The organism is Mesorhizobium temperatum (assembly GCF_002284575.1).
Lineage (GTDB): Bacteria > Pseudomonadota > Alphaproteobacteria > Rhizobiales > Rhizobiaceae > Mesorhizobium > Mesorhizobium temperatum.
Window position 1 is genome coordinate 340,471 of sequence record NZ_NPKJ01000060.1, and the last position, 55,093, is coordinate 395,563.

Sequence of the window (55,093 nt, forward strand, 5' to 3'; positions counted from 1 at the left end):
TCATCGTCGAGAAGAACGAGCGTGCCGGCGATTCATGGCGCAGGCGCTACAAGTCGCTCTGCCTGCACGACCCGGTCTGGTACGATCATCTGCCCTATATCGACTTCCCCAGGAACTGGCCGGTCTTCTCGCCCAAGGACAAGATCGGCGACTGGCTGGAAATGTACACCAAGGTCATGGAGCTGAACTACTGGTCCTCCACGGAGGCCAAGAGCGCCGCCTATGACGACGAGAAAAAGGAATGGGCGGTCGTCGTCCATCGCGATGGCAAGGACATAACGCTGAAGCCGAAGCAGCTGGTGCTGGCCACCGGCATGTCTGGCCGGCCCAACACCCCGAAGTTCAAGGGCATGGAGAATTTCAAAGGTGATCAGCACCATTCTGCGAAACATCCCGGTCCGGACAGCTACGTTGGCAAGAAGGTCGTCGTCATCGGTTCGAACAATTCCGCGCATGATATCTGCGCCGCACTCTGGGAAGCCGGCGTCGACGTCACCATGGTGCAGCGCTCGACCACGCACATCGTCAAATCCGACACGCTGATGGATATCGGGCTCGGCGCGCTCTATTCGGAGCAAGCCGTGCAAAACGGCATGACGACGGCCAAGGCCGATCTCATCTTCGCCTCCCTGCCCTACAAGATCCTGCACGAATTCCAGATTCCGCTCTACGAGACGATGAAGAAGCGCGATGCTGCCTTCTACGAGGGCCTGGAAAGGGCCGGCTTCATGCTCGACTGGGGCGACGACGGCTCCGGCCTGTTCATGAAATATCTCAGGCGCGGTTCCGGCTACTATATCGATATCGGCGCCTCACAGCTCATCATCGACGGCGCCATCAAGCTGAAGAGCGGCGTCGACGTGACCGAGATCAAGGAACATTCGGTCCTGCTCAGCGACGGCACCGAACTGCCGGCCGACGTCCTCGTCTATGCCACCGGCTACGGTTCGATGAACGGCTGGGCGGCGGAGCTGATCTCGAAAGAGGTCGCCGACAAAGTCGGGAAGTGCTGGGGTCTCGGCTCGAACACCACCAAGGATCCCGGTCCTTGGGAGGGCGAACAGCGCAACATGTGGAAGCCGACGCAACAGGAAGCACTCTGGTTTCATGGCGGCAATCTGCACCAGTCACGCCACTATTCGCAGTTCCTGTCGCTGCAGTTGAAAGCACGGCACGAGGGCATCGCAACGCCGGTCTACGGGCTGCAGCAGGTCCACCACACGGGATAGAAATTCAGGGCTGTCACCGGGACTGGCCGATGCGCTTCCAGTAGATAAGCGTACCGGTTAGTCCGCCATGCGGCTTCAATGCATAGCCCGGTATCTCACCGGCAAGCGTGAAGCCCAACCTGTCATAGAGACCGGAAGCGCCCTCCTCTGTCGCTGTATCCAGGACCAGCAGTGTGCGGCCCTTCTCGACGGCGAGGCTTTCGGCCGCCCGCATCAGGCGGGTGGCCACGCCTTTGCCGCGATGATCGACGCGGGTCATCAGCTTGGCGATCTCGGCCCGGTGCGGCTGGTTGGGGGGACAGTCGAGCAGCAAGGTAACGGTGCCGACCAGAGCCTCGCCGTCCCAGGCGCCGAGCACAGCTCTTTCGCCTCTTGCAGCCGCAATAAGCGACTTCCTCCAGAAGGCGCCTGCCAAGTCCGGCGCCAGCGGATGCATGAAACTGACTGATCCACCGGCCGCAACCGTCTCGATCACCATATCGACCAGCATTGCGTGCGTTTCCGCAGTTTGTGTCAGAGCCTTGATTTCGATGGAACTCATGCGTGAGCTGGTCCTTGAACAAGATGAAACGACTGTGAAGCCGTGATCGTCGCTGCCGTCAGTCGGAAAGGCTGGCACGCCTTCGCTTCCTGGCCCGACGAATTTCCGCGATGCGCTCGGCATCTTCTTCCTGCAGATGCCGCCCGCGCTCCAGCAGTTCGAGCGTGTATTCCTCATAGGTCAGGCCCAGCCGCTCGGCCTTGTCCAGCCGCATCAACATGACGTCACGGCTTGGCGCTTTCCAGGCTTTGGCGTGGGCCGCCTGCCAGGCAAGGAAGATGTAGGCGTCGCCCTTGCCCCATGGCGGACCCTCATAGTCGTCAAGGGGCGGCCCGCCATTGTCGGTGCGTTTGGGGCGACACGTCATTGCCTCAGCCTCTTGCCAGCGCGACCAGATAGTCGGCGGCGGCCGGTCCCGGAGCGTGGAAGGTGCAATCCGACGGCGCGCCAAGCGCCAGGCAGTCACCCGGTTCGAGATTGTGCACGATGTTGCCCTCGGTGAATTCCAGCCGTCCGGAAATCAGCCATATCTGCTGTCTGATGAAGGCATAGGACGCTGCCGGAAAGCTCACCTTGGCCCCCGCCGGCAATTGGACCCGGATCAGTTCGAGCGGCATGTCCGAGACTGGCGAAAGATGCCGCCGGACATAGCCCGTGGCGGGATCGCGCCAGAGCGGCTGATCGCTTTCGCGAAGCAGCCCACCGCCTTGCAGCTCGGCCCGCGCGATGAGGGTGGAAAGCGTCATGCCGAAGGCCGCGGCGATCCGCACGAGAAGTGCCGCGGTCGGGCTCGTCTTGCCGCGCTCTATCGTGCTGAGCATGGCTTTCGACACGTCGGACCGGTCCGCGAGCTCCGCCAGCGACCAGTCCCTCAAGGCTCTTTCGGAGTGTATTCTCCTGCCGATGGTCGAGGAGATATCGTTCGCTATATCAGTCATTCATCCGGTATATCGAAATTCTGGAGTCGAGCAAGGGGGCCGATCGGTCCAATTTTTGCGAATGGTTTAATGTCCCCTACACCATCCGACCTCATCCCCCCTTAACCCCGTCGGTGTAAGGTCGATTGCCTGGGGAAATGGGAAACAGCCTGTCCATGTTCGTCGACCGCGAAGCCTCCGTCGGAGAGCCGACTTTGCAGGAGCGCCGCAAGGCGGAGCAGAACGACAACCGCATTCTGGGCAATGTCGTCCAGTGCGACGGCGCGCGCGCCACCATCAGCGCCCATGCCGCCGATGCCGAAGGCACGGTCACCGCCCATTGGAGCGTCGGCAAGATGATCTCCATCAATCTCGGCGCCACGCGAACCGTCGGCCTGGTCTACGAGATCGGCAAGTCGGATCGCGCCTGGAGCAATGCGGGCCAGAACCCGATCGAGGTCAGCATCGAGCTCATCGGCGAGGTCCGCGACGGCGCCGAGTCCGGCGCCAAACCGATTTTCGACCGCGGTATCACCACCTATCCGCATATCGGCGCCATCGCCCACCGCATCCGCAGCCGCGACCTGCAGGCGGTCTATGATCTCGCCGGACGTCATTCGATCACCATCGGCACGCTGTCACAGGATGAGGCGATCGACGCCAACATCGCCATCGACGACACGCTGGCGCGCCATTTCGCCATTGTCGGCACCACAGGCGTCGGCAAATCCACCGCTGTCTCGCTGCTTTTGCGCAAATCGATCGCCGCTCGACCCGACCTGCGCGTTCTTATCCTCGATCCGCACAACGAGTTCGCCGCGTCCTTGCCCGAGCACTGCGTCAGGGTCGATTCGACGACGCTGGACCTGCCCTTCTGGATGTTCAAGCTCGAGGAATTTGCCGAAGTGCTGTTTCGCGGGCGCGAGACCGTGCCGGAAGAGGTCGATGCCTTGCGCGATCTCATTCCCGCAGCCAAGAACCTGTATCGCAACCCGAATTCGGGCACGTATCTCAGGCGCGGCACTGACGCACTGACCGCGGACACGCCGGTGCCCTATCGCGTTGTCGATCTTATCAAGCAGATCGACGAGCGCATGGGACTGCTGGAAAGCAAGAACGACCGCCCCACCCTCAAGTCGCTCAAGACGCGCATCGAATCGGCAGCCTCGGATCCGCGCTACCGCTTCATGTTCAATTCGCGGCTGATCGAAGATACGATCCACGAGACGATCGGCAATATTTTCCGCGTGCCGCATCACGGGCGCCCGGTGACCTGCTTCGAGATGGCCGGCATGCCGTCGGAAGTGGTCAATTCCGTCTGTTCGGTGCTGGCGCGCCTGGCCTTCGACCTTGCACTGTGGAGCGAAGGCCGGCTGCGGCTGCTTTTGCTGTGCGAGGAAGCACACCGCTATATGCCGGCCGACCCGCGCCTTGGTTTTGCGCCGACCCGACACGCGCTGTCGCGCATCGCCAAGGAAGGCCGCAAATATGGCTGTTATCTCGGCATCGTCACCCAGCGCCCGGGCGAGCTCGATCCCACCATCCTGTCGCAGTGCTCGACCTTTTTCGCCATGCGGCTTGCCAATGAGCAGGACCAGGCGATCATCCGCTCGGCGATCGCCGATTCCTCGGCCTCGACGCTGGCATTTCTGTCTTCGATGGGCCAGCGCGAAGCCATCGCCTTCGGTGAGGGCGTGGCGACGACCATGCGGCTGAAGTTCGAAAAAATGTCCGATGAGCTGATTCCCGGCACGGCCAAGCGCGAGGAAGCCTTACCGTCCGAAACCGGCAAGGATGTCGACCTGGTGGCGATCGTCGAAAGGCTGCGCAACGTGCCAAAACCGCAGCAGGCGATGGCCTTCGCCGAAGTCGTGGATTCCGGCCGTCAGGCCGGCGATCCCGACTATCGCAAGCCGCCCGTCCCGCGCGTCCAACCCGACGACGATTTCGACATGCGCTATGGCCTGAAACCCGCAACCTTCGGCTTGCGCCCGCAAAACGATTGAGCCCAGCGGCCGATGAATCCTGAAGACTTTGTCACTCTCTAGACTTGGGTAAATCCCGGAAGGGATTCATCAGGCCGGATCGAATGACGTGGCTTTCGAGAACCCGGAGCGGAGTGGACATTTGAGTCCATGAGCACCGGAAGTCGAGAAAGCTGCGTCAGTCGGCCGGCCTCATGAATTCTCTCCGGGATTTCAGGCGCAGACGCGGTTTCGGCCTTGCCTCTTGGCCTCATACAGCTGGCGGTCGGCGCGGCGATAAAACTCTTCGGCGGTTTCCTTGCGGTCCCAGACGGCAAGGCCAACGCTGGTGGTGATCTTCAGGCGGACATTGCCGGACAGTATCGACATGTTGGCAATCGCCTTGCGGATGCGCTCGGCGAATTTGGACAGAAGTTCGGCATCCATGTTGGGCGTGACCACTGCGAACTCCTCGCCACCCAGGCGCGCCACCACGTCGTGATAGCGTGTCATGTCCTTGAGACAGCTGGCGACCGCCCGCAACACCTGGTCACCAACATCATGGCCGTGGGTGTCGTTGACCTGCTTGAAATGGTCGAGATCAAGGATCATCAGCCCGACCGGCTTCTCGATGCGGCGGAATTCCTCAAGATATTCCTTCAGTGCATCGTCGAAATAGCGCCGGTTCTGCATACCGGTCAGGCCGTCGGTCAGCGCCGCATGCTCCAGTGTTTCCGAACGGGCGCTGAGCGAAACCGTCATGGCGCGCAACTTGCCTTCTTCCGTCGCCTGCTTGCGAATCAGCGGGTAGATGAAGAAAATGCCGAAGAACAGGGCAGTCGCCAAAAGCACGCCGGTCCCAAACAACAGCTTGTTGAGATAGATGATCTCGTCGACCCTGGCGGGTGTATGAACCTCTTCGGCGAAGGCTTGCAGAAGCCCATAGGCGTGAAGCGTCACCAGGCCGGCGGCCAGGATCACGAAGATAAAGACGAAAAAGGCTGATTCCGCCTTGTGAAAACGCATCTGCTCCCCGTTGGAAAATTCCCAAAGACGTTATGACATGGACGGGCTTACGGAGGGTTAATTAGGACAACTTCAACGGGAAGTCTCCCCTCAAAATCAACTTTTCAGGTTGCACTGGAAAGGGTATCCGAGATCGTGGATTCCACACGATCACCGGAGCGCAATCTCAGCCATTCCGGACCCAACTGATGCCTGAACCAGGTCGCCTGGCGCTTGGCATATTGTCGCGTCGCGATCTTCGCGCGCTCGATCGCTTCGGGAAAACTCAACTCGCCGGCCATTGCGGCCTGCAGTTCGCGAACGCCGATCGCTTTCATCGCCGGCAAGTCCGGATCGAGGCCAAGATCGGTCAGCCGTCTGACCTCGTCGAGAGCACCTTTCTCCAGCATGCGGTCGAACCGCGCCTCGATCCGCTCCACCAGCTCCGCTCGCTCCGGTTCGATCACAAAGAAGCGCGTGCTGGCTCTGTCGATCAACGGACGGCCGCGCTCCGCCTGCCATTCCAGGATGGAACGGCCCGACGCGTCGAGCACCTCCAGCGCTCGCACGATGCGCTGGCCGTCGGTCGGCTTCAGCATCATGCCGGCTGCCGAATCCTCGCGCAGCAGGATGCGGTGCAGCTTGGCCGCGCCCTGCTCCTGGAGTTCGTAGCGCCAGCGATCACGGATCGACTGCGGAATGTCGGGCATTTCCGAAATGCCTTCCGCAAGCGCCCGGAAATAAAGCCCCGTACCACCGACGAAAATCGCCGGCCGTTCGAAGAACGTGCCGACCGGCCGTTCCAAGAACGCACCGTCGTCGATGAGCTTCATCACATCGCGCAGCCAGGCGCCGGTGGAATAGGGGGTGGAGGGATGGACATGTCCGTAGAGGAAATGCGGGACGCGAGCGAGCTCGGCAGCAGTCGGTCGCGCCGTCAGCACGTCGAGCACCGAATAGCCTTGCATGGAATCGGTGTTGACGACGACGCCGCCATTGCGCTCGGCGAGGTCAAGTGCCAGGGCGGACTTGCCGCTGGCGGTCGGCCCGGCTATCAGGATCGCGTTGTTAACGCGGCCCTCGCCCGCCTGCCCGCCGGAATTTTCGATGCCGCTGATCGCCACGCTTGTGTCCCATCCCGCCGGCCGCGCATTGTCGCCGGCGCTTGTGAATATGGCGTCACTGTCGGTCGGCGCAAGCACTGTTCGCTGGCTGGCCGACGGCATCGCCTGCGAATTCGCTTTGCCCGAGACGGCCGAAGCCGCTGAAACGACCGCCAGCCTGCGCGCCGTGCTCGCACCCGAACCGGTCGACGTTATCGTCCAGCAGGCCGAGGGAAGGCGGAAGAAAATCCTCATCGCCGATATGGATTCGACTGTTATCGACCAGGAGTGCATCGACGAGCTTGCCGACGAGATCGGCGTCAAGGACTACGTCGCCGCCATCACGGCGCGATCGATGAATGGCGAGATCGCTTTCGAGCCGGCCTTGCGCGAGCGGGTGGCGCTGCTGAAAGGCCTCGACGCTATCGTGGTCGACCGCGTCATCGCCAACCGCCTGACGCTGGCTTCCGGCGGCCGCGCGCTTGTCCAGACCATGCGGGCCAGCGGCGCATGGACTGCACTCGTGTCGGGTGGCTTCAATGTCTTTACTTCACGCATCGCCGCCATGCTCGGGTTTCAGGAGAACCGCGCCAACCGCCTGATCGAGCAGGATGGCCGCTTCACCGGGCTGGTGGCCGAGCCGATCCTGGGGCGCGCCGCCAAGGCCGATGCGCTGCTTGAGATTTCGGCGCGCCTCGGGCTGACGACCGCCGACGCCCTTGCTGTCGGCGATGGCGCCAACGACCTCGACATGATCCGCCTTGCCGGCACCGGTGTGGCACTTCATGCCAAGCAGGTCGTGGCGGCGGAGGCAAAATTCCGCATCGATCATGGCGACCTGACCGCGCTTCTCTATCTGCAGGGCTACCGGCGGGAGGAATTTGTAGAGTGACGCCGATCCGCACCGAGCGCCTGATCCTGCGCAACTGGGAGGATCGCGACCGTGAGCTCTTCTACCGCATCAACTCCGACGAGCGCGTCATGGAATACTTTCCGTTTCGCCGCGACCGCGCGCAGGCCGACGTCAAGATGGATGAATTGCGCGCCGTCATCGACCGTGACGGTTTCGGCTTCTCAGCCGCCGAGATCGCCGTCACCGGCCAATGCATCGGCTTCGTCGGCATAACCCGAACCGATCATTTGCTCTTCTTGCCGGCCGGCACCGTCGAGATCGGCTGGCGCCTGGCGCCCGAATTCTGGGGCCATGGCTATGTCACCGAGGCAGCCGAAGCCTGGCTCGCCTATGGATTCGAAACGCTTGGCCTCGAGGAAATCGTATCCTTCGCTGTTAGGGATAACAGCCGGTCCACCGCCGTCATGGAACGCCTGGGCATGGTCGCCGATCCGGCCAGAGATTTCGACCACCCCGGCATTCCGGACAGCCACGCCATGCTCAAGCGGCATGTGTTCTACAGGCTGACAGCCAAGGATTGGCGAGCAAGAAAAAAGGCGGCTCGCTAGCCGCCCTTTTCCCTCCAAATCAAAGTTGCAGCCTTTACCGGACTCAGTCCATCCGGATCGTCACAAATCGCAATTCGCCGGACTTTGACGCCAGCATCAGCAGCGCATTCTTGCGTCCCTGCTCCTTCAACGCAGCGATCCGGTCCATGACATCCTTGGGCGTGGCGACCGATTCCTGCGCGATCTCGGTGATCACCTCGCCGGCCTGGATGCCGCGTTCGGCAGCGGCCGAATCCTTGGCGACGTCGGTGATGACGACGCCGGAAACTTCGGCGGCGATGCCAAATTTCGTCCGCGTCTCGTCGTTGAGCTCGCCAACGGTCATGCCGAGCACGGAAACCGTCGAAACGGCAGGCGCCTTGTCGCCATTGTCCTGGTCGGTATTGCCATTCTCGCCGCTGGCAAGCTTTTCGCCATCTTCGAGCCGGCCGAGCGTCACCTTCACTGTCTGCTCGACGCCCTTGCGCACGATGACCACGTCGACAGCCTTGCCGACCGTGCTCTCCGCGACGACGCGTGGCAGGTCGCGCATTTCATTGACGTCCCTGCCGTCGAACTTGATGATGACGTCGCCCGCCAGGATGGTGCCGTTGTCGACAGGCCCGCCCTTGATGACGCCGGCGACCAGCGCGCCCTTGGCGGTGGCCATGCCGAGGCTTTCGGCAATGTCGTCCGTCACCGGCTGGATGCGCACGCCGAGCCAGCCGCGCCGCGTCTCGCCGAACTGGCGGAGTTGGTCGACGACGCCCAACGCAAGCTGCGAGGGGATGGAAAAGCCGATGCCGATCGAGCCGCCGGACGGCGAGATGATCGCCGTGTTGATGCCGATCACCTCGCCGTCGCTGTTGAACAGCGGCCCGCCGGAATTGCCGCGGTTGATCGCGGCATCGGTCTGGATGAAGTCGTCATAGGGACCGGAATTGATGTCGCGGTTGCGGGCCGAGACGATGCCGACCGTCACGGTGCCGCCGAGGCCGAACGGATTGCCGATCGCCATCACCCAGTCACCGACGCGCATCTTGCTGGAATCTCCGAATTTCACCGCCGTCAGTTTGTGCCCTTTTGGATCGACCTTCAGCACCGCCACGTCGGTCTTGGTGTCTGTGCCGACCAGCGTCGCCTTCAGTGTCACGCCGTCGGAGAAATTCACCTCGATGTCGTCGGCATCGGCGATCACGTGATTATTCGTCACCACGATCCCCTGCTCGGCGTCGACCACGAAGCCGGAGCCCAGCGACTGCACCTTTTGCGAGGGGTTGCCCTGTTCGCCGGGACGGTTCTTGAAGAAATCGTCGAAGAAATCCTGGAAGGGCGAGCCCTCCGGAAGCTGCGGCATCGGCACCGCGCCCGGGCCTTCCGTGCCCTTCACCCTCTGCGAGGTCGATATGTTGACCACGGCGCCGAGCAGGCCCTGCGCGAGATCGGCGACCGAAGCCGGGCCGTCGGCGGCGGCCGCAGGCGTCACCAACGACGGGACGGTAGCGGCGCCGATAAGAAGTGCTGCAGCACCCGCGGTGAACGTCCGCCTCGCCGCGCGCAAAAACCTGTTGGATGTCATCGAGAAGTCTCCCGGTGTCTCTGAGAAGAAAAGCGCTCGCCGAAAACGCTGCGTCGAACCATGTTGGCAAGAAATACGGCACGTTTGCGGCTATGGCTATCGGCAGAGGATAAAACCTCCGTTATCCCGAAATCATAAACCGTCATCCACCCCGCACCAGCCAGACGAGGCCGACGCCAACGGCGATGGCAATCAGCCCGGCGACCCGCAGCGCATTCTCCGGCATCGACAGAACTTCGCCGGCAAGTTTCTTGGCGAGGCCGGGAAAGCCGCCATAGACCAGGCCCTCGACGACGAGAACCAAGCCTATTGCCGCCAGAAAATCCTGCACCGGCCGTTACTGGCCGGTGCCTGGCTGCGCTGCCGGTGCAGCAGGTGCTGCGGGCGGCGCTGCCGGCGCATCCGCGCCGGCGGGATTGCGGAAGAAACGGAAGAATTCCGAATTCGGCGACAGCACCATCGTCGTCCCGGTATTGTCCAGCGCCGTGCCGTAGGCATTCATCGACCGGTAAAAGTCGAAGAAGGCTGGATCGCGCTGGTAGGCGTTCGCGAAGGTGGCGCTGCGTTGAGCTTCGCCTTCACCGCGCAGGATTTCAGACTCTCTCCGTGCCTCCGCAACGATCTCCACCACTTCGCGGTCGGCGCGCGCTCTGATGCGCTGCGCCGCCTCGTTGCCGCGCGCCCTCAGCCGCTCGGCTTCGGCCAGACGCTCAGCCTTCATGCGGTCATATGTCTGTTGCGAGACTTCCGCCGTCAAATCGGTTCGGCGAATGCGGACATCCTCGATCTGCAGGCCGAGCGACGTGGCGTCGGGCCTCAGCTGGTCGCGCACTTCGCGCATCATCACGGCTCGCTCTTCCGAGAGCGCCGCCTCGAAATCGCGCAAACCGTAAACCCGGCGCAAGGCCGCGTCGAGACGCGTCCTCAACCGTGCCTCGGCCAGTTCGATCTGGCCGGACACCGCGGAGCGGAACACGCGCGGATCGGAGATCCGATAAGCGATGAAGGCGTCGACCTCATAGAACTTGCCGCCTGAAACCTGGACGCGGATGTTGTCGAGGTCGAAGCGCAGCACCCTGTTTTCGATCAACTGCACGCTGTCGGCATCGAAGAATGCGAACGGCGCCTTGAAATAGATGCCCGGCTGGCTCTTGACGTCTACGATTTCGCCGAACCTGAGGACCAGCGCCTGCTGGCGCGCATTGACAACGAAGACCGACGAATAGAGCAGGAACAGGATAACCGCGGCAATGACGGCGATGATGGGAAGACGGTTGGCCATCACTGGGTTCCTCCGAGGACCGGCGCCGGCGCCTTCTGCTGCAGTGCGGGCAGCGGCAGATAGGGAACGACCCCTGGTCCGCTGCCTTGCTCGATAATGACCTTGCTGGAATCCTTCAGAACCCTCTCCATCGTTTCCAGATAAAGCCGCTGGCGCGTCACATCCGGCGCCTTGGCGTATTCGTCATAGACCGAGATGAAGCGCTGCGCCTCGCCTTCGGCCTCCTGCACGACCCGGTTCTTGTAGCCGGCCGCCTCCTCGCGGATCTGTGCGGCCTCGCCGCGCGCCTGGCCGAGCTTCTGGTTGGAATACTGGTTGGCCTGCTCGACAAACTTGTCCTCGTCCTGTTCGGCGCGCTGCACCTCGTCGAACGCGTCGGCCACTTCGCGCGGCGGTGCGGCATCCTCGATCGAGATCGCGTTGACGTTCAGGCCGGCCCGATAGCCGTCCAGCGTCGTCTGGATGATTTCGCGCACGGACGCCGCAATGCCCTCGCGATCATCGCGGAAGATGTCCTGAGCCGGCCGCCGACCGACCGCTTCGCGCATGGCGCTTTCGGCGACCTGCCGCAGCATGCCGTCGGGATCGGACACGTCGAACAGATAGGCCCTCGGATCGGAGACCTGATAGGCCACAGAGAACTGGACGTTGACGATGTTCTGGTCGCCCGAAAGCATCAGCCCTGAACCGTTGCCGGAGGCGGTGCCGCCGCCGATGTTGACGAGTTGTTCGGCGATGTTGGCCGTCTCGACCGTCTCGATGGGCCACCAATGGAAATGCAGGCCTGGCTGCGAGAACTCCGCCTTTGGCACGCCGAATCTGAGTTCGACCGCAACCTCGTCTGGCTGCACGGTATAGACCGCCTTGAACGCCCACAGCACCACAAGCGCCGCCGCGATCAGCCCGAACACGGCTGGGCTGGCGCCACCGCCACCCGGCAACGCGCGCCGCAACCTGTCCTGGCCGCGCCGGATGATGTCTTCGAGATCGGGAGGCGAGCCCTGCGGACCGCTAGGCCCCTTTGGTCCCTGCCCCCAGGGTCCTGGATTGTTGCCGCCGCCCCATGGGCCGCCGCCACCGCCGCTTTTGTCATTCCAGGGCATGAATGTCCTTTCGCTCCCTCACGCGCCGGCCTGACGACGCAAAATCGAGTGTTGTTCTTCTATAGGGATGCGACGGCACGCTTTCAACGCGATCGGTCGTCGTCACCGTCCGTTTTGGACCGTCGCGACCCTTTAATGTCTCTCAATGCACGTCGCGGCGTCGCTCGTAAACCGAATAGCGTGTCGCATGACTATCCTTTTCACCGGCCGGAACGTCCTGCGAACGAACAATGTGCCACAAATCCGGGTCGATCGGCGGGAAATGCGCGTCGCCGTCGACCGCGGCAAGGATATGGGTGACATGCAAGCGGTCGGCCAGCGGCAGCGCCTGGGTATAGATCTCGCCGCCGCCGATGACGCAGATTTCGTCGGCGCCGGCCATGCAGCGCCCGCGCACCTTCGCCAGGCTGATCGCCTCGTCGAGCGAATGCACGATTTCGACGCCCTCGGCGCGCCAGGCCTTGTCGCGGGTCACCACGATGTTGAGCCTGCCCGGCAGAGGCCGGCCGATGCCTTCATAGGTCTTGCGACCCATGATGATAGGTTTGCCCATCGTGTCGGCCTTGAACCGCTTGAGATCGCTGGAAAGCCGCCACGGCAAACCGCCATCGCGCCCGATCACGCCATTTTCGGCGATGGCGACATAGATCGCGACGTCCATCAGCCGCCGCTCCCGCCATCACCCGAAGGCGCCAGCAGCAATATGTCGATGTCGTGCTCAGGGTAGAAATTTTCCGCTGTCATCTCGAAACGCGTCGGCCCGACTTTCCTGACGTTTTCGCCACAGAACGAGACCAGGTTCTTTGGATCGCCCTTGTCGACCGTCAGCTTGAACTTGCCGATGGTGCCCGTCGCCCAGTTGCCGCCAGTGGTCAGGATGTAGGCGATGCGGTTTTCGAAGTATCTCGGTGTGCCGTCGGGGTTGCGCTTCGCTGCCTTGCGGATCGCGTTCTCGAACGTGCCGTCCATGCAGTAACGGGTCTTGTAGGCGGCGTATTGGCCGTGGAACTGGCCATCATAGAAGAAGCTGACCGAGGACGTACCGCCGACGCTCGGCTTGTAGCGGTGGGCGACGTGGACTGCGCTGTTGGCTGGAAAGGTCGAGCGCCACCAGTAGGTCGAGCGCAATTGCCAGAACGGCACATAGACGGTCTTCATGCCTGAACCGTCGTCGGTGGTGTCCTCGATGATGAGGCCGCGATCGATCCAGTCGTCGGCAACCGCTTGCGGCAGCTTTGCCAATGCCGCCCTGGCCGCGTCGCCGAACGGGTAGAACGGCACGTTTTGCGCCTTCAAATCGGCGCTGATGTCGATGCCGAGCGCAAACGCCTTCTGCTCGAGCTGCGGTTCTGCCGCCACGCCTTCGATCGTCACCTCGAGGCCGAGGAAATTGTCGCTCTGGCCGTCGGGGATCGCCGGCATCTCGTTCGGATCGCCTTCGATATCGGGCATCGGAAAGGCGACGATCGCGTCGACATCCTTGTCGGTGTTGTTTCGGAAGACGTAGTCGACCGTCACCTTTTCCGGCGAGATGTAGAGGTCCTCACTCTCCATGGCGACCGCATCGCTGCGCGACAGGATCAGGCCGCCCGTTCCCAATTCGGCGATCGAATCATTGGCGAATACGGGCGTGGCCGAGAGCGCCAGCGCTGCGGTCAGAACATAACGGAACATGGAAGCTCCCTTGGCGAGATGCCGGTATGACTCTAGCTGTTTCAATGTGGAGTTTCAAAGCCCTTCCGCGCACTCGTCGGCGCTTGCCAGGCTTGTCTGGACACCGACGTTCCGATCGGGCAGGAGTTCGCCTATGCGCAAGCTTCTCGTCATCGGCATCGGCGCCGGCAATCCCGACCATATGACCGTGCAGGCCATCGACGGCTTGAACCGCGCCGACGTGCTATTCATTCCCGACAAGGGCGCGAAGAAGAACGATCTTGCAGAACTGCGCCGCCGGATCTGCGACCGATTCGTCACCAACCCAGACTCGCGCCGTGTCGAATTCGACGTGCCGGTGCGGGCCGAGCCGGCGCCCTCCTACCGCTCGACCGTCGATGACTGGCATGAGGCGATCGCTGCGATCTATGAAGACCTGATCCGCGACGAGCTTTCGCAAGATGGCTGCGGCGCCTTCCTGATCTGGGGCGATCCCTCGCTCTACGACAGCGCGCTGCGCATCCTGGAGCGTGTGCGCATGAGAGGCAATGTCGAGTTCGAGCTCGAGGTGATCCCCGGCATCACTGCTGTCCAGGCGCTCGCCGCCGGCCATAAGATGGCGCTGAACCGCATCGGCGACGCAATTCAGATCACCACCGGCCGCCGGCTTACCGAGGAAGGTTTGCCCGACAATGCCGGCAGCACCGTCGTCATGCTGGACGGTAAATGCGCTTTCAATAGGCTGGACGACAAGGACCTCGTCATCCACTGGGGCGCCTATCTCGGCACGCCCGACGAGATTCTCATTTCCGGTCGCCTCGGCGATGTCGGCGACGAGATCGTGAAAACCCGCGACGAAGCCCGGCGGAAAAAGGGCTGGATCATGGACACTTATCTGCTGCGCAAGCCCGGCGGGCCGGAGGAGTAGGCTCGGCCGGTACAGATTCCACCGACCTCACCCAGCATCGATCTCCGCCTGTAGTGCCTCCATATGAGTGGCCGCCGCGGAAGCCGCAGCCCGTTCGATGGCTCGAAAGCGGCTGACCACCGCAAGCCCCACCGGAGTCAACTGGGCGCCGCCGCCCTTTTTCCCTCCGGTCTGCGCCGCGACCAGCGGCTTGCCGAACACCCGGTTCATGTCCTCGACGAGATCCCAGGCGTGTTTGTAGGACATTTCCATGCCGCGCGCCGCAGCCGAGATCGAGCCGAAAGCGGCGATCTGCTCTAGAAGCTCGATCTTGCCCGGCCCGATGCGCCCTTCTGGATCGAGGTTTATCCGCAAGCTCAGCGACGGCATTTGCTCCTCCGCAGTCACGCCACATCCATCCTAGAAGCTCTCCGGCGATACCGCTATTCTAATATGATACAGCGACAATTATCCGCCGGTCATCCATCCGCCTCGACAGGCAAGCCGATGCTCGTGTTCGCCCGGTCGAAGCTTACCGTCTTGATCACCGCGTAGACTTTTCGACCGAGCCGAAGTTTCAGCGTCTGTCGCGATTGCTCGGTGATCCGGGCAAGCACGGTTGCGCCATTGCAGTCTATGCCGATCTCGACCGTCGGCCCCTCGCCCGGCGCTATCGCCACGATCGTGCCCGGCAAGATGTTGAGCGCGCTGAGGCCCGTCGGCTGTTCGGTAGCAATCATCACATCGCGGGCACGGATGCGGATGCGCACCGGCGCGCCGACCGGCGTTGCCAGAAGCGGCACGCGGATCTCGCCGGCCGCCGAGCCAAGCACGGTCATGCCAAAGACTTCATCGTGGCGCAGCACCGCGGTATCCAGCACCGCGCCACCCTCGCCGCGCTCTTCCGCCGGCAACAGGTCGAGCCGCTGCATGATCGCCCCGGTCGGGCCGCAAGCAGCGACTTTGCCTTGCGCCACCACAACGACGTCGCTTGCCAATCGCGCCACTTCCGTGATCGAGTGGCTGACATAGACGATCGGGATTTTCGTCTCGTCGCGCAGCCGCTCGATGTAAGGCAGGATTTCTGCCTTGCGAGCCTCGTCGAGCGAAGCCAGCGGCTCGTCCATCAGTAACAATCTGGGACTGGCGAGCAGCGCCCGGCCGATCGCCACGCGCTGTTTCTCGCCGCCGGAAAGCTTTGCCGGCCGCCGGTCGAGCAAAGGGCCGATGCCGAGCAGGTCGACCACGGCATTGATGTCCGCATAGCGTTCCGCCGTCGGCGTGAACCAGCGGCCGTAGCGCAGATTGCTCGCCACGCTCATATGCGGAAACAGCCGCGCATCCTGGAACACCATGCCGATGCGGCGCTTGTGCTTCGGCACGAACAGGCCCGCATCCGTATCGACCAGCACGCGGCCGTCGGCCTCGACCCGCCCTTTGTCAGGCCGGATAAGTCCGGCAATCATGTTGATCAGCGTCGTCTTGCCGGAGCCCGAGGGCCCGAACAGCGCGGTCAGCCGCCCGGCGCTCTCGAAGCGGGCGTCGACCTCGAAATCGCCAAGCCGATGGCTGATGTCGACCACGACCGTCATTCGATGTCCATCCGCTTGCCGACGCGCCGCGCCAGCACCTCCGACGCGACAAGTGCTCCCATCGAGATGACGAACGAGATCAGCGTCAGCCTGAGCGCGCCGGCATCGCCGCCCGGCACCTGCGTGAACGTGTAGATCGCTGACGGCAGCGTCTGCGTCTCGTTGGGGATGTTGGAAACGAATGTGATCGTTGCGCCGAACTCGCCCATCGCCTTGGCGAAAGACAAGATCGCACCGGCGATCAGGCCTGGCAGGATCAGCGGCAGCGTGATCGTCCCGAAAACCCACAGCGGATTGGCGCCAAGCGTTCCGGCTGCCGCCTCGATTCTGCGGTCGACCGCCTCGATCGACAGCCGGATCGCCCGCACCATCAGGGGAAAGCCCATGACAGCGCAGGCCAACGCGGCACCCGTCCAGCGAAAGGAAAAGACAATGCCGAAATGCTCGGCCAGAAACGCCCCGGCCGGGCCGCGCCTGCCGAAGGAGAGCAGCAGCAGATAGCCGATAACCACGGGCGGCAGGATCAACGGCAGATGCACCAGCCCGTTGAGCAGCGTCTTGCCCCAGAATTGGCCACGGGCAAGCACAAGCGCGATCAATATGCCGGGCGGCAGGCTGGCGATCATCGCCACCGTCGCCACCTTGACGGACAGCCGGACCGCATTCCATTCGTCGGGAGTGAGGTCCAGCAACCAATTCATCTTTTGGTGTGCCTCAGTTGCTCGGCGTAAGGACCGTAAAACCTTGCGCCTTGAAGACCTCGCCTGCCTTGGCGGATTGCAGGCATTCCAAAAATGCCGGCGCATCCTTGTCCTTGGAATCCGCCATCTCGGCAACCGGGTAGACGATCGGCGGGTGCGAATCCTCCGGGAAGGTGCCAATCACTTTGACGCCGGGCTCGGCGGACGCGTCGGTGGCGTAGACGATGCCGAGTGCTGCCTCGCCTGTCGAGACCAGCTTGAGCGCTGCGCGCACGTTCTCGGCCTGTGCCACCTTGCCTTCGATCGAGGACCAGACGCCGAGCGATTCAAGTGCGGCCTTGCCATATTTGCCGGCCGGCACCGCTTTGAAATCGCCCATGGCAAGCCTGCCGTCGCCGATCAGCCCGGCAAGATCAAAACCCTTTTCGATCCTGGTTCCGACCGACGAATCCTTCGGCGCCACCAGCACGATCTGGTTGCCGAGCAACTTCACTTCGGTATCCGGCTTGGTCAGCTTCTTGTCGGACAGATATTTCATCCAGTCGAGGTCGGCTGAGATGAAGACATCGGCCGGCGCGCCGGCCTCGATCTGCTTGGCCAACGCGGAGCTTGCCGCATACGAAATCGTAGCCGCCTCACCGACATCGGCCTCGCAGGCGGTGTTCACGGCATCCAGTGCGTTCTTCATGCTTGCGGCGGCGAAGACGATCAGTTTGTCATCCGCGTGGGCAGCCGGCATAGCGGCGATCAACATCGTCGTGAGACCGCCAATGGCGGCCGCCTTCAATCCGAAACCCTTGCGCACCAGCATGAACTCTCCTGGGGCTTGAAAAAATCCGATCGGCGCGAGCCAGCCAATCGATATATCCATCTGAATATAACAAGGGAACGGCTTTTGCCAGACTAGCCCGAACAATGGCCCATCCAATGGCCTTGTGTGGTGCTGCCACCGCCTCCGATAAATAGCGGTGGATACAGCGCAACGTTGCAGGCCGATGCCGTGGATCAAAGCATCGGATACGGTGGTCGCGGCGGACGGCACAGCGCAACAGCCGAACGATTTCGAAACAAGGTAGGTAGAAGCCCGACGTTTGCGGCTCACACCGCGATCGGCGCCTTGATCGTCGCATCGGCGAGATAGTTTTCCAGCCGGAAATCCTCGAAGCGGAAGGCAAAGAGGTCCCTCACCTCCGGATTGATCGATAGCGTCGGCAGCGCCTTGGGCGTGCGCCGCAACTGTTCGCGCGCTTGCTCGAAATGGTTCGCGTAAAGATGCGCATCGCCCAGCGTGTGGACGAAATCGCCGGGCTTCAGCCCCGTCACCTGCGCCACCATCAGGGTGAGCAGCGCGTAAGAAGCGATGTTGAACGGCACGCCGAGAAAGATATCGCCGGAACGCTGGTAGAGCTGGCAGGAGAGCCTGCCTTCCGAGACATAGAACTGGAACAGGCAATGACAGGGCGGCAGCGCCATGGCTTCCACTTCGGCCGGGTTCCACGCCGAAACGATCAGCCGTCGGGAATTAGGATTCTTGCGTATCTCCTTCACGAGATTGGCAATCTGGTCGATGGCGCCACCGCGGCCGTCCGGCCAGGAGCGCCATTGCTTGCCATAGACCGGGCCGAGGTTGCCATTCTCGTCGGCCCATTCGTCCCAGATCGAGACGCCGTGGTCGTTGAGATATCTAGTGTTGGTGTCGCCGGCCAGGAACCACAGAAGTTCATGCACAATCGACTTCAGGTGAAGCTTCTTGGTGGTGGTGACCGGAAAGCCGCGCGCCAGGTCGAAGCGCATCTGATAACCGAACACCGAGCGCGTTCCGGTGCCGGTGCGGTCGCCGCGATCGGCGCCGTTTTCCAGCACGTGCTTCAAGAGGTCGAGATACTGGCGCATCGGCTTCGGCTCGATTCGGGTTACCGGCCATCATAACCGACTGGCTGGCGGCCGAACATGTCAAAGTACAGGATGTTCCAACAGGCGACTACATTGTGGGCTGGCGCGGAAATCGCGCCAGCTTTCCGCCTGATGCAGGACGATTGTCAGAGGCTGGCGAGCTTACCCAGATCCTTGGCGACCAGGTAATAGAAGGTCACGCGGCTCTTGGTGTTGTCGGCCTCCATCGCCTTGCAGGTCTTTTCGATGGCCGCGTCCGCCTTGCTGCCGTCGGCGATGCCGAGCTTTTTGGCAACCCAGTTGGTTTTGACGCGATCGAGTTCCTTGGAGTCCGTGCAGGACACCAGCGAGGAATCCCGATTCCTGAGCGCAATGCCCAAATGTTTCACGATCTTGGCGACCGCGTCGGCATCTGCCGCGGCGTCGTATTTCTTCACGTCTGCGAGATAATCGGCCATCAAAATTCCCCTCGTCGGCGCCACGGGATCCGGTCGATGAGGGTCGTGGCGTGCTGCCGCAAAATGTGCGCTAAGTCGGTAACTCCTCACCGCCGCAAAGCTTCGGTTGAGACCGTTGACAAGTCAAGCCTTCGCGATGCTGTTTGACACAGCGACAAAGCATCAATTGAGGCCTTTCATTTTCCACGATCGGTCCCTATATCTGTTTCGTCGGCTCGACCGACTATGGTGATAAACAGGCGATGAAATAAGCCGTTCGGACCCGGGGGCGGTACCCGGCGCCTCCACCAAAAACCGCTTTATCGAAGAGCGGCTTTTGCTGGGGGCGAAATAGGATCGACGAAGGTGTAAAGATCGTACTTTTGCCCGGCATTGTACCACCGTTATCGGGCTAAACTTATAGTTGCCAACGACAACTATGCGGAAGCACGTCTCGCCGCGTAAGCGGTGCGATAGCTTCAATTCAAGCCCTAGTGGTTCGCACTTCTAGGCGGGGTTCGGAGGTACCTGGCAACAGAAACCTCCACTTCTCCCCTCTTCGACTCCCACTTCCCCCTCCGATCCCCATCTCCCCTCGATATTGTGACGGCAGCAGGCTTGCTGGTCGCGCTTCTTGTGCTGCGCCCCGTCGCGACGCTGTCTTGCCGACAAATGCGGGCGGCCGCATTCGTCCAAAGGACTGAAAAATGCAAAACGATTCCGATCGATTTTTCGTGCTGACCGGCGGTCCGGGTTCCGGCAAGACCACATTGATCGAAGCCTTGCGGTCGGCCGGCCTTGCCACCTCGCCCGAAGCCGGACGCGGCATCATCCGCGATCAGTTGGCGATAGGAGGGCCGGCCCTGCCCTGGCACGATCCGGCGCAGTTCGCCGAACTGATGCTGTCCTGGGAGCTGCGCTCCTATCGAGCTGCCCTCGAACAGAACGGCCCCGTCTTCTTCGATCGCGGCGTGCCGGACACTCTTGGTTATCTGCGCCTCACTGGCCTGCCGGTGCCCGACCACGTCAGGAATGCCGCCGAACGCTTCCGCTACGCCAGTCATGTCTTCATCGCACCGCCATGGCCGGAGATTTTTCGGCAGGACAGCGAACGAAAGCAGACCCTCGACGAGGCCGAACGCACCTATCATGCGCTGACCGGCATCTATACGGAATTGGGCTATGAACTGGTCGCGTTGCCCTTGGCGCCGGTCGAGGCGCGATTGCGATTTATCTTCGCCGTGGCAGGCTTGCAGCTTGAGCCCAGACGTTAAAAAGGCCGGGAATGACCCGGCCTTTTCATGCTCTCGCTGGAAAGCACCTACTCTGCCGGCGCTTCGATAACCTCCCGCCCACGGCCGAGCGTCACCTTGGCCAGCATGAAGGAGATCACCGCGCAAAGCGTGATGCCGGCCACCATCGGCAGCGGCGTGCCGTCGAAGAACACGCCGGCGATGCCCATGGCGACCGCACCGATGGCGAAGTGCAGCGTGCCCATCAGCGCCGAGGCCGTGCCGGCGATCGCGCCATGCTCCTCCATGGCCAGCACCGAGGTCGTCGGGATCACCAGGCCGAGGAACCCGTAGCCGACGAACAGCAGCACCGCCATCACGTCGAGCCGGTCGACGCCGGACGCCATCACAGCGAACAGCACCACCATCGTCGTCGCATAGCCAACCACCGCGACCCGCACCACCGGCCTTAGCCCGAACCGTTCGGACAGCAGCCCCGTCAACTGCGACATGCCGATGAAGGCGACCGCGTTGATCGAGAAGAACACGCTGTAGACCGACGGCGACAGCCCGTAATGGTCGATCAGGATGAAGGACGAGCTCGACAGATAGACGAAGAAGCTCGCGATCCCGAAGCCGCCGATAGACGCCAGGCCAAGGAAGTTGCGGTCGCCCATCAGGAAGCGATAGGCCGAGAGCGCGGTGCCGAACGAACTGCCTGCACGCGCCTCGACCGGCCGCGTCTCCTTGAGCGAGGTCGCCAGCAGGATGGTGGCAAGCACCGCCCCACCCGTTACTGTCCAGAACACGGCACGCCAGCCGAAATTCTCGATAATGACGCTACCGGTCAGCGGCGCCAGGATCGGCGACACCGAAAACACCAGCATCAAGAGCGACATCAGCTTGGCAGCCTCGGTGCCGGTGTGCAGGTCACGCACGATGGCGCGCGGCACCGCCATGCCTGCGCTGGCGCCGAGCCCTTGCAGGAAACGGAAGGCGATCAGCCATTCGACCGAGGGTGCCAGCGCCGAGCCGATGCCGCCGACCATGAACAGTGCGAGGCCGCCGTAGAGCGGCAGCTTGCGCCCGACCATGTCGGAGATCGGTCCGACGACGATCTGGCCAAAACCCATGGACAGAAAGAAGATCAGCAAACTCATCTGCACGGCAGCGGTGCTGGCCTGCAGATCCGCGCCGATCGAAGGCAGCGCCGGAAGATACATGTCGATGGCGAACGGACCGATGGCGGACAACAGGCCGAGCACGACCGCGATGCGGAGGAATTGGGGACTCATGATAGCGGGCTTCTTTCAAATCTGGTTGCCGCCGCGGGCCGGCGTGTAATGCAAGGACGTTCCATCCCATGAAATTCCGACTTCTTATACGGAGCGAAATCTCTTTCAGTGAAAGTCCAGAAATTTAGACACTCTTGTCTAATTCGTCAATCACCTCTATATAGTTTTCATGAAGCACGACGTTTCTCCTGACACCATCCCGCCACGCGGCCACGAGGCCAAGCGCGCCTCCATCATGGACGCTGCCGGCGAGGTGTTCTGCCGTGAAAGCTTCGCTGGCGCCAATATCGACATGATTGCCGCCGAGGCCGGCGTTTCGCGCCAGACGATCTACAACCACCATGGCGACAAGGAGAAACTCTTCGTCGCCATCGTCCGCGACCTTACCGAGCGCTGCAATGCCGGCATCTTCGCCACCATTTCCACCTTTCCGGACCAGCCGAAGAATCTCGAGGCCGATCTGATCGCTTTTGCTGTGCGCATGAACCGCAACTGTATCTGCAACCGCGATGGAAAATTCCTGCGCAAGCTGATCCAGACCGAGGGCGAGCGCTATCCCGAGCTCTTTGCCGAATGGCGCGAACAGGGACCGGGCAGGACATGGCCGGCTATCGCCGCCCGTTTCGCCCGCCTCGCCCATGCCGGTTTCCTCGACATCGAGGACCCCGACGTCGCGGCACGCCAGTTCCTGGCCCTTGCCAATGCCGAATTGCAGACGACCTTCATGCTTGGCGGCACGCCGACCAATGATGAAGTGCTGCAATCGGCGACACATGGCGTGCGCACTTTCCTGCGCGCCTTCGGCAAGGGGCAGCCGGCGGCCGACGCGCAAAAGCACAGCGCGCTCGCTGGCGGCTGAGCGATCAAATCTGAGGCATGCCCTCTCGCATCTGCGCTGCCGGCGTCTATATCCGGTTTACGCCGCGCTCAAGCTTGATTACAGCTATGCGGACGATTCAACGGAACCCGACAGCCACATGGCCGACGACCACATTCGCTACGACATTCTGGCCCAGGAGGCATTGCGCGGCGTCATGCGCAAGGTCCTGGCCGAGGTCGCGCGCACTGGCCTTCCCGGCAACCATCATTTCTTCATCACTTTCCTGACCGGCGCCCCGGGCGTGCGCGTATCTTCCCGCTTGCGCGAGCGCTATCCCGAACAGATGACCATCGTCATCCAGTTCCAGTATTGGGACCTGAAGGTGACCGACACCGGCTTCGAGGTCGGGCTGTCTTTCTCCGACGTGCCGGAAAAGCTGGAAATCCCGTTCTCTGCCGTGCGTGGCTTTTACGACCCGTCCGTCAATTTCGAGCTCGAATTCGACGTGAAGACGGAGACCTCGGCAGAAGAGGAGTTGGCCGGCCAGCCCGCTTCCGAACCGCTGGCCGTCGTCGCCGAGAAAAAGCCGGAAAAGAAGAAGACCGCTGAGGCCGAAAAGAAGCCTGCCGCGGCCGACGCCGCCGCCAAGGGCGCCGAAGTGGTGTCGCTAGACGCCTTCCGCAAGAAGTGATCCGACGGGCCGCGCGACATGGCCGACATCGTCAATCTTCGCCAGGCCCGCAAGCAGAAGGCACGAGCCGAGAAGGGGCGCCTGGCCGAACAGAACCGGACGCTGCACGGCCGTTCCAAGGCCGAGCGGGAGCGTGACCGTCTGATCGCCGAGAAGGCAGAAACGTTTGTCGCCGGCCATCGCCGCGAAGCCTCTGGCGATCCGGATTCCCCGAGCATCGGACCGAAAAGTGCGCCGCGGTTTTCGGATAAATCCGATGCTTGAAGTGAAATGAGTCACGTCCGGTGAGCCCGATCGAGAAACGCTCGGTGACCATTCGCGGCCATCGCACCAGCTATTCGCTCGAAAAGCCGTTTTTCGACGATCTCGTCGCCATCGCGGCCGCGCGCAAACTGACGCTCGCCGCCCTCGTCGCCGAAATCGACGAGGCCCGGCCGCGCCATGCCAACCTGTCCTCGGCGCTCAGGCTCTACGTCCTGGATTGGGCGAAGCGAGGGATGAAACCGGTCTAGAGCGGGATGCGTTCAAATTGAACTGGGCATCCCGCTCTATCTGTTTGTTTTAGCCGCATTTCTGCGACGCCAAGTGATTCCACTTGGCTGCAAAATGCTCTAGGTGGAGCTATCCGCCGCCCAGCGACTTCAGCAGATTGTCGATCGACGAAGGTTCAAGCGTGGGTTTTGGCGCGGATCCTGCTGGCGGCGGGTTGTCATTGGCCGGCGACTGACGCGCGCGCTCGATTTTCTGCGCCTGCTCAGCCGCCGCCCTGCGCTGGGCGTCGAGCTTTGCCTTTTGTTCCGCAGCGATCCGCCTCGCCTCTTCCGTCCGCCTCGCCTCTTCCGCTTTCCGGCGTTGCCGTTCCTCGGCTTTCGCCGCCTCGTCCGCCGCTTTTTGCGCCGCCTTGGCTCTCGCTTCGGCATCCGCCCTGGCCCTTGCCTCCGCCTCGGCCTTGGCTTTGGCCACGGCTTCAGCCCTCGCCCTTGCCTCCACCTCGGCCCTGGCTTTGGCCACGGCTTCAGCCCTCGCCTGCGCATCCGCTTTGGCCTTCGCCTCCGCTTCGGCCCTCGCCTCCGCTTCAGCTTGAGCCTTTGCCTCGGCTTCAGCCTTCGCCCTGGCATCTGCCTCGGCTTGCAGCCGCGCCGCCTCCTGCTGCTTGCGCAATTCCTCGGCTGCCCTCTCACGCTCGGCTTGCAGAGCCGCGTAGTAACGCACCTCGCGCCGCAGCCGCTGTTTTTCAAGCAGCGCCGCCTGCATGGCCTCGACCCGCTGCTGTTCCTTTTCCAGCGCGCGCTGGGTCAGGAACTGCGCCAGCGACTCACTGTCGAATTGCCGCTTCGCGGCGCCGAACGGCCCGTCGACGCTGAAATTCACAGTCGGATCGGAGCCGATCAGCGCTTCGTCGCCGGGCCGATAAGTGATCGAACCACTGGCGGCGACCGTGCTGGCGTTCAGGTCCGCCGTGATGTCGGCGGACAGCTTCGCAGCCGGATTTTCAAGATTGACCGGCGGTGCCCTCAGCGTGCCGCCGGCAATTGTGAAGGCGATGTCGGTATCCCCAGCCGGAAAACTGCCGTCCGCGGCGATCTGCGGCGCGAAGCCGGCGGTCTTGGCCGCATCGATATCGCGCCCGATGGCGTCCGCCTTGGCGATGAAGGCGCCAAAGGCGTCGGGATTGACGCCGGCAATGGTCAAGCCCTTCAGCGCCGCCGTGCCGGAACCGGACAGCGCCGCAACCATCGCGTCGACCGATTTGCCGCTGGTCGAAAGCGCCGCCGAGAAATCGCCGCTTCCGCTGATGCCAGTCTCTGGCAGCACGGTGGCCAGATCGGCGCCGGCAAGTTTCAGCTGGCCGGAGAAAAGCCCGGTGCCGTCATTGTTCTTCAGTTCGAACAGTCCGGAAAGCGCACCGCCGGCGAACTTTGCCTTGAGGTTCGACACGCGGATGCCTTCCTGGTCGAGCTTCAGCGACAGCGCCGCGTCATAGGCCGCGGCAAGCGGGCCGGCGACCAGCGACGCCGTGGTCAGCTCAAGTTCAGCGGTGAACGGCAGGCTGGACTTCTGGCTGAATGGGGCGGCCGGCCAAGCCTTGCCGGAGCCCAGGAAGGCCTGGTCGCCAAACAGCGCTACCGCCATCGGGTCGAGATCCAGTTCATCGAGCGCCAGCGCGCCGGCAAGGTGCGGCAGCCCGTCATTGACGTCGACATTGACGTCACCGGAAACTGCCGCCTCGTTGATGGCGCCGCTGAGGCCGGACAGCACCAGAAGGCCGTTGCCGAAGTCGGCGTCGGCCGCAAGCCACGTCGACATGCCTGTCCCCAGGCCCGGCAGGCCGATGCCTGTCGTCATCAGCCACGGCTCGATGTCGGCGGCTTCCAGGCTGACCTTGCCCTTGGCGGTGGCGCCTTGTGGCGTGCTGGCGATCATCCCATCGAAACCGGCTTTGAAGTCGTTGCCGGTTAGGTTGAAGCTCGTCGCCATGCCGCCGCCAAGCGTGCCTTTCGCCGAAACATCGGTGGTCGCCTCGCCAACCATGCCGAGCGGCAGCGCCGGCAGGCCGTAAAGCGCCAGAAGCGCGGTGGCGTCGGTATTCCTGGCGTCGAAGGTCACGGACACCGGCGCCTCGAGAAGCCGATCGGCCAGTCCTTTGCCGGACAGCGATGCTGAAAACGCCGAGCCACCTGCCCTACCTTGCGCGCTGACCGCCAGTCCCGTCGTGCCGTCGCCATTGGCGGCGGCACTCGTCACCAGATCGATGCGCGCATTCTGGAACAGCTCGGGATAGGCGGCCACACGCCCCGCCAGCCCTTTCAGCACGGCATTGTCCGGATAGTGCTTCGCCGCGACATCGACCAACGGCTTGAGATCGACGGCGACCACCGAGGCATCGAGCTTACCGGTCGGGCTCGCTGGGAAATCCTTGATCCGGCCGGTGGCGCTGATCGAGGCGCCGGCAAGTCCGCCGACCGAGAGACGGTCGATTTCAAGCAGCCCGTCGCGCAGCCTGAGCGCCGTATCGACCGTATCGGCGGTCAGCCCGCCGGCACTGACCGGCCCGGCCTTGATCTGGAAATCGAGGTCGCGGTCGGAAAAACGGTTGGCGCCCTTGTCGCTGATGAAGATCGAGGCGAAGGCGGCGAGGCCGTCGACATCGAGCTCGCCGCCTTCGAGCCGCATCAGCACCGACGGCCTGGCGTCGGCGCGCTGGCTGGAATCGATGCGCCCGGAAAATTTCGCCTTGCCGAGAACGAGTTCGAGGTCGCTGAAGGCCTGGCGGTTCCCGGTCAGGTCGACCTTGGCCTTGAAGCCGGCGGCCGGCAGCCGGCGGATCGCCTCGTCGACATCCTTCGACAGCCAGGCGGCAAAGCCGGAAGGCTGCCCGACGGCCAGAAGCAGCGAACCGGTGAAGCCGAAATCATCCTCGACGCTGAGCATACCTTTTGCTTCCAGCCTGGCGCGGCCTGGGAGCGTCGCGCCCAGCGACTTCACCGACCAGCCGGCATCGGCCGGCTCGGCGGAAAGGCGCACGTCACGAACCGTCGTGTCGCCGGCCACCACCGCCGGCAGCTTCACCTCGACGGTGCCCGGTATGGTCGGCTTGGGCAGGTCGAGCAGCGCCTGCTCCAGCGCCGCGACGCGCTCGGAAAGCGTCAGTCCGGTCGCGGCGCCGACGGCTTCATCGAACTGCACCTGCGCGCCATCGGCCTCGATCGAAAAGCGAGGGTTCGGCCCAAGCTCGACGGCAGCCCTGCCGTCGGCGGTGTAGGGATTATCGAGCGGCCCGGTCTCGAAGCGGAATTCGTCGACACCAAGCTTCCGGTGATCGAGCGAGAACTTGCCGTTCAGCCTGAACCCCGGCTCCGGCTTGGCCGCGCTGGCCTTCATCGCCTCACCGTCGGTGTCGCCAAGCCGCGCCGGACTTTTGTCGGCACCATTCTTGTCGGAACTTGCGACCTTGAACTGGCCCGAATAGATGGCGGCGCCGTTGACGATGCCGGCATTGCCATCGGCTTCGACGACCAGCGGATAGGCGTCCGGATTGGCCTTGAGCCTGAGCCGCATCTGTCCGTCGCCACCGGCTTTGCCGGTTGACGCGACGACCGTGCTGCGCAGGCCGTCGAGCCGCAGCGAACCATCCATCCGCCAAGGTCCGGCCAGCGATTTGGCAGAGATCGTCGAGTTGATTTCGGAAAGCAGATGGCTGCGCCCGCCGGCGGCATGGCGCAGCGCGATCTCTCCCTCGGTCACCGTCAGCTTCTCGATCGAGATCTGGCTGGGATCGAAGGGCGAGGACGGGCGTATCGCCCAGTCAACCGTGCCGTCGGCGGCAATGTCGATCGTCGCCCTCGGCCGCACCAGCCGCATGTCGAAGATCAGCACCTCGCCGCTCAGGAAGGGCGCCAGTTCCGCATCCATCGAAAAGGTCTCGACGGTCATTGCCGGCTGGCCGCCGGGGCCGCCGGCAACGGTGACGTTCGAGAAGGTCACCGAGGGAAACGGCAGCAGCCGCGCCGTCGCATCGCCCTGAACGGTTACCTTACGGCCCAGAATGGCGCTTGCCTCACGCTCGAAATCGGCACGGTAGCTTGTCCAGTCGATAAAATACGGCACCACCAGCGCCGCACACAGCACCAGCACGAAAAGGCCACCGAAGATTACGAATAGGCGTGCGAGCATCAACTCCCAAGCAGTTGATTGAAAATCAGCCGCACTCTACCCGCATCAGCGTGTTGATAAAGAGGCAAATCGATCGCCCCAAGAGCAAAAAGCTCTAGTCGACGGGCAGTATCTTCCCAGGGTTCATGATATCAAGCGGATCGAGCGCCTGCTTGATCGTGCGCATGATGTCGACGCTGTGGCCGAGTTCATGGCGCAGGAAGCCGACCTTGCCTTGTCCGATGCCGTGCTCGCCGGTGCAGGTTCCATCCATGCCGATCGCCCGCATGTTCAGCCGCGCGACAAACTCTTCCGTCGCGGCGATTTCCTTCGGATCGTCCGCGTCCATCAGCACCAGCACATGGAAATTGCCGTCACCGGCATGGCCGACGATCGGTGCGATCAGCCCCATCTCGGCGATGTCGGCTTCGGTTTGCGTGACGCATTCGGCAAAGCGCGAGATCGGCACGCAGACGTCGGTCGACAGCCCCTTGGCGCCCGGCCGCAGCGTCAGCGACGACCAATAGGCGTCGTGCCTGGCCTTCCACAGCTTCGTCCGTTCCTCGGCGACGCTGGTCCACAGGAATGGTCCGCCGCCATATTCTTCGGCGATCATGCCGAAGGTCTCGGCCTGCTCGGCAACGCCGGCATCACTGCCATGGAATTCGACGAACAGGCATGGGCTTTCCGGATAATCGAGTTTCGAATAGCTCTTCATCGCCCGCATCTGCAGCGCGTTGACCAGTTCGATGCGTGCCACCGGAATGCCCATCTGGATTGTCGCGATCACCGCGTTGCAGGCCGCCTCGACGCTGGGAAACGGGCAGACGCCACCGGAAATCGCCTGCGGAATGCCTTGCAGCTTCAGGGTCAGCTGGGTGATGATGCCGAGCGTCCCTTCAGAGCCGATCAGGAGCCGCGTCAAATCATAGCCGGCCGAGCTCTTTTTTGCGCGCTTGCCGGTCGTCACCGTCTCGCCGTCGGCCATCACCGCCGTCAGCGACAACACATTCTCGCGCATCGTGCCGTAGCGCACGGCATTGGTGCCCGACGCGCGCGTCGCCGCCATGCCGCCGAGCGATGCATTTGCGCCCGGATCGATCGGAAAGAACAGGCCGGTGTCGCGCAGATGCCGGTTGAGATCCTCGCGCGTCACACCGGGCTCGACCGTGCAGTCGAGATCCTGCGGGTTGACCGCGAGGATGCGGTTCATCCGCGACGTATCCAGCGAGATGCCGCCGCCCGGCGCGTTGGTATGGCCTTCCAGCGAAGAGCCGACGCCGAAGGCGATCACCGGCACGCGGTGCGCGGCGCAGATCGACACGATCTCCTGCACCTCCGCCGTCGTCTCCGGAAACGCCACGCCATCCGGCGCCTGGGTCGGAATGTAGGTGGTGGTATGTGCGTGCTGGGCGCGGATTGCTTGGCCGGTCTGGAACCGCTCGCCGAGCCGCTGCTTGAGGATGCCGAGCACAGCGGCTATGCCTTCTTCGTTGCGCTCGACCGGATTGAGGTCGCTCAGAGCCATCTATTCCTCCGCGAATGGACCAGTGTCCACCCTTGTTATGGACTTATGGATGGGTAGTCTCACCAACCACGTCCTGTCCAGCGAGAAGGAAGTTGTCGATGTCCACCCCTGCCCCCTTCGTCTCTCGTGCCATGGACATCGAGAAGGACTGGATCGACTACAACGGCCATCTCAACATGGCCTATTACAACGTGCTGTTCGACCGCTGCTCTGACGAAGCGTTCGAAATGATGGGGATGGGGCTGGATTATGTGAAGCGGCGGCGGCTGACCATCTACACGGCGGAAGTCCATGTCTGCTATATCAGGGAGCTGCATCTCGACCACAAGGTCAATGTCTCCTTCCAACTCCTCGACCATGACAACAAGCGGCTCAGGGCCTACCAGGAAATCCGTCATGTCGACGGCTGGCTCGCTGCCACTTCCGAATCACTGTCGCTGCATGTCGACATGTCCGGACCGAAGGTGGCGCCCTTCCCGGCCGATGTCCTGGCCAAAGTCGAAGCGATGCGCGCCGCCCATGCAGCGCTGCCGATGCCTGAGCGCGCCGGCCGTTCGATCGGTATTCGTCGCAAGACGCTTGAACCGCAGTCGGACCGCCGTTAACCTTACCAAGGTTTTAACGTGAACAAGCCGAATTGAGGCGTTGAACGACTCAGCGCGGCGTTCGAAAACCGTCCGCACGGGCGGCGGGGCTGAAGCGGTTCGGGGAACGTGCATGAAAACCGACATCAAGGTCGAGGCCGACAAGCTGGCGGCCGACCAACGCATCACCGACTATGATTTCTGGCGCTCGCTGAAGAACCTCAACAACGAGATCTTTCACATCGCCAACAACAACGAGCCGATCCCCTTCGCCATGATCCGCTGGCGCGCCATCCTGAAGCAGGCGCGGATGAAGCGCGGGCATGCCTGACGGGCAGCGCTTAATTCCTTAACCGTCAGGGCTGCCGCTTCACTGCCTCCAGCGGCGAGCGCGCCACCACCGGCGACGACTGGATGATCGCGGTGTTGGTCATCGCAAACGGAATGATGCGGTCGATCACCCGTTCGAGTTCGGCCACCGAGCCGACATGCGCCAGCGCGATGAAACAGTCCTCGCCGGTCACCCGGTCGCATTGCGCGATTTCCGGCAAGTCGCGGATGATCTCGGCCACCACAGCCAGTTGCCCGGGCACGGGCCTGATGCGCAGCCATGCCGACAGCTTCATGCCGAGCGCGGCCGGATTGATCCGCACCGTATAGGCCTCGATCACGCCGCTCTCCTGCAGCCGCCGGATGCGTTCGGCCACGCTCGGCGCCGACAGGCCGACCGAGCGCGCCAGTTCTGCCGTGCTGGTGCGCGCATCCTTTTCCAGCAGGCGCAGGATTTTCAGATCGGCCGCATCCAGATCGGCATTTTCGTTTCGAAGGCGTTTCAGGGAAAACTCCTTGGCTTTGGAAAAGCAATGATCTCTTTGGCTGATCGTTATCCATGTAAACCGGAAAGATTGCCTGCGATAATGATCGCATGGAAGATCGAGCGCAAGCACCCGCAGCAAATCCTGCCCTCGCCGGCCCTGTCTTTGGCAAGCTGGCGACCTCGCTGCCGCCGCATATCTGGTTCGGCGTCAGCGCCGTGTTCCATTATCTCGGGCCGGCTTTCGCCGTGCTGCTTTTCCCCCATGTCGGCGTGCTCGGCATGGCCTGGCTGCGCATCGTCACGGCCGCCCTGGTCTTCGCGCCGCTGACCCGGCCCTGGACGGTCTTCGCCCGCGCCGACCGGCCAACACGACTGCTGCTTCTCGCCTTTGGTGCTTGCCTGGGCGTGATGAATTGCTCCTTCTACCTGGCGCTCGACCGGTTGCCGATCTCGCTGGTCGCGGCGATCGAATTCGTCGGCACCATCGGCGTCGCGCTGGTAGGCGTCAGAAGCCCGCGCAATCTCGCAGCCCTTGCCGTTGCCGTCGTCGGCACCTTGCTGCTGATCGATGTCAAATGGTCAAGCGACCCGATCGGCCTGTTCTGGGCCTTCCTGAACGGCGCGCTGTTCGTCGGCTATATCGTGCTTGGCCATCGCGTTGCCCGCGCCGGCGCTGGCGACGGCATCGCCGGCCTGGGTGCCGCCATGGCGGTCGCCTGCCTCGTCGTGCTGCCGATCGGCTTCACCGATGCGCTGCCGGCCTTCTCGGCGCCGCCACTGCTCATCGCCGCCATCGGCGTCGGCATATGCTCCTCGGTCATCCCTTATATCTGCGACCAGCTTGCCATGTCGCGGCTGCCGCGATCGAGCTTCGCGCTGATGCTGTCGTTGCTGCCGGTCACCGCCACGCTGATCGGCGTCATTGTGCTCCGCCAGATACCCAGCCCTACCGATTGCCTCGGCATCGCGCTGGTGGTGGCCGGTGTCGCTTTCCACAAACCGGCGCGTGACTAGAGCATCGGACTCAAAAGTGGCAGCCGGTTTTGGGAAAATCCGATGCTCAAACCAAAACATGGAGCGGCGGCACGGTTCGACTTGAGAGTCCGTCGCTCTATGCCAGCTTCTCCCTGAGGAAGGCGCTCGTCCGGCCCCAGGCGAGGTCCGCCGCGTTCTTGTCGTAGCGGGCCGCGGACGTGTCATTGTTGAAGGCATGATTGGCACCTTCATAGACATAGATCGTGTACTCGACCTCGGCTGCATCGAGCTCCTTCCTGAAGGCGTCGATACCGGCATTGATGCGGGTGTCGAGCCCGGCATAATGCAGCAGCAACGCCGCCTTGATCTTCGGCACATCCTCGGCCTTCGGCTGCATGCCGTAATAGGCGACAGCGGCAGCCAGATCCGGCGCGTTGGCAGCCAGTGTGTTCACCGTGCCGCCGCCCCAGCAGAAGCCGACCGCGCCGACCTTGCCGTTGCCATCCGCGTATCCCTTGAGGAAAACGACCGTTGCGACCGCATTGGCGATGGTCTGCGCCGGATCGAGTTTGGAAAACTGCTCACGCGCCTTGTCTTCCTCGGCCGGCGTGCCGCCGAGCGGCGACAGGAAGTCCGGGGCAAGCGCCACAAATCCTTCCAGCGCCACGCGCCGCGCCACATCGCGTGTATGCGGGTTGAGCCCCCTGTTCTCATGCACGACGATGACGGTTCCGAGCTTGCCGGACTGGCCGGCCGGCTTGACCAGATAGCCCTTCATCTCGCCACCGCTGCCGGGATAGCTGATGTCCTCGCCCGTCACGCGTGAATCGTCCTCGGCAATGATCGCTGCCCGGGCCGAATTCGCAGCCAGCAGCGGCGCGATTGCGGCCGCCGCCGCACCTGATCCGGCAAGCCTGGTCAACTGTTCCATGAAGCGCCGCCGGTCGAGCGTCAGATGCGTGTATTCGTCATAGGCGTCGATCATCGCCTGGGTAATGGCGGGTGTCGCGACGGCTGGGCTGGCAGGGCTAGGTTTCGTCATGGCGCTCTCCTCGGCTTCGGGAAACACTCCCGCCGCGCAAGATAGGGTAGAAGCCCGCATGGTCCAGTCACGGATCAGTGAGGCCCTAGCATGCACTCCACAACGCCGGTCGGCCTGCATTGGCTATGGACCGTCGGAGCGATTTCCTTAGCTAGGATAATTCAAGGCGACAACCGTGGGCCTTCTTCAGCGTCGTCGCCATGGCCTGTCTGCTGGTCTCGGCCCGAAAGGCCATGACGCGAATGCGCCGCATCTTCATCAAAATTTTGGTCATCTCCGACAATCTTGGCGGTGCTGTCGCAGTATGAACGAAAGCCGCCGGTAGTGATCCTGCCTACCCTGTGGCTGGCTCTGACAAGAAGGAACAACGCCCATGACCTTCCCGACCCCGATCCTCGTAAGCGCATTCGTGCTTGCCGGCGCTGCGCTGCTGGCGCTGCGGTCCGCCGCCTTGGCGGCCAGGCGATCGACGGTCAAGGTCCGCAGCAACCGGCGCCGGCCTGCCGGCAGCCGCTCGAAAACCAACGACTGAACGCCTTATTTCGGCAGCGTATAGGCCATCACGTAATCCCCCGGCTTGGTACCGACCGAGCCATGGCCGCCGGCGACGATGACCACGAACTGACGACCGTCGGCGACCGTGTAGGTCATCGGCGTCGACTGCCCGCCGGCCGGCAGCCGGGTCTGCCATAGCTGCCTGCCGGTCGTCAGATCATAAGCGCGGAAAAAGTCGTCGACCGCAGCACCAAGGAAGGCGACGCCGCCGGCGGTGATCATCGGCCCGCCAATGCCCGGCACGCCGACCTTGAACGGCAGTGGCAGCGGCGTCATGTCGTAGACGGTGCCGTTGCGGTGTTTGTAGACGATCTTGCCGGTCCTGAGATCGACGCCCGCGACATAGCCCCAGGGCGGCGCTTGGCAGGGAATACCGAGCGGCGACAGAAACGGCTTCAATATCACTGCGTAAGGCGCACCGTCATTGCGATTTAGGCCCTGTTCGCTGCCCTTGGTATCGCCCGGCGGCGGCACGTCCGCGCGCGGGACCAGCCTGGAGATGAACGCCAGGTATGTCGGCATGCCGAACATCACCTGCCGGACCGGATCGACGGCGACGCCGCCCCAGTTGAATGTGCCGAAATTGCCGGGATAGATCAGCGAGCCTTGCAGCGACGGCGGCGTATAGCGGCCCTCGTAGCGCAGTTTCAGGAATTCGATCCGGCAGGCCAGCTGGTCAAACATGGTGATGCCCCACATGTCCGCCCCGGTCAGCGGCTTCGGATTGAAACTCAGATCCGAAGCCGGCTGCGTCGGCGAGGTGTGGTCGCCCTCGATCGCGCCGCCCGGCGCCGGCACTTCGTTGACCGGGACGATCGGCTCGCCGCTGCGCCGGTCGAGCACATAGAGGTCGCCCTGCTTGGTCGGCCCGACCAGCGCCGGCACGACGCCGCCGGCCGTGGTGATGTCGACCAGCGTCGGCTGTGCCGGCACGTCCATGTCCCACAGATCATGATGCACGGTCTGCCGCACCCAGCGCAATTGGCCGGTGTTGAGATCGAGCGCGGTGATCGAGGAGGAGAATTTCTCGACATTGGCGCTGCGCCCCAGGCCGAGCTGGTCCGGCGTCTGGTTGCCGAGCGGCACATAGAGCAAGCCGAGCTTCTCGTCGGCGCTCGCCGTCGACCACATGTTGGGCGAGTTGTGGGTATAGGTCTGATCCGGCGCCAGTGGCGTCGTCTGGTCCGGATTGCCGGAATCCCAGTTCCAAATCACGGCGCCGGTGTCGACGTCGAAGGCGCGGATGACGCCGGACGGCTCCTGCGTTGAATAATTGTCGTTGACCGCCCCGCCGACGATGATCTTGTTGGCGACGATCAGCGGCGCCGAAGTCGAATAATAATAGCCCGGCTTCGGATATGGCATGTTGGCGAGCAGGTTCAGTGTGCCGCTTTCGGCAAATGTGGGACAGACCTGGCCATTCGCGGCGTCGAGCGCGATCAGCCGAGCGTCGGATGTCGGCAGATAGATGCGTGCCGCACAAGGCTGGCCGGCGGCGATTTTGGCATCGGCGTAATAGGACACGCCGCGGCAGGTCTGGTGCTGGCGATCCTTGTTCAACTTGATCTTGGGATCGAAGCGCCATTTCTCCTTGCCGCTGGCGGCATCGATCGCAATGGCGAAATTGTGCGGTGTGCAGATGTAGAGCGTATCGGCAATCTTCAGCGCCGTCACCTGATAGGTCGTCTCACTGATGTCGTCGGGCCCTTTCACATCGCCGGTGCGATAGGTCCAGGCCGGCTGCAAATTGGCAACGTTTTCGGGGGTGATCTGGTCGAGCGGCGAATAGCGCTGGCCATACTGCGTGCGACCGTAATAGTGCCATTCGCCGGCTGGCACATTGCCGCCGAGATCGGCGGTCGGCGTCACCTTGTCGGTGTTGAGTTCGCCGGCAATATCCTTTGGATCGGTCGTCATCGAATAGCCGGCGACGCCGATCGACGCCAGCACCGCGAGGATCAGCGGCGCGCGTCCATCGGGACCGGCGAGCCCGCGCCGCGCCCACGGCGTCAGCAGCCACAACGCGATAAGCACGATGATGCCGCCGCGCGGACCGAGCTCCCACCAGTCGAAGCCGGTTTCCCAGACCGCCCAGCAAAGCGTGCCGATGACGATCGCCGCGTACAGCCACAGCGCCATGGATTTGCGCCTGTAGAGCAGCCAGGCAGCGACGAGGAAGGCGATGCCGGCAATGATGTAATACCAACTGCCGCCTAGCGAAGCTAACCAGATGCCGCCGCCGCCGAGTACCAGGCCGATGAGGAAAAGGATGAGGGAGGTGATGACGACAGCCAAGACGATGCTCCTTCGACTGGTGCGCGCTTCGCACGCGTCAATGGGCAACCCGGCATTGCGTTCCTGCCCCGAGCACAACTTTCTCCGGCCCGCCATGGCTGTCAAGCAGGCCGGCGCTATAGGTGGTGTTCTACCGGATTTGTAACTCCCCCGCCTGGATTGAGAACAAAACGGAGACACTTCTGGCCTTTCGCTGCCGAATCACTACATTCGGGGGAGATGTCCGGCTTTTCGGAAGATATGCCTTTTTTTGACGAACCGAACGCGCGGCCCGTGGCCCCGTCGGGCATTGCCGCGCGCGCCATGGCTGCCCGCAGCGGCCACACCAATGCGCCCGACTATCTGAACGGCCTCAACCCCGAGCAGCGGCTGGCGGTGGAAACCACGGAAGGCCCGGTTCTGGTGCTGGCCGGCGCCGGCACCGGCAAGACACGCGTGTTGACCACCCGCATCGCTCACATCCTTGAGACCAAGAGGGCCGAGCCTTGGCAGATCCTCGCCGTCACCTTTACCAACAAGGCCGCGCGCGAAATGAAGCAGCGCATTGGCCTGCTGGTCGGCCATCAGATAGAGGGCATGCCGTGGCTCGGCACCTTCCACTCGATTGGCGTGAAGCTGCTGCGCAGGCACGCCGAGCTTGCCGGGCTCAAATCCGACTTTACCATCCTCGACACCGACGACGTCGTTCGCCTGATCAAGCAGCTCATCCAGGCCGAAGGGCTGGACGACAAGCGCTGGCCGGCCAAGCAGTTCGCCCAGATGATCGACGGCTGGAAGAACAAGGGGCTTGGCCCTGCCGACATTCCCGAGGGCGACGCCCGCGCCTTCGCCAACGGCAAGGGCCGTGAGCTCTACAAGGCCTATCAGGAGCGGCTGAAAACGCTGAACGCTTGCGACTTCGGCGACCTCCTGTGCCACCCGATCCGCATCTTCCGCGCCAATCCGGACGTGCTGAAGGAGTATCACAAGCGCTTCCGCTACATCCTCGTCGACGAGTATCAGGACACCAACACCGCCCAATACATGTGGCTGCGCTTGCTGGCCCAGCGGCCGGACGCCGGACGCACTTCTACGTCGACAGGTTTGCGAACGGCTGACGGCCGCAAGCCCGACCGGGCGTCCGAGCCGTTGCGAGGCCCCCGCGGAGGGCCCGTGCCGGCAGGCGCGGAACAGCCCGTGAGCGAAAGTAAAGTAAACATTTGCTGCGTCGGCGACGACGATCAATCCATCTATGGCTGGCGTGGGGCCGAGGTCGACAACATCCTGCGCTTCGACAAGGATTTCCCCGGCGCCGCGATCATCCGGCTGGAGCGCAACTACCGCTCCACTGCGCACATCCTCGGCACCGCCTCCCATCTCATCGCCCACAATGAAGGCCGCTTCGGCAAGACGCTGTTCACCGAAAAGGTCGCAGAGGACGACGAGAAGGTGCATGTCCATGCCGCCTGGGATTCCGAGGAAGAGGCCCGCGCCGTCGGCGAAACCATCGAGGCCTACCAGCGGCAGAAGCATAACCTCAACGACATGGCCATTCTTGTCCGCGCGTCCTTCCAGATGCGCGAGTTTGAGGACCGCTTCGTCACGCTCGGCCTCAACTATCGCGTCATTGGCGGCCCGCGCTTCTACGAGCGTCTCGAAATCCGCGATGCGCTGGCCTTCTTCCGCGTCGTCGCGCAAGGGGCAGACGACCTCGCCTTCGAGCGCATCGTCAACGTGCCGAAGCGCGGGCTGGGCGAAGCCACCATCCGCCAGATCCACGACACCGCCAGGGCGCTTCGCATCCCGATGCTGGAGGCTGCGGAAAAACTCGCCGAGAGCGACGAATTGAAGCCGAAGCCGCGCGCAGCGCTGCGCGAAGTCGCCGCCAATTTCGAGCGCTGGCAGAAGGCGCTGGAGACCACGCCGCACACCGAGCTCGCCGAGATCATCCTGGAGGAGAGCGGCTACACCGACATGTGGAAGAACGACCGCTCGGTGGAAGCTCCCGGCCGATTGGAAAACCTCAAGGAACTGATCCGCTCCATGGAGGAGTATGAATCGCTGCGCTCCTTCCTTGAACATGTCGCTCTGGTGATGGACGCCGAGCAGAACGCCGAGCTCGACGCCGTCAACATCATGACGCTGCATTCGGCCAAGGGCCTCGAATTCGAGACCGTTTTTCTCCCCGGTTGGGAGGAAGGTCTTTTTCCACACCAGCGCGCGCTCGACGAGGGCGGCCGCTCCGGGCTGGAGGAAGAACGGCGGCTGGCCTATGTCGGGCTGACCCGCGCCAAGAAGAACCTGCATTTGTGGTTCGTCTCCAACCGCCGCATCCACGGCCTGTGGCAATCGACCATCCCGTCGCGCTTCCTCGATGAATTGCCGGAAGCCCATGTCGAGGTCGCCGAGGGCGGCAACTCCTATGGCGGGTACGGCAATGCCTACGGCGGCGGCTCCTTCGCCTCCGGACGAGGCGGCCAGGGGGCAGGAAGGCAGAACCCCTATGGCGCTTCGCGCTTCGACAATGTTGGCGGCAATACAGGCGGCACCGAGAAATCCGGCGCCTTTTCCAACACCTATGCGACGCCGGGCTGGCAGCGCGCGCAACAGAACCGCACCGAGGCGACCGACCGCAACTGGGGCTCGCGTTCCGGCCATCAGGTCGAGCGCATCGGCTATGGCGAGACCGACAGCGGCTATGGCGCCGGCCGCACCTCGATCAAGGGCCGCACCATCGACGGCGAACTGGTCGCCAAGTCCGTTGCCGACAAGCCGTCGGCCTTCAATGTCGGCGACCGCGTCTTCCACCAGAAATTCGGCAACGGCAACATTGCCGCCATCGAAGGCAACAAGCTGACCATCGACTTCGACAAGGCCGGCCAGAAACGCGTGCTGGACGGGTTTGTCACCGGGGTGTGAGTATCCCCCTCACCGATACCGCGCCTGGTTCCATTTGTGGCCGAGCAGCGACAGGATGATGATCAGCCCGTTGAAGAACTGGACATAGAAGCCGCTCAGGCCTGCCGCGACGACGCCGGTCTGGATGAACGACACGGTGACGGCGCCGATGGCGCCGCCGACCACGGTACCGACCCCGCCCCAGGTCGGCGTGCCGCCAACGAACACCGATGCCAGCACCGGCAGCAAATAGCCGTCGCCAGCCGTCGGCCACCAGGTGAAGTTGATCATCACCGAGAAGGTGCCGGCGATCGCCGCCCCGATGCCGACGAAGACGAACACTTTCACCCGCACGCGCTTGACGTCGATGCCCATCTGTTGGGCGCTGTCGGGATTGTCGCCGACCACCTTCACCTGCGCGCCGAAGCGATGCCTGTTGTAGAGCAGCGCCGACAGCACGACGAAGCCGATGGCCCAGAAGATCTGCACCGGGATGCCGTAGAGTTGGCTGGAGAAGATCTTGTAGGCCCAACTGTCGGCAAGGCTGGTCAGCGCCGTCGACCTGCCTTCGTTGATAATCTGGATCAGGCCGCGCAGCAGGAAATTCATGCCGAGCGTGGCGATCAGCGACGACAGCCCGCCATAGACGACCAGCGACCCGACCAGGAAGCCGAGCAACGTGCCCGTTGCAATGGCGGCGGCGATGCCGAGAAACGGGTCGTAGCCGGCCTGCACGACCAGCGCGAAGACCCATGAGGCAAAACCCATCGTCGCCGGAAACGACAGGTCGATCTCGCCGCAGGTGACGACGAAGACCAGCGGCACCACCACGAACAGCGCTACCGGCAGCGTGGTGAGCACGGAGCTGTAGAGATACCAGGTGGTGAAGACGGTCGGGTTGGCGATCATGAACACTGTCATCATCACCACGAACACGGCAAGCGTGCCGAGTGCGGCGCGGTTGTCGAGGATGAAGCCGCGCATCCGGTGATCAGATGGGTGTTTCCACTCTTTCCGGGGATTGCCGGGACGGGAGATGCCGGCGGACGGCTCGTGCAGATCGGGCTCTATTGTCTTGCTCATCGTGCTCTCTGCTCCGCGTCGCCGGCGTCGTGCAGTCCCGGCAATCCGCCCGGATGCGCGACGTCTTCCATGAAGTTGATGAGGTCTTCGGCCGCCTTGACTTGGCTGCGGTCAGCGGTGAGCGCGACCTTGCCGCGATCGAGCACGACGAAGCGGTCGGCAATATCGAAGACGTGATGGATGTTGTGGCCGATGAACAGGATCGATCGGCCGCTCGCCCGCACCTGGCGCACGAAATGGAAGACTTTGGCGGTTTCGGTCAGCGACAGCGCCGTCGTCGGCTCGTCGAGGATGATCAGGTCGGCCTGCTTATAGATGGCGCGGGCGATCGCCACGCCCTGGCGTTCGCCGCCGGAGAGCTGGCCGACGATCGATTGCGGCGTGAACACTTTCGAGGTGAAGCCGATCTCGCGCATCAGCCGGCTCGCCTCCTCGATCTCCTTGCCGACCTTCAGCCAGCCGAACCAGCCGGTGAGCTCGCGGCCCATGAAGATGTTGCGCACGATCGTCTGCTGCACGGCCAGCGCCCGATCCTGGAACACGGTCTCGATGCCGGCGTCGCGCGAGCGCGCCGCGCTCCAGCCGGTCACCGGCTTGCCGCGGATGAGGATCTCGCCGCTGGTCGGCCTGACCACGCCGGACAGAATCTTGATCAGCGTCGACTTGCCGGCGCCGTTGTCGCCGATCAGGCCGACCACCTCGCCGCGGTCGACGCTGAGATTAACCCCGCCCAGCGCGTAGACCTGGCCATAGGACTTGCTGATGTCGCGCAGTTCGATAAGGCGTTCGGCCATTGCGATCCTCGCTTGGTTCCGGCTGCCGGTCGGCCTGCCCGACCGGCATGCCGTGTTAGAAAGTCAGCGCAGCGCCTGCTTGGCGAGCTCGGCGACGATCTCGTAATTCTCAGGCGTGACGAAGCCGGCGCCGGTGTCGACATTCATTGGCGCTAGGCCCAGCACCGCCTGCTGGCAGAGGCTGAGGATCGGCAGATAACCCTGCAGGAACGGCTGCTGGTCGGCCGTCAGCTGCACCCAGCCGCCCTTGAAGCCCTCGACGATCTGCGGGCTGGTGTCGAAGCCGAAATTGAAGATATCGCCCGCCTTCCTGCCCGCCGCCTGCATGTAAGTCGGGACGTTGCCCAGCATCTGTCCGCCGGGATAGCCAACCGCCTTGACGTCGGGATTGTTGAGGAGTGCTGCGGTAATCACCGGAATGGCCAGATTGGGGTCGGAAGCCCATTCGCCGCTCGGCGGCGAGGAGAGCTGGATGACCTCGACGCCCGCCTCTTTCAGGGCGGCGACCGTGCCGCGCTCGCGCGCGCCGCGGTTCTCGTTCTCGAACGGGCCGATCATGATCGCCTTGTCGCCGGCCTTGAGCCCGGCCAGCTTGAACGCCTCGGCGCCGAGCGCCCGGCCTTGCTGCTCCTGCTGGGCGCCGACATAGCCGCCGCCGAACGCTGCCGTGACCTTCGGCACCGGCACGTTCTGGTACATCATCCTGATGCCGTCCTTGTGCGCCTGTTCGGCCAGCGGCATGATCGAAGCATCGCCCGGGTGGCCCATCATGGCGATGCCGCCGGGCTTGACCGCGACGGCCTCGCGCAATTGCTGCACCATCTTCTCGACATCCCATTGGGAAAAGATGTAGTCGACCTTCGGCCCAAGATCGGCCTCGGCCTGCTTGGCGCCATTGTAGACGATGGTGCCGAAGGCGTCGCCCTCGGCGCCGCCGACGAAGAAGCGGATATGGACGTCCTTGCACCACTGGGCATCGAGCGCCTGGGCGGGCAAGGTGGAGATTGCGGCGGCGAGCGCCGTGGCGGCCGCCAGGACGGTCGAGCGCAGAACTGTCCTTCTCATCGTGATGCTCATGCACGTTCCTCCCTTTGTTCCCTCGCAAGCCGAGGGGTTTTCGACGAATGCTTCGGCTTCTCGCCGCAATGCTTCGCTGGCCGGCTCCTCGCGCCGGCCACCTCACGCCGGGTTCGGCAGATATGTCGCACCTCCCCGGCATTGCTTGAGGTAATCGAGCGAGCGAGCCTGCCCTGTAATCTCAAGGTCGCCGCGGTAAACCGGGTCGTGCCAGCCCTCGATGTCGATGGCGCCCTTGTATCCGGCCAGCCGCAATTCGCTGATCACCCCCGTCCAGTCGCTGTCGCCGAAGCCCGGCGTGCGCATCTGCACGAACGGCAGCCGGCCGAACACGCCATGCTCGCGGATCACGTCCCAGCGCACCGTCGCGTCCTTGCCGTGGACATGGAAGATGCGCGGCGCCCATTTGCGGATCTGCGGGATCGGATCGATCAGATAGACGAGCTGGTGGCAGGGCTCCCATTCCAGGCCGAGATTGTCATCGGGCAATTCGTTGAACATCAGCTCCCAGGCGTCCGGATTGTGGGCGATGTTCCAGTCTCCATCAGCCCAGTTGCCGTCCATCGCGCAATTCTCGAAGGCGATGCGCACGCCCTTGTCGGCGGCGCGCCGAGCCAGTGGTCCCCAGACCTCGCGGAAGCGCGGCAGGCTGTCGGGCAGCGGCTTGCCGCGGAGGCGGCCGGTGAAGCCGCTCACCATCGAGGTGCCGAACAGATGCGCATGATCGATGGCCGTTTCCCATGCGTGAAGCACGCCGCGATCGACATCGCCGCTTTCCAGCGGATTGCCGAACACGCCGAGCGAGGAGACGACGACGTCGGCGTCGCCGATCGCCTCGCGGATCTGGCCGGCCAGCCGTGGAAGATCCTTGCCGCCCAGCGTCTGCCAGAAGAAGGGCTGGATGCTCTCGAAGCCGAGCGGCAGGATCGCCTTGATATAAGCGGCCGGGTCATCGAGATTGGCCCGCACCATGGTGCCGATCCTGATGTCGAGAAGCGGGTTTGGCATCGTCATCCTTCCTGTGCGATCGCGACCCGGCGTCCGGTTTCGGCGCTCTCGATCGCGCCGAAGACCATGGCCAGGCTTTTGATGTTGTCGGTGCCGCGCGTCTCCGGCTCAGTGCCGGTTTCGACGGCGCGCACAAAATCCTGGATGATGCCGAGATGGCCGCCGATGCGGTCTCTCGGATCGAGCGGCGACACGGCGAGCGGCTCTGTGCGATCGAACAGGCCTTCGCGGATAGGCCGCGCGACTTCCGCCTTCAACCCGTCCTCGCCGTCCCAGACCAGGCTGCCGCGCTCGGCGACGATGCGCCACGTGGCCTCCCAGCTGGTGCGGAACCCGTCGGCGCACCAGGAACCGGCATAAGTAAACAGCTTGCCGCCGCCGAACTCGAAGATGGCGGTGGCCGACGATCCCTGCCGGTACCAGGAATTGGCCGGCTCCCATTCCTGGCAATAGACGCTGGCCGGTGCAGCGCCGACCATGTAGCGGGCGGCGTCGAAAGTATGGATCGCCATGTCGAGCAGCAGGACATGGCGCATCTCCTCGCGAAACCCGCCGAAATGCGGCGCGACAAAGAATTCGGCGTGGATGCTGGTTGGGGCACCGATGGCGCCGGAATCGAGAAAACGCCTGATGCGCCTGACGTTGGCGACATAGCGGCGGTTCTGGACGACGGCGTGCACGCGCTTGGCGCGTCGGGCAGCCTCGACGATGGCGCGCGCGTTCTCCGGGCTGTCAGCCAGCGGCTTCTCCGTCAGGAGGTGGCAATGATGGGCAAACGCGGAGAGCGCAACCTCGCGCCGGGCCACCGGAACCACGACGTCGAACACTGCGTCGGGTTTGGTCTGGTCGAGCACGGCGTCAAGATTGGTTCCGACAATGGCGCCGGCAAGCTCATATTCGCGCGCCCTCGCCTTCGCCCTGCCGGCGTCGAGGTCGACAAGGCCGACAATAGCCAACCCGTCGATCTGGCTCGCCGCATCGAGCCAGTGCTTGCTCATCGCTCCGCAGCCGACCAGGACGACATTCATCATCCAGCGCTCCTCCTCCACTCGGCCCCTCCAGACCTATCGTCACGACATTCACGGCATGACCGTAAACGTTTTTCCGTAAACGTTTACGAGAACACACCGGAAGGCGTAGAATGTCAATTGGCCGCTCGCGAAAATCACCTTTATTGCCTTGGCCTGAAGAGCGGCCGGTGATAGCCAGGCAAGGGGAGAATTGTCCTTTGGCGTCCAGCATCCACGACCTTGCGCGTCACCTGAACATTTCGATCGGCACCGTGTCGCGCGCGCTCAACGGCCGTGCCGACGTCAATGCCGACACGCGCCAGCGCGTGCTCGATGCCGCGGCAAAGCTGAACTATTCGCCGAACCAGTCCGGCCGCAGCCTGCGGCGCGGCGCCACCCATTCGATCGCCTTCATGCTGCAGCCGCATCCGGGCGACCAGCAATATGGCGAACCGTTCTTCATTCCGTTCCTGACCGGGCTGCAGGCGAAACTCGCCGAAAGCGGGCTCGACCTGATCGTGGTGATGGGCGCGCCGGGCGACTACCAGCAGGAGCGCCTGCGCCGGGTGGTCGAGACGCGCCGAGCCGATGCGGTGGTGCTCGCCTGGACGCGTCGCGAGGACGAGCGCATCGATTACCTGACCAGGGTCGGCTTCCCGTTCGCGACGCTCGGCCGCAGCCGATCGGGCGGCAAATCCTATCCGTCGCTCGACCTCGATTTCGAGAAGGCCGGGGCCGAGGCGGTCGACCGCCTGGTGGCGCGCGGCCACCGCCGCATCGCGGCCATCCGCCCGTCTCTCAACCTCAATTTCGGCTATCTGTTCCTGGCCGGCTATCGCAAGGCGTTGCGCCGTCACGGCATCGAGGTCGACCCCGGGCTGATCGCGGATGGCTTCATCAACGAGGCCGGGGGATACGGAGTGACGCCGCAGGTGATGCGCTCCAAGGACCCGCCGACCGCTATCATCTTCAACAATGACGCGATGGCACTGGGCGGCTGCAAGGCGCTGGCCGAGATGGGCATCAAGCCCGGTCACGACATTGCGGTGATCGTCATCGTCGACACGCCGCTCTGCCGCTATTTTTCACCGGCGCTGACCGGCTTCCGCCCTCCCCTGGAGCCGATGGGACGGCGGCTGGCCGAAATGCTGCTGGCGTCGATCCCGGCCTTCGCCGGGCCTGAGGGCGCGCGGATCATCCGTGAGGTCTGGCCGCTGGAGCTGATCGCGCGCGACAGCGATTGATGATGGCCGCACTCACCTTCCCCTCTCGTTGTTGATCGGCCCCTCTTCTTGTTGATCGGCGAGGAAGCGCTGTGGTGGAGCTTTCCGGTCGGCTCGATCACCTCGCTCGCGCTGGCAGCCACCTATTACCGCTTCGGCCGCTGGCGCACTATGCACATGATCGAAGACAGGCCGGCCGCCGGCGAGCCGCCGGACACCGGCCTCGGCATGCCGCGTCAGCGCGCATCTTTCGCCCGAGACGCCGAACGGCTGAACGACAGCGCCCAGGCCTTCCCTCCAGCCACTTCGATCGCCTAGGATGAGCCAGGCGCAGCAGAGGAAATCCATGGGCAAGGGACGAGTCGAGGCATTTACCGATGGCGTCATCGCCATCATCATCACCATCATGGTGCTCGAGTTGAAGGTGCCGCATGGCGCGGAGTTTTCCGTCCTGGCACCTCTATGGCCCACGTTTCTCAGCTACGTGCTGTCCTTCATCTATGTCGGCATCTACTGGAACAATTTGCACCACATGTTCCACACCGTGCAGCGAGTGGATGGCCGCGTGCTGTGGGCCAATCTGCATCTGCTGTTCTGGCTGTCGCTGATGCCCGTCACCACCGCATTCATGGGCGAAAACCATTTCGCGCCGGTGCCTGTCGCCGTTTACGGTGTTGTCCTGGCGCTTTGCGCGGCCGCCTACTTCATTCTAGTCGTCATGCTGCACCGGCTGCATGGCAACGACACTGCCTTCGCCAGAGCGGTGGGCACCGACCGCAAGGAAAAGATCTCGGTGGTCCTCTACATCGCCGCCATTCCGCTGACCTTCGTCAATCAATGGATCAGCGTCGCGCTCTATGTGCTGGTTGCCATGATCTGGTTCGTACCGGACAGGCGGTTCGAGAGGCTGTTCGAAAAATAGGTCTGCCTATTCCCGCATCGCTTTCAGCTTTTCCGCCACAGAGGCCGCAAGGTCGGCATAGCGCTCCTCAAGCCGCTCGGCCGCCTTGATCACCGAAAAATCATGGCCAAATTTTTCCAGCGCCATGCGCAGCTTCTCGACGAACTCCGCCTGTTTTTCGAGCGCCGAAAACAGCGTCTTCACTTGCGCTTCGCTGATGTCGGGATTGGCAAGCATTTGCGGCACCTCGCGGCTCATCTGGTCGCCGGTGGCGGTCTGTTCTTTCAGGATCTCGATCCAGTCGGTCAATCGGTAATCTCCTTCTTACGCGGACAGCATGCGCAGCGCCTGCCGATGTGGTCAACCCAAGGATGCCAAAGCGGGCTTGCGCGAGCCCCTCGCCGCGCTAAGTTCGGCGCAACTTGAACGAGGACGCTATTAGCCATGACCACCGATGCCGAAATCCAGAGCGCTTTGCCTGCCTTTGCCTCCGGCAACGTTGCCGTCATCACCGGCGGCGCCAGCGGCATCGGCCTTGCCGCAGCCAAGCGGCTGGCGGCGATGGGCCTGAAAATCGTGCTGGCCGATATCGGCGGCGCGCGGCTCGATGAGGCTGCCGGCGCCGTTGCCACGATTGCCGGCGCTAACGCGGTGCTTGCTGTTGCCACCGATGTCTCGAAAGCCGACGAACTCGACCGGCTGGCCGAAAAGGCGTTCGGTGCCTTCGGCGGCGTGTCGCTGTTGATGAACAATGCCGGCGTCGGCAACAATCCCGGCAAACCCTGGGAGAACCGCGACGCCTGGAAGCGGCTGCTGGACATCAATTTCTGGGGCGTCGTCCATGGCGTCGAGGCCTTCGTGCCGCGCATGCTGGCGGCCGGCAGGCCGGGCCTGATCGTCAACACCGGCTCCAAGCAAGGCATCACCACGCCGCCCGGCAATCTTGCCTACAACGTCTCCAAATCCGGTGTGAAGACCTTCACCGAGGGCCTGGCACACGCGCTGCGCAACGAGCCCGGCGCAAAGATTGCGGCGCATCTGCTCATTCCGGGGTTCACTTTTACCGGCCTGACCGAGGGTGCGACCGAAAAGCCCGCCGGCGCCTGGACGGGCGAGCAGGTGATCGACTTCATGCTGGCCTCGCTGGTGCGTGGCGACTTCTACATCCTGTGCCCCGACAACGAGGCGACACGGCCTATGGACGAAAAGCGCATGGCTTGGGCGATCGGCGACATCATCGAGAACCGCCCTGCTCTGTCGCGCTGGCATCCGGATTACAAGGAGGCTTTCGCGGCGTTTATGGAAAGCTGACGCTCACGCCGCATGTGTCTTCGAGCCGCGCTTTTGCGCAGTGGCTTTCTTGACCGCCGTATCATGCCGTTTCGCCGCCTGTTCACATTTTTTGCGGATCTCCTCGACCTCGGATTCGGTCAGGTGCTCGATGCCGATAAAAGTATTGTGAGCTTTGCCGGCCCGGATCAACTCGTCGAGTTTCGTCTGAATAGCCGTGCCATCGCGGTTCTGGGTGTTCTGGATGAGAAACACCATCAGGAAGGTGACGATCGTCGTGCCGGTATTGATGACGAGTTGCCACGTATCCGAAAAGCCGAACAACGGCCCGCTTGCCGCCCAGACAACGATGATCAGAAAACAGACGGCGAATGTCGCCGGCAGACCGGCAAGATGGGCAACATAGTTGGCGATCCTGGTGAAAAGCTGCTCGATCATGGCAAGAGAAACAACCGGCAACCGCTCCGGGTTCCCTTGCAAGGAAGGATTTCACGGACATAACCGTGCACGCGCCTGCCAAATCAGGATATTTCGTTTTCCCAGCGGTCGAGGAAGGCCTCGATCGGCATTGCCTGCATGTCGGGGACTGCCTTGGCCAGTTTCTCGGGCGGCCAGTCCCACCAGGCGAGGCTTTCGATCCGCGCGGCGATGTCCGCCGCGAAGCGTTGGCGCAATTGCCTGGCCGGAACGCCGGCGACAATCGCATAAGCAGGTACGTCGCGCGTCACCACAGCATTGGCGCCGACGATCGCGCCATTGCCGATGGTCACGCCGGGCATGATCACCACACCATGGCCGATCCAGACATCGTGGCCGATGCTGACGGATTGCGCCCGCCGTCGTTCCCGAAATCCGGCGTCGACGCCCAGCCAGCGAAAATACTCGTTCGGGCGATAGCTGACCTTGTGCTGGGTCAGCCGCTCGATCGGATGCTCCAGCGCGTTGATGCGGCTGTTGGCGGCGATCGAACAGAACTTGCCGATCGTGGTGTAGATCGCCTCGGCGTGGCGCTCGAAATAGGAGAAGTCGCCGACCGATACCTCGCGCAGGATAACCCGCTCGCCGATCGAGGCGTAGCGTCCAAGCTTGCACGCCTTCAACTCCGCAGTCGGGTGGATGCGCGGCTCGGGGTCTTTCAGGACGAGATTTTCGGGACGGTCCATCCCGGCGGCTTTACGCCCGAGCGATTGGTCCCGCAAGCGGGACCAATCGTCCGTCACCTGTTACCAGAGCCTATTTCGGCTTGCCGTTGCTCCACACCACGTTCTGGCCGTAGAGCGGCACGGTGGTGACCGACATTTTCGCCGAACCGTCCTGCACCTGGCGCGAATGCGACAGATAGATCAGGGTCTCATTGGTCTTGTCGTAGATGCGGTTCACCACCTGCTTCTTCCAGATCAGGCTGATGCCCTGCTTGAACACCTCCTCGCCGGCCTCGCTCATGTCGATGTCGCTGATGGTGATCGGCCCGGTCTGGCGGCACGAGATCGAGGAATCGGACGGATCCTCGAACCAGTTGCCCTTTTGCAGGCGATCGATCACGCCGCGGTCGAAATAGGAGACGTGGCAGGTCACGCCTTCGACCTTCGGATCCTTGATCGCCTCGACGATGATGTCGTTGCCGAGCCAATCGACGCCGACCTTGCCGACCTCCTGGGCGACAGCCGCACCAGCACAGATGACAAGGTATGCGGCCAAAGCGCCGCCGATCAGTTTTCGCAAGGAAGCCTCCTGCGGTTCGAGTTTTTGCCGACCTCAGGTGGGACGGGCGGCAGCGCTTTGCAAGCGGATCATTTTTTGACAGGAATGCCGGTTGCGGCAACGCGACATCTTTGCGCGCGCGAGATCAAACCGTTAAGAGTGTTCGCCAAACAAGCTCCATGGCGCCGATACGACGCCAATGAAAATCACGACGGACACCGAATTGATGATGCGTTCAATACTGGTCGGCATTCTCGTCCTGATGACGGCGGGCATCGGCTGGCTCACCTTTGAATGGTACCGCGACCGCTTTGGCGGCGAGCCCTATGGCGCGCCGTTCACGCTGGTCGACCAGAAGGGCGCCCCGATCACCGAGGCTGCGTTTCGCGGCCACCCCAGCGTCGTCTTCTTCGGCTTCACCCATTGCCCGGAAGTCTGCCCGACCACGCTGTTCGAACTGGCCGGCTGGCTGAAGACGATGGGGGACGATGGCAAGAACCTGCGCGCCTATTTCGTGACGGTCGACCCGGAGCGCGACACGCCCGACGTCTTGAAAGCCTATATCAGCAATTTCTCCGACCGCATCCTCGGTATCACTGGCGACCCGGACAAGGTCCAAGCCATGGCCAAATCCTTCGGCATCTATTCGAAAAAGGTCGATACGGGCAACGGCGACTACACGATGGACCACACCGCTTCGGTGTTGCTGCTCAACGCCAGGGGCGATTTCGCCGGCACCATCGCTTATGGCGAAAGCCCGGACACCGCCATCGCCAAGCTCAAGCGGCTGGCGGCGGAAGGTTAGAGCAATGATCCCGAACCGAAGGTCCGCGACAGCGAAAAGTGGGACCGGTTTTCGGAAAAGATCATGCTCAAACAAGATCATCGTCTGATGACCCAAACGCGGCTTTATTTCACCACTGGAAAGATCGAGGCCGACCGTATCTTCGCGGCGTTCGAAACGGCCTTCGAGGACGAGGGTCTGCCGATTGCCATTCTCGAAGTCGATGAGGATCGCGACATCCAGGAAGTGTCGCTCTATGCCGACGGCGATGTCGACGCCGTCGAGGCGCGCGTGGAAGAGATCCTTGCCGGGCTCGCCTTGTCGAGGCCGATTGCGCGCGAGCCCGTGCCAGATATCGACTGGGTGACGCGTTCGCTGGAGGGACTGAAGCCGGTGCGCGCCGGCCGTTTCTTCGTCCACGGCGCGCATGACCGCAGGAAGCGCCACAGCGGCGAGCTCGCCATCGAGATCGAGGCGGGCCTCGCCTTCGGCACCGGCCATCACGGCACTACTGCCGGCTGCCTTGAAATGCTGGAACAGGTCGTGCGGCGCGAGCGCCCGCGCAACGCGCTCGACCTCGGCACCGGCAGTGCGGTGCTGGCCATCGCGCTTGCCAAGCTCGCCCATATCCCGGTGCTGGCGACCGACATCGATCCGGTCGCCATAAAGGTCGCCGCCGCCAATGCACGGCTCAACCGAGTCAAGGCGCTCGTCGAAACGGTGACGGCGCCGGGCTTCCACCATCCGATCTTTGCCGCGCGCGGCCCTTTCGACCTTATCGTCGCCAACATACTGGCGCGGCCGCTGATGCGGCTGGCGCCCGAAATGGCCAGGCATATCGCCCTGGGCGGCTCGATCGTGCTGTCAGGCATCCTCGACCGGCAGCGCGACGCGGTGGTCTCGGCCTATGTCGGCCAGCAGTTCCGCCATGTCAGGACGTTGCATCGCGAGGGCTGGGTGACGATCCACCTCAAGCGGTGACGCAAATTCGCTCAGATATAGCGCGACCTTGCGGCCTTCTTCAGTTCTTCGCGATCGTAGCCGTTCGCTTTCAGCGTTTCGTCGTCAAAGCCAAGCAGAACGCCGCTCACATAGCGGCTCGCTTCGCGCTGGCGCGCTTCGATGAGAGCATTCACAGCGCTTCTGAAAAATCCGCGTCTGGCTGAAATTGTGGACATGATGGTCTCCTTTGCAGGGCAATAAGAACCGTTCCTCCACGCCAAAAAGGTAAGCTCTGTTGACCTCTTTTAAAATCGCTGATTCTGCATGTCGTCTATGCGCAAATGCGATGCTGCTGGACCAAATCCCGCCGATTGTCAGGCGGCGGACGCTGTAGCACTTTGATCTTGCGCTGATTTTCTCCGGACCGAAGGTCAGCGTAGCAAAAGTCGATTCCGATTTTCGGGGTCATGCGCTACGGTCGCGCCAGCACCCAAGGAGAGGCCATGATGTTCCAGACCTTTGATTCCGCCGGCGACCCCGCTGTCGCCAAGCCGCGTGTGGCGCTGCTGCGTCAATGGCTGGCGGCCAACGGCTTGGATGGCTTCATCGTGCCTCGTGCCGACGAGCATCAGGGCGAATATGTCGCCGACCGTTCGGCACGGCTGAAATGGCTGACTGGCTTCAGCGGTTCGGCCGGCGTCGCCATCGTGCTCGGCGACCGCGCCGTCATGTTCGTCGACGGGCGCTACACGCTGCAAGTACGCCAGGAGGTCGATCTCGACATCTTCTCGATCGAAAGCCTGGTCGACAATCCGCCCGCCACCTGGATCAAGGACAATCTCGGCAAGGGCGTGCGGCTTGGCTTCGATCCGTGGCTGCAGACGATCGGCGACGTGAAAGCGCTGAAAGCTTCGGCCGAAAAATCGGGGGCGGTACTGGTGCCGCTCGAGAAGAATCCAATCGACGTCATCTGGAAGGACCAGCCCGAACCGCCGCTGGCGCCGGTCGAGCTCCATCCGATCGCCTTTGCCGGCGAACTGGCCAAGGACAAGCTGGCACGGCTGGCCGAGGCCATCGGCAAGGACGGCGCCGCCCATGCCGTGCTGACCGACCCGTCCTCCATCGCCTGGGCCTTCGACATCCGCGGCGGCGACGTGCCGCACACGCCGCTGGCACTCGGCTTCGCCGTGCTCGCCGCCGATGGGTCGCATCTCCTTTTCATGGACCAACGCAAGTTTTCGCGCACCGTCGCGGCCTATCTGACGCAGCTCGCCGAATTGCACGAACCCAGTGAATTCGAAGCGGCGATCGCAGGATTGGCCAAGGGCGGCGCAAGAATCGCGCTGGATCCGGTGCTGGCGGCGGAGAAGCTCAGGATGCTGGTCGAGGACAATGGCGGCACCGTCATCACTGCACCCGATCCTGCCCGCATTCCACGCGCGACGAAAAACCAGGCCGAGATCAACGGCGCCCGCGCCGCGCATCGCCGCGACGGCGCCGCCGTGGCCAAGCTACTTTGCTGGCTCGACCGCCAGGAACCCGGCAAGCTCGACGAGATCGCGGTCGTCACCAAGCTTGAGGAGTGCCGCCGCAGCACCGGCGAGGAAACGCAAATGCCGCTGCGCGATGTGTCCTTCGATACCATCTCGGGCGCCGGCCCGAACGGCGCCATCATGCACTACCGCGTTTCCCGCGCCACCAGCCGAAAACTTCAGTCTGGCGAGTTGTTCCTGCTCGATTCGGGCGGGCAGTATCAGGACGGCACCACCGACATCACCCGCACCGTGCCGATCGGCACACCGACCGAGGAAATGCGCGAACGCTTCACGCTGGTGCTGAAGGGCATGATCGGTATTTCGATGCTGCGCTTTCCCCCGGGCACGCGCGGCTCCGAGATCGATGCCGTGGCGCGCCTCGCTCTATGGAAACATGGCTGCGATTTCGCTCATGGCACCGGCCACGGCGTCGGCTCCTATCTGGCCGTGCACGAGGGCCCGCAGCGCATCGCAAAGACCGGCACCGAAAAGCTGCTGGCAGGCATGATCGTCTCCAACGAGCCGGGCTACTACAAGGAAGGCTCCTACGGCATCCGCATCGAGAACCTCATTCTGGTGACACCGGCCGAGCAGATAGAGGGCGGCGACATCGCCATGCATGGCTTCGAGACACTGACGCTGGCGCCGATCGACACCAGGCTGGTGCGATCCGACCTTTTGACGCGCGACGAACTGCATTGGCTCGACGAATACCACGCGCGTGTGCTGGCCGAGCTCGGACCGATGCTCGATGGCGAGACGCTGACCTGGCTGGAAAAGGCAACCGCACCACTGCCCCACGACCAGAAATCCTGATTTTTGGCAAGGCGGTGGGTCAGCTATGGACCCGGGACAGACCGGCATCACCTTTGGATTTATAAGTGCGAGCGGACTTTGGCTGTACTGCCCAAACAGCCGCGCGACGGACATCACCCAGACGATGCCAATCTGCCGGGAACGGCCTACGGTCTCATTGCTGCCACCCGGCTTTCTTCAACAGATGCGCCATCTCATCTGCCCAATGTGGATTGCGCAGCCTGAGCGGCGCCAAGGCATCGCCTGAAGGATTTTCCATTTCCCGCATCAGCTCAACGCACGATCCAGCTTCCGGCAGGCGGCCAAGCGAAACGTAGCAGCAGGCGAGTGTTTCGTGAGTGGGCCGCCATGCGGGAGCGATCTTGCGCGCCTTGATGGCTGCGGCAAGCGCATCGTTTGCCTGTCCTGCAAACAGGTGGGCGAGCGCCAGGATATTGAACCAGACGAAGTTCTGCGGATCGTGAGGATTTAACATAAGGCCGTGTTCGAGCGGCGCGATCGCTTCGAATGCGCTGCCACGAAAAAACTGTCCCATCCCCAACACCAGATGACCAAGGGCGAAGCTTGGGCTGATCTCGATCGCCTTTTCCGCGTCAAGAACGGCCTGTTCCGGTGCATTGGCGTAGATGCTGCAGATGGCCAGCGCGTAGTGCGAATAGGGATTCTTCTCGTCGAGCCGAACCGCCTTCAAGGCTGCATCCAGGCCCTCCCGGATATCCTGTTCCGGTTTGTCGCTCCAGCCGTAAGCGACGATGCCGGCGCTGACGCGGCCGAGCCAGAGATGGGCCTCGGCGAGTTCAGGATCGAGCCTGCATGCCTCCCGGAACAGCTTGCGGGCACTCAAGTGAGTCTGACGGCCGACGTGGTGGAAATGCCAGGTACCTTGCCGCACCAGGTCCCAGGCCGTCGCATTTCCGCTGCTGCGTGCAGTGGCTGGAAGCGATTCCGTTTTGAGAAGTTCGGGCTCGATCGCGCCGGCCACCCGCTCGGCTATGGCATCCTGGACGGCGAACGCCTCCGTCATTTCCATCTCGTATCGTTCGGCCCAGATCTGATTGGCCGAGGCCGCATCGACCAATTGCGTCGAGACCCGAATATGCTGGCCGGACCGGCGCACGCTGCCTTCCAGCACATAACGGACGCCAAGCTCGCGGGCCACCTGTTTGGAGTCGACTGGCTTGTCCTTGTAGACAAAGCTGGAATTGCGGCCGATCACCCGGAACCAGCGGAACCTCGTCAGCGCTGTGATGATGTCCTCCGTGATGCCGTCAGCCAGATAGGCCTGTTCCCTGTCGCCGCTGACATTGGCGAACGGCAAGACCGCGATGGACGGTCTTTCGGAGAGTCCCGCCGGCTGGCCGGAACTTGGCAGCGCGCCGTCTGCAGCGGCGTCCAGCACACGGACGCTACCGGCGAAACGATATCCGCTGCGGGGAACCGTGGCGATCCACTCGCTGCCGTCTGGCTGTGGCCCGAGCAGCTTGCGCAGGGCGGCAATCTGCACAGAGAGATTGCTTTCTTCGACAACGGCATCGGGCCAAGCCGCTTCCATAAGCGCCGTCTTGCTCAGCACTTGAGCCGATGCCTCCAGCAGGGCTTGAAGCAACGACAAGCCTTTTTGCCCGAGCGCAACCGGCCGGCCGTCGCGGACAAGCCCCCCGCGCAGCATGTCGAGCACGAACGGGCCGAACGCTAAGCGTCGCGGCGCTGCGATGTTCCGCTTACCGGCTTCGGAAGAATTCGGAACTTTTCGCCTCCCCTTAAAGACTTCGGCCGGACCTGCGGTCATTTTGGCCGTTCATACAGACTAACACAAAGGGAGGTCGAAATGACGATGTTGAAGCAACCGTCAGGAGCGGACAGTGTGGCGCCCAGCGACAGAAAAGCGGTAATCGTCGGGGGTGGCGAGGCTTATCGGGCCGAACAGGGGTCGGACTATCTGCCGGGAATAAGTGCTGAGACCGTCGGCGCGAAGGTGCTTTGGCTGGGCGTCGTCACGATGCCTCCGGGGAAGCGGACCAAGGCCCACGTCCACGCACGTCACGAAACAGCATTTTACATGCTGAGCGGAGACGAGCTGGAGATGTGGAGTGGGGACGAACTGCAATTTCGGGATGTCGTGCATCCCGGCGACTATCTCTATATTCCGGCCAATATGCTCCACGTTGCCGTCAATAGGGCAAGCACGCCGGCCATTTTTATTGGCGCCCGCAACGAAC

The 55,093-nt window shown here is 63.1% G+C and carries 57 protein-coding genes and 1 other RNA gene (2 of these 58 running past the window's edge); 24 read left to right on the forward strand and 34 right to left on the reverse strand.

Features of this window, described 5'->3' with window-relative positions; translation table 11 throughout:
• Positions 1-1,229: the 3' portion of an NAD(P)/FAD-dependent oxidoreductase gene (locus CIT26_RS23135; protein ID WP_095494694.1), read on the forward strand. 574 nt of this gene lie to the left of the window's left edge; only the last 1,229 of its 1,803 coding nucleotides appear in the window; its start codon lies off the left edge, out of view; it ends in the stop codon at positions 1,227-1,229.
• Between the two features lie 13 nt (positions 1,230-1,242).
• Here CIT26_RS23135 and CIT26_RS23140 read toward each other — a convergent pair whose 3' ends face one another.
• From CIT26_RS23140 to CIT26_RS23150, 3 genes are read right to left on the reverse strand one after another with little or no spacing between them, the layout of a single operon-like run.
• Positions 1,243-1,770, reverse strand: coding sequence for a GNAT family N-acetyltransferase (locus CIT26_RS23140; RefSeq protein WP_095494695.1), 528 nt, complete (start codon positions 1,768-1,770; stop codon positions 1,243-1,245).
• Positions 1,771-1,828: 58 nt separating this feature from the next.
• Complete coding sequence (locus CIT26_RS23145; protein ID WP_095494696.1) at positions 1,829-2,137, reverse strand: hypothetical protein; 309 nt, start codon at positions 2,135-2,137, stop codon at positions 1,829-1,831.
• 4 nt (positions 2,138-2,141) lie between these two features.
• On the reverse strand, positions 2,142-2,708 hold the full coding sequence (locus CIT26_RS23150; RefSeq protein WP_095494697.1) for a helix-turn-helix domain-containing protein: 567 nt from the start codon (positions 2,706-2,708) through the stop codon (positions 2,142-2,144).
• 155 nt (positions 2,709-2,863) lie between these two features.
• Here CIT26_RS23150 and CIT26_RS23155 point away from each other — a divergent pair, with 155 nt between their 5' ends.
• Positions 2,864-4,693 (forward strand): ATP-binding protein, encoded by a 1,830-nt coding sequence (locus tag CIT26_RS23155; RefSeq protein ID WP_095494698.1) that lies wholly within the window; start codon positions 2,864-2,866, stop codon positions 4,691-4,693.
• A 192-nt stretch (positions 4,694-4,885) separates the two neighbouring features.
• On the opposite strand, the gene CIT26_RS23160 is transcribed toward CIT26_RS23155, so the two are convergent.
• Positions 4,886-5,677 (reverse strand): GGDEF domain-containing protein, encoded by a 792-nt coding sequence (locus tag CIT26_RS23160; RefSeq protein WP_095494699.1) that lies wholly within the window; start codon positions 5,675-5,677, stop codon positions 4,886-4,888.
• A gap of 104 nt (positions 5,678-5,781) precedes the next feature.
• Entirely contained in the window at positions 5,782-6,774 is a 993-nt protein-coding gene (gene miaA / locus CIT26_RS23165) for a tRNA (adenosine(37)-N6)-dimethylallyltransferase MiaA (RefSeq protein WP_095494808.1), read from the reverse strand.
• Here miaA and serB point away from each other — a divergent pair.
• Together serB and CIT26_RS23175 are read left to right on the forward strand one after the other, a co-directional pair.
• A complete protein-coding gene (gene serB / locus CIT26_RS23170) occupies positions 6,764-7,651 on the forward strand; it encodes a phosphoserine phosphatase SerB (protein WP_095494700.1) in 888 nt (295 codons plus the stop codon). The two genes, miaA and serB, sit on opposite strands and share 11 nt — an antisense overlap.
• The gene (locus tag CIT26_RS23175) at positions 7,648-8,220 is read left to right on the forward strand and encodes a GNAT family N-acetyltransferase (protein ID WP_095494701.1); all 573 of its coding nucleotides are present in this window, start codon (positions 7,648-7,650) and stop codon (positions 8,218-8,220) included. The genes serB and CIT26_RS23175 overlap by 4 nt, the downstream gene beginning before the upstream one ends.
• 43 nt (positions 8,221-8,263) lie before the next feature.
• Here CIT26_RS23175 and CIT26_RS23180 read toward each other — a convergent pair whose 3' ends face one another.
• From CIT26_RS23180 to CIT26_RS23205, 6 genes are all read right to left on the reverse strand, one after another.
• Positions 8,264-9,778 (reverse strand): DegQ family serine endoprotease, encoded by a 1,515-nt coding sequence (locus tag CIT26_RS23180; protein WP_095494702.1) that lies wholly within the window; start codon positions 9,776-9,778, stop codon positions 8,264-8,266.
• Between the two features lie 142 nt (positions 9,779-9,920).
• Positions 9,921-10,109 carry a DUF2065 domain-containing protein gene (locus CIT26_RS23185; RefSeq protein WP_095494703.1) on the reverse strand — a complete coding sequence of 63 codons (189 nt, stop codon included), beginning with the start codon at positions 10,107-10,109 and terminating at the stop codon, positions 9,921-9,923.
• A 6-nt stretch (positions 10,110-10,115) separates the two neighbouring features.
• Positions 10,116-11,060 carry a protease modulator HflC gene (hflC, locus tag CIT26_RS23190; RefSeq protein WP_095494704.1) on the reverse strand — a complete coding sequence of 315 codons (945 nt, stop codon included), beginning with the start codon at positions 11,058-11,060 and terminating at the stop codon, positions 10,116-10,118.
• On the reverse strand, positions 11,060-12,163 hold the full coding sequence (gene hflK / locus CIT26_RS23195; RefSeq protein WP_095494705.1) for an FtsH protease activity modulator HflK: 1,104 nt from the start codon (positions 12,161-12,163) through the stop codon (positions 11,060-11,062). The genes hflC and hflK overlap by 1 nt, the downstream gene beginning before the upstream one ends.
• Positions 12,164-12,305: 142 nt before the next feature.
• Positions 12,306-12,824, reverse strand: a complete 519-nt coding sequence (locus tag CIT26_RS23200; protein WP_095494706.1) for a dihydrofolate reductase — start codon at positions 12,822-12,824, stop codon at positions 12,306-12,308.
• Positions 12,824-13,837, reverse strand: coding sequence for a DUF4424 domain-containing protein (locus CIT26_RS23205; RefSeq protein WP_095494707.1), 1,014 nt, complete (start codon positions 13,835-13,837; stop codon positions 12,824-12,826). Before CIT26_RS23205 ends, CIT26_RS23200 begins: the two co-directional genes overlap by 1 nt.
• A gap of 133 nt (positions 13,838-13,970) precedes the next feature.
• Here CIT26_RS23205 and cobF point away from each other — a divergent pair, with 133 nt between their 5' ends.
• Positions 13,971-14,744: a precorrin-6A synthase (deacetylating) gene (gene cobF / locus CIT26_RS23210; RefSeq protein WP_095494708.1), complete on the forward strand. Its 774-nt coding sequence runs from the start codon at positions 13,971-13,973 to the stop codon at positions 14,742-14,744.
• 27 nt (positions 14,745-14,771) lie between these two features.
• Here the strand turns inward: cobF and CIT26_RS23215 are convergent, their stop codons facing one another.
• The 6 genes from CIT26_RS23215 to CIT26_RS23240 form a co-directional block, all read right to left on the reverse strand.
• Entirely contained in the window at positions 14,772-15,113 is a 342-nt protein-coding gene (locus tag CIT26_RS23215; RefSeq protein ID WP_095494709.1) for a winged helix-turn-helix domain-containing protein, read from the reverse strand.
• A gap of 89 nt (positions 15,114-15,202) precedes the next feature.
• Positions 15,203-16,315: a molybdenum ABC transporter ATP-binding protein gene (modC, locus tag CIT26_RS23220; protein WP_095494710.1), complete on the reverse strand. Its 1,113-nt coding sequence runs from the start codon at positions 16,313-16,315 to the stop codon at positions 15,203-15,205.
• Positions 16,312-17,016, reverse strand: a complete 705-nt coding sequence (gene modB / locus CIT26_RS23225) for a molybdate ABC transporter permease subunit (RefSeq protein ID WP_095494711.1) — start codon at positions 17,014-17,016, stop codon at positions 16,312-16,314. Before modB ends, modC begins: the two co-directional genes overlap by 4 nt.
• 13 nt (positions 17,017-17,029) lie before the next feature.
• Entirely contained in the window at positions 17,030-17,827 is a 798-nt protein-coding gene (modA, locus tag CIT26_RS23230; RefSeq protein WP_206072801.1) for a molybdate ABC transporter substrate-binding protein, read from the reverse strand.
• Positions 17,828-18,114: 287 nt separating this feature from the next.
• On the reverse strand, positions 18,115-18,909 hold the full coding sequence (locus CIT26_RS23235; protein ID WP_095494712.1) for a thymidylate synthase: 795 nt from the start codon (positions 18,907-18,909) through the stop codon (positions 18,115-18,117).
• Positions 18,910-19,055: 146 nt separating this feature from the next.
• Entirely contained in the window at positions 19,056-19,367 is a 312-nt protein-coding gene (locus CIT26_RS23240) for a DUF2853 family protein (protein WP_095494713.1), read from the reverse strand.
• A gap of 170 nt (positions 19,368-19,537) precedes the next feature.
• On the opposite strand from CIT26_RS23240, the gene ssrA reads away from it, so the two are divergent.
• Both ssrA and CIT26_RS23250 read left to right on the forward strand, forming a co-directional pair.
• Positions 19,538-19,895, forward strand: a transfer-messenger RNA (tmRNA) gene (gene ssrA / locus CIT26_RS23245).
• A gap of 158 nt (positions 19,896-20,053) precedes the next feature.
• Positions 20,054-20,620 (forward strand): AAA family ATPase, encoded by a 567-nt coding sequence (locus CIT26_RS23250; protein ID WP_095494714.1) that lies wholly within the window; start codon positions 20,054-20,056, stop codon positions 20,618-20,620.
• A gap of 47 nt (positions 20,621-20,667) precedes the next feature.
• Here the strand turns inward: CIT26_RS23250 and CIT26_RS23255 are convergent, their stop codons facing one another.
• Positions 20,668-21,873, reverse strand: a complete 1,206-nt coding sequence (locus CIT26_RS23255) for a multidrug effflux MFS transporter (RefSeq protein WP_095494715.1) — start codon at positions 21,871-21,873, stop codon at positions 20,668-20,670.
• A 169-nt stretch (positions 21,874-22,042) separates the two neighbouring features.
• Here CIT26_RS23255 and CIT26_RS23260 point away from each other — a divergent pair, with 169 nt between their 5' ends.
• The 4 genes from CIT26_RS23260 to CIT26_RS23275 all read left to right on the forward strand — a co-directional run bounded on the left by CIT26_RS23260 (position 22,043) and on the right by CIT26_RS23275 (position 23,896).
• A complete protein-coding gene (locus CIT26_RS23260) occupies positions 22,043-22,732 on the forward strand; it encodes a TetR/AcrR family transcriptional regulator (RefSeq protein WP_095494716.1) in 690 nt (229 codons plus the stop codon).
• 118 nt (positions 22,733-22,850) lie between these two features.
• Positions 22,851-23,384: an SspB family protein gene (locus tag CIT26_RS23265; RefSeq protein ID WP_095494717.1), complete on the forward strand. Its 534-nt coding sequence runs from the start codon at positions 22,851-22,853 to the stop codon at positions 23,382-23,384.
• A gap of 18 nt (positions 23,385-23,402) precedes the next feature.
• A complete protein-coding gene (locus CIT26_RS23270) occupies positions 23,403-23,648 on the forward strand; it encodes a DUF4169 family protein (RefSeq protein ID WP_095494718.1) in 246 nt (81 codons plus the stop codon).
• Between the two features lie 20 nt (positions 23,649-23,668).
• The gene (locus tag CIT26_RS23275; protein ID WP_095494719.1) at positions 23,669-23,896 is read left to right on the forward strand and encodes a ribbon-helix-helix domain-containing protein; all 228 of its coding nucleotides are present in this window, start codon (positions 23,669-23,671) and stop codon (positions 23,894-23,896) included.
• Between the two features lie 109 nt (positions 23,897-24,005).
• Here CIT26_RS23275 and CIT26_RS23280 read toward each other — a convergent pair whose 3' ends face one another.
• Both CIT26_RS23280 and CIT26_RS23285 read right to left on the reverse strand, forming a co-directional pair.
• The gene (locus CIT26_RS23280; RefSeq protein ID WP_095494720.1) at positions 24,006-28,058 is read right to left on the reverse strand and encodes an AsmA family protein; all 4,053 of its coding nucleotides are present in this window, start codon (positions 28,056-28,058) and stop codon (positions 24,006-24,008) included.
• Positions 28,059-28,152: 94 nt separating this feature from the next.
• Positions 28,153-29,565: an FAD-binding oxidoreductase gene (locus tag CIT26_RS23285; protein ID WP_095494721.1), complete on the reverse strand. Its 1,413-nt coding sequence runs from the start codon at positions 29,563-29,565 to the stop codon at positions 28,153-28,155.
• A gap of 98 nt (positions 29,566-29,663) precedes the next feature.
• On the opposite strand from CIT26_RS23285, the gene CIT26_RS23290 reads away from it, so the two are divergent.
• Positions 29,664-30,170, forward strand: a complete 507-nt coding sequence (locus CIT26_RS23290; RefSeq protein WP_095494722.1) for a thioesterase family protein — start codon at positions 29,664-29,666, stop codon at positions 30,168-30,170.
• A gap of 112 nt (positions 30,171-30,282) precedes the next feature.
• Positions 30,283-30,480, forward strand: coding sequence for a hypothetical protein (locus CIT26_RS23295; protein ID WP_095494723.1), 198 nt, complete (start codon positions 30,283-30,285; stop codon positions 30,478-30,480).
• A 25-nt stretch (positions 30,481-30,505) separates the two neighbouring features.
• Here CIT26_RS23295 and CIT26_RS23300 read toward each other — a convergent pair whose 3' ends face one another.
• Positions 30,506-30,985: an Lrp/AsnC family transcriptional regulator gene (locus CIT26_RS23300; protein ID WP_095494810.1), complete on the reverse strand. Its 480-nt coding sequence runs from the start codon at positions 30,983-30,985 to the stop codon at positions 30,506-30,508.
• An 89-nt stretch (positions 30,986-31,074) separates the two neighbouring features.
• Here CIT26_RS23300 and CIT26_RS23305 point away from each other — a divergent pair, with 89 nt between their 5' ends.
• Positions 31,075-31,980 carry an EamA family transporter gene (locus CIT26_RS23305; RefSeq protein WP_095494724.1) on the forward strand — a complete coding sequence of 302 codons (906 nt, stop codon included), beginning with the start codon at positions 31,075-31,077 and terminating at the stop codon, positions 31,978-31,980.
• Between the two features lie 97 nt (positions 31,981-32,077).
• Here CIT26_RS23305 and CIT26_RS23310 read toward each other — a convergent pair whose 3' ends face one another.
• On the reverse strand, positions 32,078-32,983 hold the full coding sequence (locus CIT26_RS23310) for a dienelactone hydrolase family protein (RefSeq protein ID WP_095494725.1): 906 nt from the start codon (positions 32,981-32,983) through the stop codon (positions 32,078-32,080).
• A gap of 373 nt (positions 32,984-33,356) precedes the next feature.
• Between CIT26_RS23310 and CIT26_RS36775 the strand changes: the two genes are divergently transcribed.
• Entirely contained in the window at positions 33,357-33,515 is a 159-nt protein-coding gene (locus CIT26_RS36775; protein ID WP_095494726.1) for a hypothetical protein, read from the forward strand.
• Between the two features lie 5 nt (positions 33,516-33,520).
• Here CIT26_RS36775 and CIT26_RS23320 read toward each other — a convergent pair whose 3' ends face one another.
• On the reverse strand, positions 33,521-35,833 hold the full coding sequence (locus CIT26_RS23320; RefSeq protein ID WP_095494727.1) for a glucose/quinate/shikimate family membrane-bound PQQ-dependent dehydrogenase: 2,313 nt from the start codon (positions 35,831-35,833) through the stop codon (positions 33,521-33,523).
• 219 nt (positions 35,834-36,052) lie between these two features.
• On the opposite strand from CIT26_RS23320, the gene CIT26_RS23325 reads away from it, so the two are divergent.
• Entirely contained in the window at positions 36,053-38,731 is a 2,679-nt protein-coding gene (locus CIT26_RS23325; RefSeq protein WP_095494728.1) for an ATP-dependent helicase, read from the forward strand.
• Between the two features lie 9 nt (positions 38,732-38,740).
• Here the strand turns inward: CIT26_RS23325 and CIT26_RS23330 are convergent, their stop codons facing one another.
• The 5 genes from CIT26_RS23330 to CIT26_RS23350 form a co-directional block, all read right to left on the reverse strand.
• On the reverse strand, positions 38,741-39,793 hold the full coding sequence (locus tag CIT26_RS23330; protein WP_095494729.1) for an ABC transporter permease: 1,053 nt from the start codon (positions 39,791-39,793) through the stop codon (positions 38,741-38,743).
• Positions 39,790-40,587: an ATP-binding cassette domain-containing protein gene (locus CIT26_RS23335; RefSeq protein ID WP_095494730.1), complete on the reverse strand. Its 798-nt coding sequence runs from the start codon at positions 40,585-40,587 to the stop codon at positions 39,790-39,792. Before CIT26_RS23335 ends, CIT26_RS23330 begins: the two co-directional genes overlap by 4 nt.
• A gap of 63 nt (positions 40,588-40,650) precedes the next feature.
• A complete protein-coding gene (locus CIT26_RS23340) occupies positions 40,651-41,664 on the reverse strand; it encodes a substrate-binding domain-containing protein (protein WP_095494731.1) in 1,014 nt (337 codons plus the stop codon).
• Between the two features lie 102 nt (positions 41,665-41,766).
• Positions 41,767-42,672 (reverse strand): sugar phosphate isomerase/epimerase family protein, encoded by a 906-nt coding sequence (locus tag CIT26_RS23345; RefSeq protein WP_206072803.1) that lies wholly within the window; start codon positions 42,670-42,672, stop codon positions 41,767-41,769.
• Positions 42,673-42,674: 2 nt separating this feature from the next.
• Entirely contained in the window at positions 42,675-43,703 is a 1,029-nt protein-coding gene (locus tag CIT26_RS23350; RefSeq protein ID WP_095494733.1) for a Gfo/Idh/MocA family protein, read from the reverse strand.
• Positions 43,704-43,900: 197 nt separating this feature from the next.
• On the opposite strand from CIT26_RS23350, the gene CIT26_RS23355 reads away from it, so the two are divergent.
• The 3 genes from CIT26_RS23355 to CIT26_RS23365 are packed head-to-tail and all read left to right on the forward strand — an operon-like array spanning position 43,901 to position 45,827.
• Positions 43,901-44,926, forward strand: coding sequence for a LacI family DNA-binding transcriptional regulator (locus CIT26_RS23355; protein ID WP_095494734.1), 1,026 nt, complete (start codon positions 43,901-43,903; stop codon positions 44,924-44,926).
• 48 nt (positions 44,927-44,974) lie between these two features.
• Complete coding sequence (locus CIT26_RS23360) at positions 44,975-45,223, forward strand: hypothetical protein (protein ID WP_245319527.1); 249 nt, start codon at positions 44,975-44,977, stop codon at positions 45,221-45,223.
• A 28-nt stretch (positions 45,224-45,251) separates the two neighbouring features.
• The gene (locus CIT26_RS23365; RefSeq protein WP_095494735.1) at positions 45,252-45,827 is read left to right on the forward strand and encodes a TMEM175 family protein; all 576 of its coding nucleotides are present in this window, start codon (positions 45,252-45,254) and stop codon (positions 45,825-45,827) included.
• 6 nt (positions 45,828-45,833) lie between these two features.
• Here CIT26_RS23365 and CIT26_RS23370 read toward each other — a convergent pair whose 3' ends face one another.
• Entirely contained in the window at positions 45,834-46,115 is a 282-nt protein-coding gene (locus CIT26_RS23370; protein WP_095494736.1) for a hypothetical protein, read from the reverse strand.
• Positions 46,116-46,250: 135 nt separating this feature from the next.
• Here CIT26_RS23370 and CIT26_RS23375 point away from each other — a divergent pair, with 135 nt between their 5' ends.
• On the forward strand, positions 46,251-47,117 hold the full coding sequence (locus CIT26_RS23375; RefSeq protein WP_095494737.1) for an SDR family NAD(P)-dependent oxidoreductase: 867 nt from the start codon (positions 46,251-46,253) through the stop codon (positions 47,115-47,117).
• 3 nt (positions 47,118-47,120) lie between these two features.
• On the opposite strand, the gene CIT26_RS23380 is transcribed toward CIT26_RS23375, so the two are convergent.
• From CIT26_RS23380 to CIT26_RS23390, 3 genes are all read right to left on the reverse strand, one after another.
• Positions 47,121-47,534: a low affinity iron permease family protein gene (locus tag CIT26_RS23380; protein WP_167391519.1), complete on the reverse strand. Its 414-nt coding sequence runs from the start codon at positions 47,532-47,534 to the stop codon at positions 47,121-47,123.
• Positions 47,535-47,617: 83 nt separating this feature from the next.
• Positions 47,618-48,259, reverse strand: coding sequence for a DapH/DapD/GlmU-related protein (locus CIT26_RS23385; RefSeq protein ID WP_095494738.1), 642 nt, complete (start codon positions 48,257-48,259; stop codon positions 47,618-47,620).
• 70 nt (positions 48,260-48,329) lie between these two features.
• Positions 48,330-48,818: a CreA family protein gene (locus tag CIT26_RS23390; RefSeq protein ID WP_095494739.1), complete on the reverse strand. Its 489-nt coding sequence runs from the start codon at positions 48,816-48,818 to the stop codon at positions 48,330-48,332.
• Positions 48,819-49,023: 205 nt separating this feature from the next.
• Here CIT26_RS23390 and CIT26_RS23395 point away from each other — a divergent pair, with 205 nt between their 5' ends.
• Positions 49,024-49,602, forward strand: a complete 579-nt coding sequence (locus CIT26_RS23395; protein ID WP_095494812.1) for an SCO family protein — start codon at positions 49,024-49,026, stop codon at positions 49,600-49,602.
• A gap of 87 nt (positions 49,603-49,689) precedes the next feature.
• Positions 49,690-50,562, forward strand: coding sequence for a 50S ribosomal protein L11 methyltransferase (locus CIT26_RS23400; protein ID WP_095494813.1), 873 nt, complete (start codon positions 49,690-49,692; stop codon positions 50,560-50,562).
• An 11-nt stretch (positions 50,563-50,573) separates the two neighbouring features.
• Here the strand turns inward: CIT26_RS23400 and CIT26_RS23405 are convergent, their stop codons facing one another.
• Entirely contained in the window at positions 50,574-50,759 is a 186-nt protein-coding gene (locus tag CIT26_RS23405; RefSeq protein WP_095494740.1) for a hypothetical protein, read from the reverse strand.
• A gap of 270 nt (positions 50,760-51,029) precedes the next feature.
• Between CIT26_RS23405 and CIT26_RS23410 the strand changes: the two genes are divergently transcribed.
• Complete coding sequence (locus tag CIT26_RS23410; protein WP_095494814.1) at positions 51,030-52,874, forward strand: aminopeptidase P family protein; 1,845 nt, start codon at positions 51,030-51,032, stop codon at positions 52,872-52,874.
• 154 nt (positions 52,875-53,028) lie between these two features.
• Here the strand turns inward: CIT26_RS23410 and CIT26_RS23415 are convergent, their stop codons facing one another.
• A complete protein-coding gene (locus tag CIT26_RS23415; protein WP_342587034.1) occupies positions 53,029-54,663 on the reverse strand; it encodes a winged helix-turn-helix domain-containing tetratricopeptide repeat protein in 1,635 nt (544 codons plus the stop codon).
• A gap of 39 nt (positions 54,664-54,702) precedes the next feature.
• Between CIT26_RS23415 and CIT26_RS23420 the strand changes: the two genes are divergently transcribed.
• A protein-coding gene (locus tag CIT26_RS23420) for a cupin domain-containing protein (RefSeq protein WP_095494741.1) crosses the window boundary here: on the forward strand, positions 54,703-55,093 show its 5' portion. It continues 56 nt past the right edge of the window; 391 of the gene's 447 nt are visible here — the first part of the coding sequence; its start codon is at positions 54,703-54,705; its stop codon lies off the right edge, out of view.

What these genes read in the sequence shown, in the direction of transcription:
- CIT26_RS23150 (WP_095494697.1), bottom strand. Translation starts at nt 2,708, where the DNA reads ATGACTGATATAGCGAACGATATCTCCTCGACCATCGGCAGGAGAATA.
- CIT26_RS23330 (WP_095494729.1), bottom strand. Translation starts at nt 39,793, where the DNA reads ATGAGCAAGACAATAGAGCCCGATCTGCACGAGCCGTCCGCCGGCATC.
- CIT26_RS23345 (WP_206072803.1), bottom strand. Translation starts at nt 42,672, where the DNA reads ATGCCAAACCCGCTTCTCGACATCAGGATCGGCACCATGGTGCGGGCC.
- CIT26_RS23265 (WP_095494717.1), top strand. Translation starts at nt 22,851, where the DNA reads ATGGCCGACGACCACATTCGCTACGACATTCTGGCCCAGGAGGCATTG.
- CIT26_RS23235 (WP_095494712.1), bottom strand. Translation starts at nt 18,909, where the DNA reads ATGCGCCAGTATCTCGACCTCTTGAAGCACGTGCTGGAAAACGGCGCC.
- CIT26_RS23295 (WP_095494723.1), top strand. Translation starts at nt 30,283, where the DNA reads ATGAAAACCGACATCAAGGTCGAGGCCGACAAGCTGGCGGCCGACCAA.
- modC (WP_095494710.1), bottom strand. Translation starts at nt 16,315, where the DNA reads ATGACGGTCGTGGTCGACATCAGCCATCGGCTTGGCGATTTCGAGGTC.
- CIT26_RS23255 (WP_095494715.1), bottom strand. Translation starts at nt 21,873, where the DNA reads ATGAGTCCCCAATTCCTCCGCATCGCGGTCGTGCTCGGCCTGTTGTCC.
- CIT26_RS23415 (WP_342587034.1), bottom strand. Translation starts at nt 54,663, where the DNA reads ATGACCGCAGGTCCGGCCGAAGTCTTTAAGGGGAGGCGAAAAGTTCCG.
- serB (WP_095494700.1), top strand. Translation starts at nt 6,764, where the DNA reads ATGCCGCTGATCGCCACGCTTGTGTCCCATCCCGCCGGCCGCGCATTG.
- CIT26_RS23145 (WP_095494696.1), bottom strand. Translation starts at nt 2,137, where the DNA reads ATGACGTGTCGCCCCAAACGCACCGACAATGGCGGGCCGCCCCTTGAC.
- CIT26_RS23160 (WP_095494699.1), bottom strand. Translation starts at nt 5,677, where the DNA reads ATGCGTTTTCACAAGGCGGAATCAGCCTTTTTCGTCTTTATCTTCGTG.
- CIT26_RS23395 (WP_095494812.1), top strand. Translation starts at nt 49,024, where the DNA reads ATGATGCGTTCAATACTGGTCGGCATTCTCGTCCTGATGACGGCGGGC.
- CIT26_RS23305 (WP_095494724.1), top strand. Translation starts at nt 31,075, where the DNA reads ATGGAAGATCGAGCGCAAGCACCCGCAGCAAATCCTGCCCTCGCCGGC.
- CIT26_RS23380 (WP_167391519.1), bottom strand. Translation starts at nt 47,534, where the DNA reads ATGATCGAGCAGCTTTTCACCAGGATCGCCAACTATGTTGCCCATCTT.
- CIT26_RS23285 (WP_095494721.1), bottom strand. Translation starts at nt 29,565, where the DNA reads ATGGCTCTGAGCGACCTCAATCCGGTCGAGCGCAACGAAGAAGGCATA.
- modA (WP_206072801.1), bottom strand. Translation starts at nt 17,827, where the DNA reads ATGCTGGTGCGCAAGGGTTTCGGATTGAAGGCGGCCGCCATTGGCGGT.
- CIT26_RS23280 (WP_095494720.1), bottom strand. Translation starts at nt 28,058, where the DNA reads ATGCTCGCACGCCTATTCGTAATCTTCGGTGGCCTTTTCGTGCTGGTG.
- CIT26_RS23400 (WP_095494813.1), top strand. Translation starts at nt 49,690, where the DNA reads ATGACCCAAACGCGGCTTTATTTCACCACTGGAAAGATCGAGGCCGAC.
- modB (WP_095494711.1), bottom strand. Translation starts at nt 17,016, where the DNA reads ATGAATTGGTTGCTGGACCTCACTCCCGACGAATGGAATGCGGTCCGG.
- CIT26_RS23310 (WP_095494725.1), bottom strand. Translation starts at nt 32,983, where the DNA reads ATGACGAAACCTAGCCCTGCCAGCCCAGCCGTCGCGACACCCGCCATT.
- CIT26_RS23335 (WP_095494730.1), bottom strand. Translation starts at nt 40,587, where the DNA reads ATGGCCGAACGCCTTATCGAACTGCGCGACATCAGCAAGTCCTATGGC.
- CIT26_RS23240 (WP_095494713.1), bottom strand. Translation starts at nt 19,367, where the DNA reads ATGGCCGATTATCTCGCAGACGTGAAGAAATACGACGCCGCGGCAGAT.
- CIT26_RS23340 (WP_095494731.1), bottom strand. Translation starts at nt 41,664, where the DNA reads ATGAGCATCACGATGAGAAGGACAGTTCTGCGCTCGACCGTCCTGGCG.
- CIT26_RS23155 (WP_095494698.1), top strand. Translation starts at nt 2,864, where the DNA reads ATGTTCGTCGACCGCGAAGCCTCCGTCGGAGAGCCGACTTTGCAGGAG.
- CIT26_RS23200 (WP_095494706.1), bottom strand. Translation starts at nt 12,824, where the DNA reads ATGGACGTCGCGATCTATGTCGCCATCGCCGAAAATGGCGTGATCGGG.
- CIT26_RS23385 (WP_095494738.1), bottom strand. Translation starts at nt 48,259, where the DNA reads ATGGACCGTCCCGAAAATCTCGTCCTGAAAGACCCCGAGCCGCGCATC.
- CIT26_RS23205 (WP_095494707.1), bottom strand. Translation starts at nt 13,837, where the DNA reads ATGTTCCGTTATGTTCTGACCGCAGCGCTGGCGCTCTCGGCCACGCCC.
- CIT26_RS36775 (WP_095494726.1), top strand. Translation starts at nt 33,357, where the DNA reads ATGACCTTCCCGACCCCGATCCTCGTAAGCGCATTCGTGCTTGCCGGC.
- CIT26_RS23260 (WP_095494716.1), top strand. Translation starts at nt 22,043, where the DNA reads ATGAAGCACGACGTTTCTCCTGACACCATCCCGCCACGCGGCCACGAG.
- CIT26_RS23250 (WP_095494714.1), top strand. Translation starts at nt 20,054, where the DNA reads ATGCAAAACGATTCCGATCGATTTTTCGTGCTGACCGGCGGTCCGGGT.
- CIT26_RS23290 (WP_095494722.1), top strand. Translation starts at nt 29,664, where the DNA reads ATGTCCACCCCTGCCCCCTTCGTCTCTCGTGCCATGGACATCGAGAAG.
- hflC (WP_095494704.1), bottom strand. Translation starts at nt 11,060, where the DNA reads ATGGCCAACCGTCTTCCCATCATCGCCGTCATTGCCGCGGTTATCCTG.
- hflK (WP_095494705.1), bottom strand. Translation starts at nt 12,163, where the DNA reads ATGCCCTGGAATGACAAAAGCGGCGGTGGCGGCGGCCCATGGGGCGGC.
- CIT26_RS23215 (WP_095494709.1), bottom strand. Translation starts at nt 15,113, where the DNA reads ATGCCGTCGCTGAGCTTGCGGATAAACCTCGATCCAGAAGGGCGCATC.
- CIT26_RS23410 (WP_095494814.1), top strand. Translation starts at nt 51,030, where the DNA reads ATGTTCCAGACCTTTGATTCCGCCGGCGACCCCGCTGTCGCCAAGCCG.
- CIT26_RS23375 (WP_095494737.1), top strand. Translation starts at nt 46,251, where the DNA reads ATGACCACCGATGCCGAAATCCAGAGCGCTTTGCCTGCCTTTGCCTCC.
- CIT26_RS23180 (WP_095494702.1), bottom strand. Translation starts at nt 9,778, where the DNA reads ATGACATCCAACAGGTTTTTGCGCGCGGCGAGGCGGACGTTCACCGCG.
- CIT26_RS23365 (WP_095494735.1), top strand. Translation starts at nt 45,252, where the DNA reads ATGGGCAAGGGACGAGTCGAGGCATTTACCGATGGCGTCATCGCCATC.
- CIT26_RS23140 (WP_095494695.1), bottom strand. Translation starts at nt 1,770, where the DNA reads ATGAGTTCCATCGAAATCAAGGCTCTGACACAAACTGCGGAAACGCAC.
- CIT26_RS23270 (WP_095494718.1), top strand. Translation starts at nt 23,403, where the DNA reads ATGGCCGACATCGTCAATCTTCGCCAGGCCCGCAAGCAGAAGGCACGA.
- CIT26_RS23350 (WP_095494733.1), bottom strand. Translation starts at nt 43,703, where the DNA reads ATGATGAATGTCGTCCTGGTCGGCTGCGGAGCGATGAGCAAGCACTGG.
- cobF (WP_095494708.1), top strand. Translation starts at nt 13,971, where the DNA reads ATGCGCAAGCTTCTCGTCATCGGCATCGGCGCCGGCAATCCCGACCAT.
- CIT26_RS23325 (WP_095494728.1), top strand. Translation starts at nt 36,053, where the DNA reads ATGTCCGGCTTTTCGGAAGATATGCCTTTTTTTGACGAACCGAACGCG.
- CIT26_RS23405 (WP_095494740.1), bottom strand. Translation starts at nt 50,759, where the DNA reads ATGTCCACAATTTCAGCCAGACGCGGATTTTTCAGAAGCGCTGTGAAT.